This is a genomic window from Deltaproteobacteria bacterium, from assembly GCA_020848745.1.
Classification (GTDB): Bacteria; Desulfobacterota; Binatia; order UTPRO1; family UTPRO1; genus UTPRO1.
On sequence record JADLHM010000046.1, the window covers coordinates 1 to 57,005 of the forward strand.

At 67.0% G+C, this 57,005-nt stretch carries 56 protein-coding genes; 39 read left to right on the plus strand and 17 right to left on the minus strand.

Features of this window, described 5'->3' with window-relative positions; all coding sequences use genetic code 11:
- Positions 1 to 323: 323 nt before the first annotated feature.
- Entirely contained in the window at positions 324 to 1,964 is a 1,641-nt protein-coding gene (locus IT293_05750; GenBank protein ID MCC6764149.1) for a PAS domain-containing protein, read from the plus strand.
- A 51-nt stretch (positions 1,965 to 2,015) separates the two neighbouring features.
- Here the strand turns inward: IT293_05750 and IT293_05755 are convergent, their stop codons facing one another.
- Positions 2,016 to 2,267: a helix-turn-helix transcriptional regulator gene (locus IT293_05755; protein ID MCC6764150.1), complete on the minus strand. Its 252-nt coding sequence runs from the start codon at positions 2,265 to 2,267 to the stop codon at positions 2,016 to 2,018.
- A 261-nt stretch (positions 2,268 to 2,528) separates the two neighbouring features.
- Between IT293_05755 and IT293_05760 the strand changes: the two genes are divergently transcribed.
- From IT293_05760 to IT293_05785, 6 genes are all read left to right on the plus strand, one after another.
- Positions 2,529 to 2,990: a hypothetical protein gene (locus IT293_05760; GenBank protein ID MCC6764151.1), complete on the plus strand. Its 462-nt coding sequence runs from the start codon at positions 2,529 to 2,531 to the stop codon at positions 2,988 to 2,990.
- 115 nt (positions 2,991 to 3,105) lie between these two features.
- The gene (locus IT293_05765; protein ID MCC6764152.1) at positions 3,106 to 4,170 is read left to right on the plus strand and encodes a hypothetical protein; all 1,065 of its coding nucleotides are present in this window, start codon (positions 3,106 to 3,108) and stop codon (positions 4,168 to 4,170) included.
- Positions 4,171 to 4,496: 326 nt separating this feature from the next.
- Positions 4,497 to 5,957: an ABC transporter ATP-binding protein gene (locus tag IT293_05770; protein MCC6764153.1), complete on the plus strand. Its 1,461-nt coding sequence runs from the start codon at positions 4,497 to 4,499 to the stop codon at positions 5,955 to 5,957.
- On the plus strand, positions 5,954 to 6,700 hold the full coding sequence (locus tag IT293_05775; protein MCC6764154.1) for an ABC transporter permease: 747 nt from the start codon (positions 5,954 to 5,956) through the stop codon (positions 6,698 to 6,700). Before IT293_05770 ends, IT293_05775 begins: the two co-directional genes overlap by 4 nt.
- A complete protein-coding gene (locus IT293_05780; GenBank protein MCC6764155.1) occupies positions 6,697 to 8,028 on the plus strand; it encodes a GldG family protein in 1,332 nt (443 codons plus the stop codon). The genes IT293_05775 and IT293_05780 overlap by 4 nt, the downstream gene beginning before the upstream one ends.
- Positions 8,025 to 8,564, plus strand: a complete 540-nt coding sequence (locus tag IT293_05785) for a DUF4340 domain-containing protein (GenBank protein MCC6764156.1) — start codon at positions 8,025 to 8,027, stop codon at positions 8,562 to 8,564. The genes IT293_05780 and IT293_05785 overlap by 4 nt, the downstream gene beginning before the upstream one ends.
- On the opposite strand, the gene IT293_05790 is transcribed toward IT293_05785, so the two are convergent.
- Entirely contained in the window at positions 8,525 to 9,151 is a 627-nt protein-coding gene (locus IT293_05790) for a tRNA (guanine-N7)-methyltransferase (GenBank protein MCC6764157.1), read from the minus strand. The genes IT293_05785 and IT293_05790 overlap by 40 nt on opposite strands.
- A gap of 145 nt (positions 9,152 to 9,296) precedes the next feature.
- The gene (gene efp, locus IT293_05795) at positions 9,297 to 9,866 is read right to left on the minus strand and encodes an elongation factor P (GenBank protein ID MCC6764158.1); all 570 of its coding nucleotides are present in this window, start codon (positions 9,864 to 9,866) and stop codon (positions 9,297 to 9,299) included.
- 284 nt (positions 9,867 to 10,150) lie between these two features.
- Between efp and IT293_05800 the strand changes: the two genes are divergently transcribed.
- From IT293_05800 to IT293_05815, 4 genes are read left to right on the plus strand one after another with little or no spacing between them, the layout of a single operon-like run.
- Entirely contained in the window at positions 10,151 to 11,815 is a 1,665-nt protein-coding gene (locus IT293_05800; protein ID MCC6764159.1) for a nitrite/sulfite reductase, read from the plus strand.
- 4 nt (positions 11,816 to 11,819) lie between these two features.
- A complete protein-coding gene (locus tag IT293_05805; protein ID MCC6764160.1) occupies positions 11,820 to 12,071 on the plus strand; it encodes a hypothetical protein in 252 nt (83 codons plus the stop codon).
- A gap of 6 nt (positions 12,072 to 12,077) precedes the next feature.
- The gene (locus IT293_05810) at positions 12,078 to 12,791 is read left to right on the plus strand and encodes a hypothetical protein (GenBank protein ID MCC6764161.1); all 714 of its coding nucleotides are present in this window, start codon (positions 12,078 to 12,080) and stop codon (positions 12,789 to 12,791) included.
- 9 nt (positions 12,792 to 12,800) lie between these two features.
- A complete protein-coding gene (locus IT293_05815) occupies positions 12,801 to 14,618 on the plus strand; it encodes a c-type cytochrome (GenBank protein MCC6764162.1) in 1,818 nt (605 codons plus the stop codon).
- Here the strand turns inward: IT293_05815 and IT293_05820 are convergent.
- Positions 14,605 to 16,239 (minus strand): hypothetical protein, encoded by a 1,635-nt coding sequence (locus IT293_05820; GenBank protein MCC6764163.1) that lies wholly within the window; start codon positions 16,237 to 16,239, stop codon positions 14,605 to 14,607. The two genes, IT293_05815 and IT293_05820, sit on opposite strands and share 14 nt — an antisense overlap.
- A gap of 113 nt (positions 16,240 to 16,352) precedes the next feature.
- Here IT293_05820 and tmk (IT293_05825) point away from each other — a divergent pair, with 113 nt between their 5' ends.
- The 5 genes from tmk (IT293_05825) to IT293_05845 all read left to right on the plus strand — a co-directional run bounded on the left by tmk (IT293_05825) (position 16,353) and on the right by IT293_05845 (position 21,812).
- A complete protein-coding gene (gene tmk, locus IT293_05825; protein MCC6764164.1) occupies positions 16,353 to 17,045 on the plus strand; it encodes a dTMP kinase in 693 nt (230 codons plus the stop codon).
- Complete coding sequence (gene tmk / locus IT293_05830) at positions 17,029 to 17,793, plus strand: dTMP kinase (GenBank protein MCC6764165.1); 765 nt, start codon at positions 17,029 to 17,031, stop codon at positions 17,791 to 17,793. The genes tmk (IT293_05825) and tmk (IT293_05830) overlap by 17 nt, the downstream gene beginning before the upstream one ends.
- Positions 17,794 to 17,801: 8 nt before the next feature.
- A complete protein-coding gene (locus IT293_05835; GenBank protein ID MCC6764166.1) occupies positions 17,802 to 19,172 on the plus strand; it encodes an alkaline phosphatase family protein in 1,371 nt (456 codons plus the stop codon).
- A 137-nt stretch (positions 19,173 to 19,309) separates the two neighbouring features.
- Positions 19,310 to 20,041, plus strand: coding sequence for a response regulator (locus IT293_05840; GenBank protein ID MCC6764167.1), 732 nt, complete (start codon positions 19,310 to 19,312; stop codon positions 20,039 to 20,041).
- Positions 20,022 to 21,812, plus strand: coding sequence for a PAS domain-containing protein (locus IT293_05845; protein ID MCC6764168.1), 1,791 nt, complete (start codon positions 20,022 to 20,024; stop codon positions 21,810 to 21,812). The genes IT293_05840 and IT293_05845 overlap by 20 nt, the downstream gene beginning before the upstream one ends.
- Before the next feature lie 16 nt (positions 21,813 to 21,828).
- Here the strand turns inward: IT293_05845 and IT293_05850 are convergent, their stop codons facing one another.
- Both IT293_05850 and IT293_05855 read right to left on the minus strand, forming a co-directional pair.
- Positions 21,829 to 23,181 (minus strand): hypothetical protein, encoded by a 1,353-nt coding sequence (locus IT293_05850; GenBank protein ID MCC6764169.1) that lies wholly within the window; start codon positions 23,179 to 23,181, stop codon positions 21,829 to 21,831.
- On the minus strand, positions 23,178 to 23,867 hold the full coding sequence (locus tag IT293_05855) for a sigma-70 family RNA polymerase sigma factor (GenBank protein MCC6764170.1): 690 nt from the start codon (positions 23,865 to 23,867) through the stop codon (positions 23,178 to 23,180). The genes IT293_05850 and IT293_05855 overlap by 4 nt, the downstream gene beginning before the upstream one ends.
- 270 nt (positions 23,868 to 24,137) lie before the next feature.
- Between IT293_05855 and IT293_05860 the strand changes: the two genes are divergently transcribed.
- On the plus strand, positions 24,138 to 24,377 hold the full coding sequence (locus IT293_05860) for a hypothetical protein (GenBank protein ID MCC6764171.1): 240 nt from the start codon (positions 24,138 to 24,140) through the stop codon (positions 24,375 to 24,377).
- On the opposite strand, the gene IT293_05865 is transcribed toward IT293_05860, so the two are convergent.
- Complete coding sequence (locus tag IT293_05865; protein MCC6764172.1) at positions 24,378 to 24,614, minus strand: hypothetical protein; 237 nt, start codon at positions 24,612 to 24,614, stop codon at positions 24,378 to 24,380.
- A gap of 138 nt (positions 24,615 to 24,752) precedes the next feature.
- Here IT293_05865 and IT293_05870 point away from each other — a divergent pair, with 138 nt between their 5' ends.
- The 3 genes from IT293_05870 (at position 24,753) to IT293_05880 (ending at position 27,658) form a co-directional block, all read left to right on the plus strand.
- Positions 24,753 to 25,925, plus strand: coding sequence for a sigma-54-dependent Fis family transcriptional regulator (locus IT293_05870; GenBank protein MCC6764173.1), 1,173 nt, complete (start codon positions 24,753 to 24,755; stop codon positions 25,923 to 25,925).
- Positions 25,926 to 26,035: 110 nt separating this feature from the next.
- Entirely contained in the window at positions 26,036 to 26,293 is a 258-nt protein-coding gene (locus tag IT293_05875) for a helix-hairpin-helix domain-containing protein (protein ID MCC6764174.1), read from the plus strand.
- A 93-nt stretch (positions 26,294 to 26,386) separates the two neighbouring features.
- On the plus strand, positions 26,387 to 27,658 hold the full coding sequence (locus tag IT293_05880) for a hypothetical protein (GenBank protein ID MCC6764175.1): 1,272 nt from the start codon (positions 26,387 to 26,389) through the stop codon (positions 27,656 to 27,658).
- Positions 27,659 to 28,341: 683 nt separating this feature from the next.
- Here the strand turns inward: IT293_05880 and IT293_05885 are convergent.
- Entirely contained in the window at positions 28,342 to 28,800 is a 459-nt protein-coding gene (locus tag IT293_05885; GenBank protein MCC6764176.1) for a D-tyrosyl-tRNA(Tyr) deacylase, read from the minus strand.
- 84 nt (positions 28,801 to 28,884) lie between these two features.
- Here IT293_05885 and IT293_05890 point away from each other — a divergent pair, with 84 nt between their 5' ends.
- The 5 genes from IT293_05890 to IT293_05910 all read left to right on the plus strand — a co-directional run bounded on the left by IT293_05890 (position 28,885) and on the right by IT293_05910 (position 33,099).
- Entirely contained in the window at positions 28,885 to 29,742 is an 858-nt protein-coding gene (locus tag IT293_05890; GenBank protein ID MCC6764177.1) for a carotenoid biosynthesis protein, read from the plus strand.
- Positions 29,739 to 30,470, plus strand: coding sequence for a hypothetical protein (locus tag IT293_05895; GenBank protein ID MCC6764178.1), 732 nt, complete (start codon positions 29,739 to 29,741; stop codon positions 30,468 to 30,470). Before IT293_05890 ends, IT293_05895 begins: the two co-directional genes overlap by 4 nt.
- A 113-nt stretch (positions 30,471 to 30,583) precedes the next feature.
- Complete coding sequence (gene hpnH, locus IT293_05900) at positions 30,584 to 31,582, plus strand: adenosyl-hopene transferase HpnH (GenBank protein MCC6764179.1); 999 nt, start codon at positions 30,584 to 30,586, stop codon at positions 31,580 to 31,582.
- Between the two features lie 156 nt (positions 31,583 to 31,738).
- Positions 31,739 to 32,515: a hypothetical protein gene (locus IT293_05905; protein MCC6764180.1), complete on the plus strand. Its 777-nt coding sequence runs from the start codon at positions 31,739 to 31,741 to the stop codon at positions 32,513 to 32,515.
- A 140-nt stretch (positions 32,516 to 32,655) separates the two neighbouring features.
- A complete protein-coding gene (locus tag IT293_05910) occupies positions 32,656 to 33,099 on the plus strand; it encodes a PKD domain-containing protein (protein MCC6764181.1) in 444 nt (147 codons plus the stop codon).
- 14 nt (positions 33,100 to 33,113) lie between these two features.
- Here IT293_05910 and IT293_05915 read toward each other — a convergent pair whose 3' ends face one another.
- From IT293_05915 to IT293_05930, 4 genes are all read right to left on the minus strand, one after another.
- Positions 33,114 to 34,040: a hypothetical protein gene (locus IT293_05915; protein MCC6764182.1), complete on the minus strand. Its 927-nt coding sequence runs from the start codon at positions 34,038 to 34,040 to the stop codon at positions 33,114 to 33,116.
- Positions 34,041 to 34,086: 46 nt separating this feature from the next.
- Positions 34,087 to 35,901 carry an AAA family ATPase gene (locus IT293_05920; protein MCC6764183.1) on the minus strand — a complete coding sequence of 605 codons (1,815 nt, stop codon included), beginning with the start codon at positions 35,899 to 35,901 and terminating at the stop codon, positions 34,087 to 34,089.
- A gap of 63 nt (positions 35,902 to 35,964) precedes the next feature.
- A complete protein-coding gene (lnt, locus tag IT293_05925) occupies positions 35,965 to 37,461 on the minus strand; it encodes an apolipoprotein N-acyltransferase (protein MCC6764184.1) in 1,497 nt (498 codons plus the stop codon).
- Positions 37,462 to 37,466: 5 nt separating this feature from the next.
- Positions 37,467 to 38,903, minus strand: a complete 1,437-nt coding sequence (locus tag IT293_05930) for a hypothetical protein (protein MCC6764185.1) — start codon at positions 38,901 to 38,903, stop codon at positions 37,467 to 37,469.
- 117 nt (positions 38,904 to 39,020) lie between these two features.
- Between IT293_05930 and IT293_05935 the strand changes: the two genes are divergently transcribed.
- The 3 genes from IT293_05935 (at position 39,021) to IT293_05945 (ending at position 41,998) form a co-directional block, all read left to right on the plus strand.
- On the plus strand, positions 39,021 to 39,809 hold the full coding sequence (locus IT293_05935; protein ID MCC6764186.1) for an outer membrane lipoprotein-sorting protein: 789 nt from the start codon (positions 39,021 to 39,023) through the stop codon (positions 39,807 to 39,809).
- Positions 39,810 to 39,838: 29 nt separating this feature from the next.
- Positions 39,839 to 41,179: a hypothetical protein gene (locus tag IT293_05940; protein MCC6764187.1), complete on the plus strand. Its 1,341-nt coding sequence runs from the start codon at positions 39,839 to 39,841 to the stop codon at positions 41,177 to 41,179.
- Positions 41,180 to 41,383: 204 nt separating this feature from the next.
- Positions 41,384 to 41,998 (plus strand): 3D domain-containing protein, encoded by a 615-nt coding sequence (locus IT293_05945; GenBank protein MCC6764188.1) that lies wholly within the window; start codon positions 41,384 to 41,386, stop codon positions 41,996 to 41,998.
- A gap of 12 nt (positions 41,999 to 42,010) precedes the next feature.
- On the opposite strand, the gene IT293_05950 is transcribed toward IT293_05945, so the two are convergent.
- From IT293_05950 to IT293_05965, 4 genes are all read right to left on the minus strand, one after another.
- Entirely contained in the window at positions 42,011 to 42,166 is a 156-nt protein-coding gene (locus IT293_05950) for a hypothetical protein (protein ID MCC6764189.1), read from the minus strand.
- Between the two features lie 113 nt (positions 42,167 to 42,279).
- Positions 42,280 to 42,768: a hypothetical protein gene (locus tag IT293_05955; GenBank protein MCC6764190.1), complete on the minus strand. Its 489-nt coding sequence runs from the start codon at positions 42,766 to 42,768 to the stop codon at positions 42,280 to 42,282.
- 197 nt (positions 42,769 to 42,965) lie between these two features.
- A complete protein-coding gene (gene moaA, locus IT293_05960) occupies positions 42,966 to 43,952 on the minus strand; it encodes a GTP 3',8-cyclase MoaA (protein MCC6764191.1) in 987 nt (328 codons plus the stop codon).
- A gap of 71 nt (positions 43,953 to 44,023) precedes the next feature.
- On the minus strand, positions 44,024 to 44,956 hold the full coding sequence (locus IT293_05965) for a polyprenyl synthetase family protein (protein MCC6764192.1): 933 nt from the start codon (positions 44,954 to 44,956) through the stop codon (positions 44,024 to 44,026).
- A 229-nt stretch (positions 44,957 to 45,185) separates the two neighbouring features.
- On the opposite strand from IT293_05965, the gene IT293_05970 reads away from it, so the two are divergent.
- The 7 genes from IT293_05970 (at position 45,186) to coaBC (ending at position 51,066) form a co-directional block, all read left to right on the plus strand.
- Positions 45,186 to 46,253: an Mrp/NBP35 family ATP-binding protein gene (locus tag IT293_05970; protein ID MCC6764193.1), complete on the plus strand. Its 1,068-nt coding sequence runs from the start codon at positions 45,186 to 45,188 to the stop codon at positions 46,251 to 46,253.
- 76 nt (positions 46,254 to 46,329) lie between these two features.
- Positions 46,330 to 46,665, plus strand: a complete 336-nt coding sequence (locus tag IT293_05975) for a YfhL family 4Fe-4S dicluster ferredoxin (protein MCC6764194.1) — start codon at positions 46,330 to 46,332, stop codon at positions 46,663 to 46,665.
- Between the two features lie 146 nt (positions 46,666 to 46,811).
- A complete protein-coding gene (locus IT293_05980; protein MCC6764195.1) occupies positions 46,812 to 47,915 on the plus strand; it encodes an inositol-3-phosphate synthase in 1,104 nt (367 codons plus the stop codon).
- An 18-nt stretch (positions 47,916 to 47,933) separates the two neighbouring features.
- Entirely contained in the window at positions 47,934 to 48,662 is a 729-nt protein-coding gene (locus tag IT293_05985; protein MCC6764196.1) for a CDP-alcohol phosphatidyltransferase family protein, read from the plus strand.
- Between the two features lie 11 nt (positions 48,663 to 48,673).
- A complete protein-coding gene (locus IT293_05990; protein MCC6764197.1) occupies positions 48,674 to 48,835 on the plus strand; it encodes a hypothetical protein in 162 nt (53 codons plus the stop codon).
- Positions 48,832 to 49,824, plus strand: a complete 993-nt coding sequence (locus tag IT293_05995) for a flippase-like domain-containing protein (protein ID MCC6764198.1) — start codon at positions 48,832 to 48,834, stop codon at positions 49,822 to 49,824. The genes IT293_05990 and IT293_05995 overlap by 4 nt, the downstream gene beginning before the upstream one ends.
- On the plus strand, positions 49,825 to 51,066 hold the full coding sequence (gene coaBC, locus IT293_06000; GenBank protein MCC6764199.1) for a bifunctional phosphopantothenoylcysteine decarboxylase/phosphopantothenate--cysteine ligase CoaBC: 1,242 nt from the start codon (positions 49,825 to 49,827) through the stop codon (positions 51,064 to 51,066).
- Between the two features lie 13 nt (positions 51,067 to 51,079).
- On the opposite strand, the gene IT293_06005 is transcribed toward coaBC, so the two are convergent.
- Positions 51,080 to 51,970 carry a zinc dependent phospholipase C family protein gene (locus tag IT293_06005; GenBank protein ID MCC6764200.1) on the minus strand — a complete coding sequence of 297 codons (891 nt, stop codon included), beginning with the start codon at positions 51,968 to 51,970 and terminating at the stop codon, positions 51,080 to 51,082.
- 56 nt (positions 51,971 to 52,026) lie between these two features.
- On the opposite strand from IT293_06005, the gene IT293_06010 reads away from it, so the two are divergent.
- The 4 genes from IT293_06010 to secD all read left to right on the plus strand — a co-directional run bounded on the left by IT293_06010 (position 52,027) and on the right by secD (position 56,991).
- Positions 52,027 to 52,848 (plus strand): uracil-DNA glycosylase, encoded by an 822-nt coding sequence (locus IT293_06010; GenBank protein ID MCC6764201.1) that lies wholly within the window; start codon positions 52,027 to 52,029, stop codon positions 52,846 to 52,848.
- Positions 52,849 to 53,528: 680 nt separating this feature from the next.
- Positions 53,529 to 55,091: a tRNA guanosine(34) transglycosylase Tgt gene (gene tgt / locus IT293_06015; GenBank protein MCC6764202.1), complete on the plus strand. Its 1,563-nt coding sequence runs from the start codon at positions 53,529 to 53,531 to the stop codon at positions 55,089 to 55,091.
- Positions 55,079 to 55,420, plus strand: a complete 342-nt coding sequence (yajC, locus tag IT293_06020) for a preprotein translocase subunit YajC (GenBank protein MCC6764203.1) — start codon at positions 55,079 to 55,081, stop codon at positions 55,418 to 55,420. Before tgt ends, yajC begins: the two co-directional genes overlap by 13 nt.
- A complete protein-coding gene (gene secD / locus IT293_06025; protein ID MCC6764204.1) occupies positions 55,417 to 56,991 on the plus strand; it encodes a protein translocase subunit SecD in 1,575 nt (524 codons plus the stop codon). The genes yajC and secD overlap by 4 nt, the downstream gene beginning before the upstream one ends.
- Positions 56,992 to 57,005: the final 14 nt, after the last annotated feature.

Sequence of the window (57,005 nt, forward strand, 5' to 3'; positions counted from 1 at the left end):
ATTACGCAAAACGCATGCCAGGCGGTGAGCCACGATGGCACAGTCGCTGGGGAGGCCCAGCCCTCGACGCTATCGAGGGTTGTCGGTCGCGGCCGATCGAGCGCTCTCCCTGACAAGCGTCACGGCAGTGACGAAGGGGGACGTTCTCGACGCCGCGAAACTTCGAGACGCGAGACGCGATCGGCCAAAGGAGAGGGGGGCACGCTCCTTGCTGCTTGCCATCGCGTTCCCGCCCACGCGGAGCTCGCCCCATGTTGCCGACCCCGACCGCGAAACGCCGTAGGACCCCTGCCGTACTCGCGGCAATCCCACTCTCCGCCGCAGTGCTGGGCGGCCTCCTCGCGGTGATCGCGCCACGAGCGCGCCCGCTGCTCGCGGCGGCGGTCGGCATGACACTTGGCCTGACGATCGGCACGGCATGGGCCACCAAGCGCGACCGGCGCGCCGCGCGCCGCATCGAGGGGTCGGCAAGGTCGTCGGCCGCGTCGCTCGGCCTGCTCCTGGCGCATTGCGAGGACGCGTTGGCCGTCACCGACGCCTCGCTGCGCCTCGTGTACGTCAACGAGGCCTTCGCGGCCCTCTGCGGACGCCCCATCGACCCCGCATCGGGCACGACGCTCGTCGATGCCCTCGCGCACCGCTTCGCGGACGACGCGGAGTTCGCACACACGATCGCAGAGCTCGCCGAGGACCCGGAACGCGAGAGCGCCGGCGAGCTCACGCGCCTCTCGACCCCGGCGCGATCCTTCGAGTGGCGCAGTGTCCCGCTACGCGACGCCGGCGGCATCGTCACCGGTCGAGGCTTCCTCTTCCACGACGGCAGCCAGGCGCGCGAGCTCGCCGGCCTCAAGGGCGACTTCCTGAGCACCGTGACGCACGAGCTGCGCACGCCGCTCACTTCGGTCAAAGGATCGCTGCAGCTCGTTCTCGGCAAGTCCGCCGGGCTCTCGCCCATCGATTCGGAGCTGTTGCACATTAGCCTCAAGAACGCCGATCGCTTGATCCGCCTGATCAACGACCTCCTCGACATTTCCCGCCTGGAGCTGGGAAAGATCGAACTGACCTTCGCGAAGGTCGGGATGCCTTCCTTGATCGACGAGGCCGTGGCGGGGCTCCGGGCCTACGCTGCGGCCCGCGAGATCACGATCGCCTCCTCGATCGCCTCCGACGTGCCCGCGCTCGCGGGCGATCGCGATCGCCTGATCCAGGTGTTGACCAACCTCATCTCGAATGCCGTCAAGTTCTCTCCCGCGGGCGGGCACGTGGACGTCTCGGTGGATGCCTGCAGCGACGAGGTGCACATTGCGGTGCGCGATCGCGGCGTCGGCATCCCGACCGCCGATCAGAGCCGTCTCTTCCAACGCTTTCAGCGGCTCCATCCCGGACATTCGGGGGAGCCCGGGAGCGGCCTCGGGCTCGCGATCTCGAAGGCGATCGTCGAACGGCACGGGGGCACCATCCTGCTCGACAGCCGCGAGCACGAGGGCTCGACCTTCACCGTCGTCCTGCCCGCCATCCGCGAACGAGCGCGAGCGGCGGATGCCACGGCCCGGCCGCTCTCCGACGAGGAACCTCCCACCGTGCTCCTCGTCGACGACGACGTGGAGCTCGGATTGACGCTGGAGAAGGCGTGGGGACAGCACTACCAGCTGACGCGGGTCGAGCGTGGCGCCGAGGCAATCGACGTCGCCCGCCGGATCCGTCCGGACGTCGTTCTTCTCGACGTCGTGCTCCCCGACCTGAGCGGCTATGACGTCCTACGCATCCTTCGCACCACCGGCGCAACGGCGACGATCCCCGTAATCATGCTCACCGTGCAGCCCGAACGGGCATTGTCGGCGAACCTCGGGGTCGTGGACGTCGTGCCAAAGCCGCTCGACGTCGCGCAGCTGACCCGCGCCGTGGACCGGGCGCTCGCCGACCGTCGAACGGTGGAGTCCCCTCGGCTCGCCGTCGGCGGTTGACGCCGGCGGTCGCACCGCCGCGCCCCGCGGGCGACGGAGCGATCGCCTCCGTTACTCGCGCCCCTTGGCCCCGAGCGACGCTCCGCGCTTGCGCGCGAGACCCTGGATCGCTCGCCACGCGAGCTTGCTCGGGTTGGCGTGGCCGTTCTCCCACCGATTGACGGTCGATACCGTCACCGCGATCGCATGCGCGAACTCTTCCTGCGTCATGCCGAGACGCGAGCGCAGCTCGCGAATGGACCGAGATCCAGGTGCATCACCCTCGGGAAGCACGTCCAACGTCTCCTCGCTGTTTCGCTCCATTGGGTGCTACCTCCTGCGCATGACGCTTGGAATACGTCCGGGTGTTGCCCACGGCGTTCGCCATGGCAGGCAGCAACCCGCGTGCCACGGCGGGTTCTTCGGAAGGTCGGCGATGTACGCCCGTGATCGACGCCCCGAGCGACGGTCTGATGCCGCACGGCGGCGCGCGGGTGACGGCACGGCGTCCTCCGTTGCCTTGGAGCGGCACCATTCGCTATGGGGAACATACGGGTTCGCACGGCACGACAGAGGAGGAGATCGATGAGCATGGTCCGGAAACTCGAGGTTCTGGTGGCAGCCTGTACCCTTGTAAGTAGCGTGGCGGGCGTCGCTCCGACCTTCGCAGCGGCCACGCCGGAGGAGACCGTCAAGACGTACCTGGCCGCGATGAAGGACCAGAAGTTCGACGAAGCCTACAAGCAGATCTCGAAGGGCATGGCCGCCAACAAGGACGCCGAGGCCTGGGCGAAGGAGCAGAAGTACATCTTCCAGACGGGTGAGGTGAAGATCTTCAAGTACGAGGTCTTCCCGGGGAAGGTCGAAGGCGATACCGCCAAGGTCCCGAACATCCTCAGCTCCCAGGACAAGTTCCTGAACCAGCTCGGCGCCGACGAGTACGAGCTCTACACGCTCATCAAAGAGAACGGCGAGTGGAAGATCGATCAACAAGAGATCGTGGAGAAATCGGACCAGCCGAAGTGGTTCCCCAAGAAGGCGGGCTGACGCCGCGACCCGCTCGTCGGTTGACTCGCGATTTGATCTGAGGCAGTAGACCGCGGTCCCTGTGCCGCCGCGAGTAAGCTCCTGGCGAGCCTGCGTTTTTTCCTAGGAGGGGTTCATGCAGACAACTCGGCGCGCCCTGGCGGCGCTCAGCATCGTTGGCGCTCTCGTGATCGGTGGATGTCATCACGAGGTCGAGCTTCCGCCCCTTCCGGAGCACAAGATCTCGCTCCTTGGTGACCGTTTCTTCGATGTGAAAGCGCTCTCGGCGGATCACGTATTGGTCGCCGGCTACCGCGGCAAGATCCTCGAGACCACCGATGCAGGACGTTCGTGGAACGTCATTCCGACACCCACCGATCGGGCGCTCTACAACATCCGCTTCGCGGACGCACAGAACGGATGGATCTGCGGCCAGGCGGGCGTGATCCTCAACACCAAGGACGGCGGCAAGACCTGGGTCGAGCAGAAGAGCAACACCGAACAGTACCTGTTCGCGATCTACACCTTGAGCCCGACCCACGTGTACGCCGTCGGCGACAAGTCCACGCTCCTCGAAACGACCGATGGCGGCGTCACCTGGAAGGTTCGCAAGATCGCCCAGGACAAGGAGGGCATCTCGGACGACATCGCTCTCGCCGTGCAGGACCCGATCTTCTACGATATCGAGTTCGCCGACGATCAACACGGCTGGATCGTCGGGGAGTTCGGTACGATCCACGCGACCTCGGACGGCGGACAGACGTGGAGCCCGCAGCAGGAAAGCCTCCTCGGCGAAGGCATCGTCGACATCCTCGATCTCCCGACCTTCTTTGGCGTGCACTTCGTGAACGCGCAGGAGGGAATCGCCGCCGGCCTCGAAGGAAGGATCGCGCGGACCAAGGACGGCGGCGCGCATTGGTCCTTCGAGACGATCGACGAGAAGATCGCCGTCGAAGATCCGCTCTACTCGCCGTTCCTCTTTCCGGACGGCAAGGCCTGGGTGGTCGGCGCGGGCGGCGAGGTCCTGACCCGCGAGCCCGATCAGGCGGCCTGGAAGCGCGCGAAGCTCGGCATGCGTCTCTTTACGTGGCTCCGTGGCGTCGACTTCTTCGATCACAACAATGGGTGGATCGTCGGAGGCTTCGGCACTATCCTGAGGACGAAGGACGGCGGCAAGACCTGGACGCCGAGCCTGGCGTAAGCACCGCCTTCACGGGGCGGCCGCGGGAGCTCGCGGCCGCCGCCCGTGGCTCGATTGAAGCCACGAACGTGTTTGCCTACCATGCGCCCGATGAGGTTCGTGGGGTCGGTGGGCGCCAGGGCGCTATGCATCCTACTGATCGTCGCAGGTTCGGGATGCACGACGACGGCCCGTCGCGGACGACCGGACGGCGCCGTCGCGAATTTCTTCCCTCTCCCACCGGGCTCGTCATGGGAATACGTCGTCTCCCGTCGCGCTGACGGCGCGCCGCTACGGTTCACGGCTGTAGTCCGGCCGACCGAGTTCATCGGCCCGCACGGGCATGCATGTCGCATCGTCGACGAACGGTACGGCGTCCGTCCTTCCGACGAACCCTCGCCGATCCTCTACTGCACCGAAGGAGGCTATCTGCATCGTGTGATGTCGCTCGAGTACCGAGGCGAGTCCCTGGAAGACACCGGCATGCGCTCCGGCGAGCTCAAGTTCCTCCCCGTGAATCTCACGGCCACGCCGGCGTGGGAGGGGCGAACGAACGCCTACCAACTCCCGGACGGCTCGGGATACGAGGTCCGCCAGCTCCATCAGGTCTACACGCAGCAGGAGCCGATCGAGGTTCCGGCGGGACGCTTCGAACACTGCGCTCGCGTCGAGACGACGGCGATCCACTCCGCGACGTCGACGGACGGCACCGCGATCGGACCCCGTATCGTCTACTACTATTCGGACTGGTATGCGCCCGGCGTGGGATTGATTCGCACCGAGCAGCGCAGCGCCACGTCCGAGGTCCTGGCCACCGTCGAGCTGGTCAGCTTTCGTGTGAGCCCGGAAGCGGGACGCCAGTGATCGAGGTCCGCGGGCTCGTCAAGGACTTCGGAAGAACCCGCGCCGTCGACGGCGTCAGCTTCTCCGTTCGCCCCGGTGAGATCATGGGACTGCTCGGACCAAACGGATCCGGCAAGACCACGATCATGCGCCTGCTGACCGGCTTCTTTCCGCCGAGCGACGGCAGGGTCAGCGTAGACGGCCTCGACGTCGAGGAGCACCCGCTCGCCGTCCGCGAGCGCATCGGCTACCTGCCCGAGAACGTTGTCCTGTATCCGGACCTCTCCGTGCGACGCTTTCTCACGTTCTGCGCGGCGGTCAAGGGCGTCTCGTCACGTGAACGGCTCGCGCGCATCGAAGAGATCATGCAGGCCTGCGGCCTCGTCGAGGTCGCCGACAAGCTGATCGGCAAGCTCTCCAAGGGGTACCGACAGCGCGTGGGCATCGCGCAGGCCGTCATGCATCGACCGCGCGTCCTCGTGCTCGACGAGCCCACCGTCGGTCTCGATCCCCGCCAGATCGTCGACATCCGGAGCCTCATCAAGTCGCTCGGAGGTTCGACGACGATCCTGCTCAGTACGCACATCCTACCCGAGGTCAGCATGACGTGCGAACGCGTCATCATCATCGACTACGGGCGGATCATCGCCGAGGACACCGCGGAGGGCCTGACCCGCCGGCTGCAGGGATCTCACGAAACACGTGCCCGCGTCGCGGGACCGCGCACCGCCGTGCTCCAGGCGCTCCGGGCACTTCCCGACGTCGACGAGGTCCGTGAGGAAACGGGAGCGGACGGCGTCGTCTCGGTCGTCGTGCGGTCCGCGCGCGGAGACGAGGCCCGGCGCGAGCTCGCCGCAATGGTCGTGGGAAGAGGCTGGGGGCTCCTCGAGGTCCGCCCGCTCCCGATGACACTCGAGGAGCTCTTCGTCCGCCTGGTACGAAGCGAACGGGACACGACCGCGTGAAGACGGTCGCGCTGATCCGCAAGGAGCTGGCGTCGTATTTCGCCGGGCCCCTGGTCTACGTCGTGGTAGGCGCCTTCCTGCTCGCGACCGGCTACCGATTCTACACGACGCTGAACAGCTACGTGACCTTCGGCTTCGGCATCAACATTCTCGAAAACTTCTGGCAGGATTTCTTCGTCAACCACATCGGCTTCTACCTGCTGATCGTCGTGCCGCTGTTCACGATGCGCCTGATCGCGGAGGAGCGACGCCTCGGCACGATCGAGCTCTTGTACACATACCCCCTGCGGGACACCGAGATCATGCTGGCAAAGTTCGCCGCGTGCCTGCTGATCTTCTTGCTCTTCCTCGCCGGTACGGCGCTCTATCCCGCCATCGTCTACGCCATTCAGCCGTTCGACCCGAGTCCGTTCCTCGCCCGCTATCTCGGCGCCGTCCTCTTCCTCGCGAGCTGCATCGCCTGCGGCTTGTTCGTATCCTCTTTGACCGACAGCCAGGTGGTTGCGTCGTCGTGCACGTTCGTCGTGCTCCTCCTGTTCTGGATCCTCACCTGGAACGAGGCCGCCGTCAGCTCGACGTTTCTCACGGTCCTGAGCCAGCTTTCGACGTTCGACCACTTCTTCAGCTTCGCGCGTGGCGTGATCGATCTGAAGGACGTGACGTACTTCGTGCTCTTCATCGGGCTCTTTCTGTTCCTGACCCTGCGTTCGATGGAATCGCGTCGCTGGCGAGGTCGCCGATGAGTCCGGGGCGGAGCGGGTGGGCCTCTCTCGCGCTCGGTACGATCGGACTGATCGGGTGCGGATTGCTCGTGCTGCTCTTGACGTACCGTCACAACGTTCGTCTCGACCTATCGCCCCAGCGCACCTACACCCTGTCGAGCCACGCCAAGAAGATCCTCTCGGATCTGCCCCGCGAGGTCCGACTCACCGTCTTCGTCCGGAGCGAGGATCCGCGCACGCCCCAGCTGAAGGATCTCCTCTGGCGGATCACGCAGCAGACGCCCCGCGTCACCTACGAATTCATCGACCTCAACCGCTCGCCGGCGCTCGCCCGTCGCTACGGGATCGATCGCTACGGTGCCGTCGTCGTCGAGAGCGGAGGACGGCGGCGCGACGTATCGAATCCGAGCGAGACGCTCCTGATGGGGGCCCTGCTCGCCGTCACACGCGACCACGAGCGCATGGTGTACTTCGTCACGGGACATGGAGAACGCTCCCCTGACGACGGCGACCGCAAGGCGGGCATGTCGGTCGCGAAGAGCACCCTCGAGGACGACCAATTCGTCGTCCGAACGCTGCCGCTCATGCGAGCCGAATCCGTGCCGATCGACGCCACCGTGCTGGTGATGGCGGGGCCGCGCAAAGACTATCTGCCCGGAGAGATCACGCAGATCGAGGGCTACCTGCACCGCGGAGGCAATCTGCTGCTCCTCGTGGATCCGGAAACGCCGTCGTCGATTGCCGCCTTCGCGGCGAGCCTCGGAGTGGCCACGCCCGTCGACCGGGTCGTCGTTGATCCCGAGCGTCGCCTGGCTGGCGGGGAGGCCGTGACCGTCATGGTGGCGGACCTCCTGCCGTCGTTCCTCGTGAGCGGAACTCTGGAATCCCCCCCGGTGTTCTCCTACGCTCGCCCCCTCGAGATCATCGAACCTACTGCGACTTCTACGCTCGCCTTCCTGAAGACCAGCAGCGCCAGCTCCGCGGTCCCGGAGAACGGGGTTCGCGCCGAGAGTGGCGGCCGCCCCACCGGACCTCAGATCGTCGGCGCGGCATTCTATCCGGCGCCGGAGCGCCACGGCCGCCTGATCGTGATCGGCGACAGTGATTTTGCCACCAACGGCATCATCGACTACCTCGGGAACAAGGATCTCCTGGTCAACAGCATCAACTGGCTCGCGCGTGACGAGTCACTGCTCGCCGCCCGCGCCCAGTCGAAAGAGGTCGGACGCGAACAATTTTTCGTCACCGAGACGCAGGGGGCTTGGTCCTTCTGGCTCGCGACGGTGCTGCAACCAGCGATTTTTTTCGCCGTCGGTTTCTTCGTGTTCCTCCGGAGACGACGCGCGTGAGCTGGAAACGAGTGACCGTGATCTACGTCGTGCTCGCGCTGCTCGCGATCTTCGTCGAGGTCGTCGACCGGGTGGCGCCCCCTCCCGAGGAGCACGCGCAGGCACCGGTCGGACCGTCGCTGCTCGAAGCGGACGCCGCCGCCGTCACGACCGTCACCTTCCGCAAGGATGTCCGGGTCGTCCGCGCGACGCGCCAAGACGGCACCTGGCACACGCTGGAGCCGCCTGGCGCCCGCATCGCTCCCGACCTGATCGACGCGACCGTCGCCACGCTCACCGCCGGACAGGCCGCCGAGCGCCTCGGCAACGCGCCCGAACACGACCTGGCGGCGTACGGCCTCGAGTCCCCCGCGGCGACGATCGAGATCATGGTGGGTCTTCCGCCCATGCACCCCGTCACGGTCGCGCTCGGGGCCCGCAATCCGACCCAGACGGCGGTCTACGCGCGTCGCAGCGACCGGGCCGCGATCTACCTCGTGGGCATGAACCTCCGCTACTACCTCGATCTGATCTTCGAGGCTGCGCCGCCCAGCTGATCGCCGGAAGATCCCGGGCGGCGCTCGAACGTGAAGCTCACGAGCGTCCGGCCTCCGTCCCGGTATTTCCGGGCGAACGACGTCGTGAGCCCGGGATGATCCTCCGTCATCTCGATCTCGCGGAACTCACCGCTTCCGAGCACGTGGGCACGCGCGACGGTCGCATACGTCGCAACGTCGGTCGCGAAGTGCAGGCGCCCCTCCGGTGCCAGCGTCGCGGCGAGCGCCCGCACGAAGCCGCCCGTGAAGATGCGCCGCGGCGCGTGCGCGCGCTTCGGCCACGGGTCCGGGAAGTAGACATGATATGCGGCGACCGACGCGGCCGGAATGACCGACGAGACGAGGCATCGCGCGTCCGCCTGCAGCATCCGCACGTTCGCCGCGCCGCGCGCGGCGAGACGCGCGTCCAGTCGCCGAGCCTTCGACGGCGATCGCTCGATGCCGAGATAATTCCGGTCCGGATGCCGTGCGGCCCTGGCGAAGAGAAACGCTCCGTCGCCGCTGCCGATCTCGATCTCCACGGCGGCGGCGTTCCCGAAGACCTCGCGCCAGAACGCCGTGCCGTCACGCTCGTGCGTCCAGCTCATCCGCGCGGTAATGCGAGCGCGTGCTCCACCAGTGCCTCGGGTTCGGGTTCGCCGTATTCACGCTGGGTGCCCGTAGAACCTGGAGCAGAGCTCGAGTCGAGCGCGCTCCTCCGACTCGCGACAACGGAAATCCACGCCGCCGCCGCTATTCTGCCTTCACGCGAGATAGATAGCCGCCACTCTCGGTATCGACCTTGATCATGTCCCCGACGTCGACGAAGTTCGGCACGGGCACGACGAGCCCGGTCTCGGTGGTAGCCGGCTTCAGCACGTTGGTAACGGTGGCCGTCTTGAGACCGGGCGCCGTGTCGGTCACGCGCAGGTCGACGGTCTTCGGAAGCGTCACGCCGATGGGCTTCCCCTCGTAGAAGTCCACCGTGACCCGCATATTGGCGAGCAAGTACTGCACGGCGTCTCCCAGCCACTCGGCGTCGAGCGCGATCTGCTCGAAGCTTTCCGTGTTCATGAAGTGGTGTCCCTCGCCATCGCCGTAGAGGTACTCCATCTCCTGCTGGTCGAGCGTCACGCGATCGATCTTGTCTTCCGACCGAAAACGATTCTCGGTCTGCGTTCCGGAGCGCACGCTCCGCATCTTGGTCTGGACCATGCCCCGCCAGTTTCCCGGCGTGATGTGCGTGACCGCCATGACGCGGTAGAGATCGTTCTGGTAGTTGATGAGCATACCGACGCGCAGCTGCGTTGCAGGGATCAGCATCGAACCTCCCGAGGAAATCAGCGGGGCGAGGTACCACCCCCGATGGCGGAACGCAACGCGGCGCGCCGGCACGGACCACCCGCGGACGGCCGTGCGAATCCATCCGCTCCGACGGTATAACTCTGCGTCCTATCAGCGAGTTCGCCTTGACACATCCGGGGGCCCGTCGATAATGGCGGGGAGGCTGTCTGCGTCGTCAGTGCTTCAACCACCCGCCGGGCGCGCGGGGATGCCCGCGTGCTCGTCGGCCGCCGGTCGAAGGCAGCTACTCAGGAGCGAACGTCATGCTTTTTCCGAGTGATCGACAGTTGCGCGACGGCCTCACGGGCCACGAGGGGCGTGTTCAGGGCTTCATCGGGGGTTCCATCACGTCCGACGAATTCCGCCCGATGCGCCTCAGCTACGGCCTCTACTACCAGCTCGATCACACGAGCTACATGCAGCGGATCAAGATTCCGGGCGGCCTGCTCACGGTCCCGCAGATGCAGTGCTTGAACGACATCGCGGACGACTACGGGCGGGGCGTCGCGCACCTCACCACCCGTCAGGACATCCAGATCCACTGGGTTCCCCTGGGCGACGTCGGCACGATGTATCGGCGCCTCCACGCCGTCGGCATCACGACGCGCGGCGCGTGCTCCGACGGCGTCCGCAACGTGACGGCTTGCCCGCACAGTGGGCTCCTCGCGTCGGAATCCTTCGACGTCTCACCCTACGCGCAGCTCATCAACGACTATTTCCTCTTCAACCCGCTGAACCTGACGTTGCCGCGGAAGTTCAAGATCTCCGTCACCAACTGCGAGCGCGACTGCGCCCAGGGCCCGATCAACGACATCGGCCTCTACGCCCACGTCCGCACCGAGAGCGGGAAGCGCGTCCCCGGCTTCGCGGTCGCCGTCGCAGGCGGCCTCGGATCCCAGCCGTACCTCGCGACGCGCCTGCGCGATTTCGTGCCGGCCGAGGACGTGCTGATCGTCTCGGAAGCGATCCTGCGCATCCAGCACCGCCTCGGCGAGCGCAAGAACCGGAGCCGGGCGCGGGTGAAGTATCTCATGCGCAAGCTCGGCGCCGACAATTTCTCGAAGGCGCTCGACGAGGAGGTCGCGCGGGTCGAGGCGAAGCGCGGCGACGAGCTGCGCCGCGAGACTCGCGAGTACGTGGCGGGCTATGAGCTGCCAGCGCCGCGCCACCCGGGCGCCCCCCTGGCCGGCGGCGACGCCGCCTACGGCGCGTGGGCGGCCACCAACGTGACCGCGCAACGCGATGGCGGATACTTCCTCGTGACCGTCACGGTGCCGATCGGCGATTACACGACCGCGCAAGGACGCGCGCTCGCCGCGCTCGCCGACGAGCATGGCAACGGCACTCTCCGCGTCTCCAATGAACAGAACTTCCTGCTGCCGTCGATCAGCGGCAAGGACGTTCCGGCGGTCTACCGGCGACTCGTCGAGATCGGCCTTGCGGAATCGGGCGCGAACCACATCACGGACGTCGTCTCGTGCCCCGGAGCGGACTATTGCAGCCTCGCCGTGACCCGCTCCATGGGAATGGCCGAACGCATCCGTCACCACCTGGCCGAAAGCGGCATATCCGCCGGTGCTCTCGGCGAGCTGCACGTGAAGATCAGCGGATGCCCGAACTCGTGCGGACAACATCACGTCGGCGACATCGGCCTGACCGGGATGTTGATCAAAGGCAAGGACGGCGTAGAGCGCCCCCACTACTCGATTCTGCTCGGCGGCCACGTCGGGGAGCACGACCACGCGGTCGGCAAGCGGCTCGGCGGCCGGTTCCCCGAAGCGGCCGCTCCGCGTGCGATCGCGGCAATCGCCGAATGCTACCGGACGCGCCGCGCGCCGGGAGAGGCGTTCCACGTGTTCGTGAAGCGGGTCGGCATGGACGAACTCAGCAAGATCGCCGTCGCGGCGGCCCCCGACGACGTTCGCTGAACCCATGCCCGTCGAAGATGTGCCGGTCGAGCGTCGGTACTACCGGGGCACCGTGTCCGTCGTGCATCACGGCAGCCGGACGGGGTGGCTTCGGACGGAGCGCGGTCGGGAGGTTCCGTTCGCCGCGGCGCACCTGACCCTCGTCGGCACCACGAGCTTCTCGACCCTGTGTCCCGGCCTTCAGGTCGGATTCGACCTCGGTCGGAGCTCTCGCGGGCTATGCGTGACGACGATCCGGGTGTACGACACGCCCTGACCGGAGATGACCAGACACGTTCTCGCCGCCATCACCATGTTGGTGGGCTCGGTCGCTCCGTGCCTCGCCTACGAGGCCATTCCATTCCAGGATGGCGGCGCGATCCGAGGGCGGGTCCGCTATGTCGGCGAGCCTCCGAGGCCGGCGGTGATCTCCATCACGAAGGATCCCGAGGTCTGCGGTCACGAGAAGGTCGCCGGCGACCTTCTCGTGTCGCCGCGTAAGGCCATTCGGAACGTCGTCGTACGATTGCGCGACGTCCCCCGGGGCAAGCCCATGCCGAAGCCGCGAACGGTGCGGTTGCGCCAGAAGGCGTGTGAATACGTGCCGCGCGTGGCGGTATTCCCCGCGGGATCGCGCGTCCGTATCGAGAATCTCGACGAGATCCTCCACAACACCAACACGCGCTCGGAACGGAATCGGCCATTCACCTTGGCGCAGCCCGGATTCCGTCGCGTCTTCGATAAGCGCATCGATGAGCCGGAGATGCCGATTCGAATCCGCTGCGACGTCCATTCCTGGATGGCGGCCTGGTGGATCGCGCAGGAGCACCCCTACTACGCGTTGACGGACGAGGACGGCGTCTTCGCCATCGAAGACGTTCCGCCAGGTAGCTACACCATCGAAGCGTGGCACGAAACGCTGGGCACGATCACGCAGGCCGTGACCGTGGCTCCGCACGCAGCGCTCGACGTCACGCTCCACATGACTTCACGCTAGGTTGATCGCATGCGCCAGACCACGCCCCTCGATTCCGTTGTTCCCTCGAAACCGACCCGCCGCCGCGTCGCGCTGCTGACCCTGGCGCTCACCACAGTCCTCGTCGCGGATCTCGCCGCGCGCGGCCCGAGGACCGTCGCCGCCGGCGCCCTCTCGGGAGCGGTGAACGAGAATCCGCTGCGCAAGGCCGACCCCAAGGAGCGGGCCACCGCGCTGACTGCCGCCTGGACCACCTTCCAGAGCTCCTGTCGGCCGTGCCACGGCAGTCTCGGTGCCGGCGACGGCCCTCACGCGTACGCGTTCCCGAAACGCTCGGCCGACCTCCGCCGCCCGAGTCGCGAGGTCGCACCCGACGCGGTCCGCTTCGCCAGGATTCGCGATGGCGCCGCCGTGCTCCCGGAGCGTCCTTGGGAATCCAACATGCCGGCCTTCGGCGACGAGCTCGACGCCTCGGCGATCTGGGGCCTGGTGGCCCTGCTGGAAGATTTCGGGAAAGAGGGGTCGGGACTCGATGCCGAGTCCAGCGGCACGGACATCTATGCGGCTCGGTGCGCCGCCTGCCACGGCGCGAGCGGGGCGGGGGACGGTCCACTTGCCGCCGAGCTGCTCCCGCCGCCCCGCAATTTCGTGCATGGCGCGTACCGTCTCCGCTCCACGGAGTTCGGGGAGGCCCCGCTCGACTCGGACATCATCGGCTCCACCGCCCACGGCTTGGGGGTGACCGGCATGGGTCGCTTCCTGTCCCTCGGCGTGCAACGGCTCGAAGACGTCGCGGCGACGGTGATGTCGTTCAACCCGAAACTCTTCGCCGGCACGCCGAAGACCCTCACCGGCAGCCCCACGCCCGCGCAATCGATCGACCAGCTCGCGGCGCGCGGACGGGCCGTCTACGAGGAGGCGAAATGCGCCGAGTGCCACGGAGCGACGGGGCGGGGTGATGGACCGTCCGCATCCACCCTCAAGGACGACGAGGGCCATCCGTCCGTCGCCACCAACCTCACGCAGCGCTGGACCTTCAAGATCGGGAGCTCCGCGAACGACGTCTTCCGGACACTCGCGAGCGGCCTCAACGGCACGTCGATGAAGAGCTACTCGAACCTCCCCCCCGACGACCGTTGGGCGCTCGCGTACTATCTCGATCGCATCGGACGGGGGCGTCCGCGTGCCGCGACCAGCATCCCGGCCGCCGTCGTGACCGACGAGATCCCACTCGACCCCGCGCACCCGTTCTGGAAGGCAGCGCTCCGCACCGAGGTCCCGATGGCACCACAGATCGAGATCGCCCCCCACTGGACCGACCCCGCGATCTCCGTGGTCGAAGTGGTCGCCGCGGTCAACAAGGATCAACTCGGCATGATGCTCACGTGGGACGACCGGTCGCCCGATCTCCGCAACGACGAGACGCGCGCCGCCTCGGTCGCCGCGGCGCTCGCACGCCACGGCGCATGGAAGCTGCCCGACGCGATCGCCGTCGAGTTTCCGAAGGAGATCGACTCGAAGGGCGCGCTGCCGCCGAGTCTCCTCGGCGACGAGAAGCGGCCCGTGCGCCGCTGGTACTGGTCCGCGGAGCGGCAGGAGCGCGGCGAAGCCGAAGCGATCGTCCAGCTCGTCGCCGGTCCCCGCGCGACCCCCGTCACGAGCACCGACAGCGGACCCGTCCGGACAGCCGCAGCCCATGCGAACGGGCAGTGGCGCGTCGTCATGGTCGCGAAGCGTCCCGGTGCGGTCACGAGCCTCCCGGTGTCCATCCAGGCATGGGACGGCGGCGCAGGAGAGAGCGGAACGTGGTTCGGCTACTCCGCGTGGATGACGCTCAACCTCCAGTGAGATCCGTCGCGGCCTCCAGCGTGGCGGAGACCTCGAGCCAACCGACCGCCTGACCAGCGACGCAGACGAGCGCGAATCGCGTCTCGACCACCGTGTCGTGCGGTCCCTGTCGCCGAACGGGAATCACCCGCTCCAACGTAGCCACGATGGCGACCTCTTCGTCCCGCTCGTCGGCGCCTTCGAGTACGAGCGTGCCCCTCTCGGCGGAGACGTCGATCGCGGCGACGGCCGCCACGGTCCGATACGCCGCACCCGCCCGTCGATGCCCGACGAGCGCTTTCGCGCACCATCGATCTCTCGACCCGAGCGACTCGAGTGCGTCCGTGGCCAGCACGAGCGGACCGCAGGCCGCGTCTGGGAGAGTGATGCGCCCGCGCGGAACGCGCGCGCGCGACGACAGCTCGACGTCCGTGACGACGCCCCGCGTCGCGATCTCGTACCGGCGGCCCTCGATCTCTATCGCCCCATGCACCTCGCCGAGAGACTCGCTACCGATCGCGATCTGCGCCGGGTCCGTTCGACGGAAGCGGAGATCCAAACGGGCCTCGACGAGCCGGCCATCCGCGAGCCCGCGCTCGAGATCGAGAAAAGGCGTATGGGTCGGGAACGCTATGACCGGTCCGTCGTAGACGAAACGCATCGATCCGTCCGCCGCACGCTCACAGACCAGCGGCGGCACCACCCATCCCCTCGACGGATCGACGAGCTCGCCGGTGAAGAGCGCGAGCCGAGTGGGGCTCTCGCTCACGATCACGCGGCCGGCCACCGGCCCCCCGTCCCCGGCCTCGATGCTCACCATCACGAAGAGGTCTCCCGCGGTGAGCTGAATGCCCCGCCGTCGGGTCAGGCGTCCGCGGCCCGCCACGAGCACGGTGTGGCCACGCGTTCGTGGCGGTTCGAGGCGACCCGCCAGGAACGAACGCGCGGTCGACGCCAGCTGACCGAGGAACCGGTCCCGGCGAACTCCGGGCCACCGGAGCGGAATCGCCAGCTCGAGCTGCGCGGCGTCGATGGTCCCGAAGCCTCGGAGCGCCGCGATCGGGCAGGACGTCTGATCGTCCTCGTCCCCGTTCAGCCGAAAGAGTTGGAGCAGATTGTCGGGATGCGCGGCCGGATAGCGACTCCCGATCGTCACGACGACACCGTCGGTGGCGACGCGTTCGCGGAGCGGCCGAACGCACGCGGCGACGAAATCATCGGACACCGTACCGGAGCCGGGTCGCACCGCGCGCAACCCCTCGGGATGCTCGCGCAAGCCGATCCCGATGTCGCATGCGACCTGGCCGACGTTCCACCCGTGGATCACCAGGACCAGCGCTCGCCCCGCATCGGTGATCATGCCCCGCAGCATCTCTCCCACCACGTCCATGAACCAGGGAGCCTCGCGGCGAACCTGGCTCGTGCGGTTCAGATCGAGCTCGTTGCGATCCCTGTGCTCGTTGATGACGACGCCGGCGTCCAGGAGCCGTCCGAGCTCACGGGTCACGTCGGCGGTGTGGAGGTCGTTCACCTTGTGCCGACCCGGGATGCGCAGGTCGCGGCGCCGACCCCCGTGCGGCGCCAGGAGCAGGATCGGCGCAGCGCCGGGTCGGACGACCAGCCACGGTGGATAGGTCGGCATCGCGAGAAATCTACCTGCGGTCTCGTGCCTTTGTCACCGCGTCGTCGCGGACCCGTCATTCCGCGCGGCGCTTTGACGGGTTTCCTCCTCACGGCTAGAGGAAGCGGGCGCCCATGACGGGTTTGACGACGCCGCACGCGTACCCCGGCAAGCTGATCATCGTCGAAGGCATCGACGGCTCCGGGAAGTCGACGCAGCTCTCCCTGCTGCACAGCTGGCTCCTCGCGCAAGGGCGCAAGGTATTCTTCACCGAGTGGAACTCGTCGGCGCTGGTGCGCCGATCGCTGCGCCGCGGAAAGAAGAAGGACCTGCTCACCCCCACGACGTTCAGCATACTACATGCCGCCGACTTCGCGGATCGCCTCACGTTCAAGATCATCCCTCCGTTGAAGGCCGGCATGACCGTGCTCGCGGACCGCTACGTCTACACCGCCTTCGGACGCGACGTCGCACGCGGCGTCGACGACGAATGGGTACGCGCGCTCTACAGCTTCGCCCCCAAGCCCGACCTCGCCATCTACTTCCGGGTCCCCATCGAAGTCTCGCTCCAGCGCATCCTGAGCGGACGGACCAAGTTGAAGTATCACGAAGCCGGCATGGACCTCGGCCTGAGCCGCGATCCCACCGAAAGCTTTCGCTTGTTCCAGAGCCGCATCCTCGTGATCTACGACGAGTTGGTGCGGGAGTTCGGACTCGAGGTCATCGACGCCACCGCCGACATCACGCAACAACAACAACAGGTCCGTCGATTGGCCGCGGCTGTTCTGGGATTGGAGGGGAGGGCGCCGCGTGCACGACGCCGATAAAGCCTTCTACGGCAACGGCCTTCCGTACCTGAAGATCAGCCCCCTGCGGGGCAGCCTCATCGTCATCGAGGGTACGGACGGCGTCGGGCGCTCGACCCAGATCGAACAGCTCACGCGTTGGCTCGAGGTCCAGGGGTACGGGGTGGTCAATACCGGGTGGACCCGTTCACCGCTGCTCGCCGAGACCATCAACGAGGCGAAAGCCGGGCACGAGCTGAACGTCACGACGTTCAGCCTGCTCTATGCCGCGGACTTCGCAGATCGGCTCGAGAACCAGATCATCCCCGCGCTTCGCGCGGGCTTCATCGTGGTCGCCGACCGCTACATGTACACCGCGTTCGCGCGCAACGCGCTCATGGGTGCCGATGCGGAATGGACCCGCAAGCTCTTTGGCTTCGCCGTGGTGCCCGACCTGATCCTCTACTTGCGGATCGACGTCAAGCATCTGGTCCCGCGCGTACTCGAGTCCAAGGGAATGGACTACTGGGAGTCCGGGATGCACCTGAAGCTCGGCAGCGACATCTTCGAATCGTTCCGTCGCTATCAGGCACGCATCCTTCGCGAGTACGAGCGCATGGCGGGCGAGTTCGGCTTCGTCACCGTCGACGCGCAGCAACCGGTCGACGCGATCCAGGCCGAGCTGCGGACGGTGATCGGTCGCTACCTCGCCGGCGAGCCGCCATCGAACCGGTCGCGTGCGACGAGCCGCCGACGGCCGCGTCACGTCGCGCCTCGTCGACGCCGATGACTGCGGGTATGGAACACCCCCGATGTCGCCTCACGCCGATCGTGCTCGCCGCGTTGCTGAGCACGCTCCTCGGATCGCTCCGGGCCGCGGAAGGTCGCGTGCTCCTGATCGTCGTCGACGGGCTCGACGCGCGCGAGATCACTCCCGAGGTCACGCCGATCCTGGCCCGGGCATGGCAGAGCGCGTCCTGGTGCCCCGGGGTCCGCGGCGTCGCCTCGATGCCGACCCGGACGAACTCGAATCACGCGACCCTCGTCACCGGCGTGGAGCCGGAAGCGCATGGCATCACCGGCAATGCCGTCTGGGATCGACGCACCGGACGTGTTCGCAAGTTGGGGCGCGCTGCCGACCTACAGACGGAGACCATCTTCACCATTGCCCGAAGGGCGAATCGCGGCCTCCGAACCGCCGCCGCCGTCGGCAAGCCGAAGCTCGGCGCGATGTTTGCCGGCGACGACGCGCATCAGGTGCCCCCCGACGAGCTCTGGGACGCCAGCACCGCCTCGGACTCCGCGCGTGACGAGATCACGCGCTACGCCTACGACGGCACCACCCTGGCCGCCGCACGGGCGCTCGTCGAACATGCCGGAGCGGATTTCGTTCTCGTGAATCTCGCCGACGTCGACCGTGTCAGCCACGGGTACGGACCGCAGGCGCAACAAGCCGTCGAGACTCGCCGCCGCACCGACGCGGCGCTCGGCACCTTCCTCGAATGGCTGACGACGCGCCCGGACTGGAGCACGACGACGGTCATCGTCACGGCCGACCACGGCTTCGACGCGATCCGCGAGAAGCCCGTGCGCTTCGCGGAGGTCCTGGCCGCCGCCGATCTTCGCGGGCTCGAGGTGGTCGGCGAGGGAGGAACCGCACACGTGTACCTCACGCGACCCTCGAACCCGAGTCGCGACGCTGCCACGCTCGCCGCCGCGCGACGCGTCGCACTCGGGCAGCCGAGCATCGCCGAGGTCTTGTACGTGCGGTCGAACCCTGCCGACAGTGACACGCGCTACACGCTCGGGGCGATCCATCCGGACTGGCACCTCGGCCACGAGCGCACCGGGGACCTCCTCCTGGTCACGAAGCCAGGATTCCAGATCGTCGACGGCAGCAGGGAGGAGGCCAAGCTGCTCGGTAACCACGGGGGCCCCGCCGAACGCATGGTTCCCGTGATCGCCGTCGGCGGCGCCACGACCTCCGAGCCATCCGGTTGCGAGGACGTGACCTCGGCGGACATCGGACGAACCGTCCAAGCCTGCCTTGGCCTTCCCGAAACGCGCCGCCTCGACGGTCGTCCGATCGCACCGGGAGCGCGCGGACGCGTCCTTCCCGGCATCTGCCCCCCCGTGGCGGTCGTCACGCCGCCCGTCACGGTGCCGTAACGATCCGGTCGTCCTGGAGCCCTCCGCCGCACGGCAACTTCATCGTGCCGTTACATGCAGGGAACGCCGGCGTCACGGAACGACGGGTACAGGCAGGACATGCGGCGTCTCTGGGCTTCTGGTACAGGAAGCGACCCATGACTCAGCGCGGGGACGGCCGCAAGCGCAAGATCCTGGTCGTCGAGGACGAGAAGGACATCCGCGACCTACTCCGTTACAACCTCGAGCAGGATGGGTTCTTCGTCCTCGAAGCCGACGAGGGCGAGCTGGCCCTGGCGTTGGTGAAGCGCGAGCGACCGGCGTTGGTCGTTCTCGATCTCATGCTGCCGGGAATGTCGGGGCTCGACATCTGTCGCGCCCTCCGCCACGACGACGAAACGTCCACGGTTCCGATCCTGATGTTGACCGCGCGTGCGGCCGAAGTCGACAAGGTCGTCGGTCTCGAGATTGGTGCGGACGATTACGTCACCAAACCGTTCAGTCCGCGCGAGCTGCTCGCCCGCATCAAGGCCGTCCTACGGCGCGCGCATGGCCACGACGCCTCGCGGCCACACGAGTTCTTCGAGCGCGGCCGGCTGCGCATCGACTTCGACACCCATCAGGCCTTCCTCGACGGGCAGGAGGTGAAGCTCAGTCTTCGCGAGTTCGAGCTGTTGTCGTTCCTCGTCCGTCACCCCAACCGCGTCTTCGAGCGCACGCAGCTGCTCGATCTGGTCTGGGGTCGCGATACCTACGTCGAGCCGCGTACGGTGGACGTGCACGTTCGACGTCTCCGTACGCGTATCGAGCGCGACGATCGCAAGCCCGAGTTGATCCTCACCGTGCGCGGCGTCGGCTACAAGTTCAACGATGCGGCCCTGGACGCCTAGACTCGTCCTCTATTTCCTGCTGCCGACCCTGGTGACGTTTCCGCTGCTCGTGACGGGCGGATACGTGCTGGCGCGCCACGCGCTGGTCGGGATCGCCGACCAGGTCGCGGGGACCGCGGCCGTCGAGGAGGCACGCGCGATCGGAGCCAGGCTTCCTCCGGATCTCGCCGCCGCCGCGGGTCAGCGCCATTGCCACGACGAGGTCCACGGCAGCGTCGTGCGCTTGACCGTCATCGCGGCCCAAGGACACGTCCTCTGCGACACCGAAGCGGATCCGGCCGGCATGGTGAATCACGCCTCGCGTCCCGAGGTCCTCGAAGCCCTCGCACATGGGGCGGGCATCGCACGACGCGACAGCTCGACGCTGCGACGTCCGCTCCTCTACGTCGCCGTCCGCCTCGGTGACGGCGCGGCCACACGCATCGTCCGAATCGCCATCCCGACCGAGCTCGTGGCCGGCGCGGAGCGCCGCCTCGACGCTATCGTGCTCTGCACCATCCTCGCGACCGCCGTTTTGGCGGTCGTGCCGGCTCTGTACCTCGGGCAGCGCCTGGCCAGGCGTCTGGCCCGTATGGTGGCCTTTTCGCGCGCGGTCGCCTCCGGCGACCTCACCGCGCGCCTCTCGGCCTCGCGCCGCGACGAGCTCGGTGAGCTCGAGCAGAGTCTCGACGAGATGAGCCGCCAGCTCCGGATGTGGCTCACGGGCATGCAGGCGGAAAGCGACAAGGTCCGCGGCATCCTGGGAGCGATGATCGAGGGAGTCGTCGTGATCTCCGCCAACGGCAAGATCATCCTCATGAATCGTCGCGCGGAGGAGATCTTCGGTCTCGATCCGGACACCGACTACCATGGACGTCCGCTCATCGAGACCTGTCGCGATCACGAGCTCCAGGAGCTCCTGCGCGAGACCGTCGCGACCGGCATCCAGGTCTCCCTACGCGAGATCACCCTCGCGGACGAAGCCAAGCGCCATCTCGCCGTCAGCGTCGCGCCGCTCGCGGACCGCATCGGCTTCGTGCTCGTGTTCCACGACATCACGGAGATCAAGCGCCTCGAGACGATGCGGCGCGACTTCGTCGCCAACGTGAGCCACGAGCTCCGTACGCCGCTCACCGCGATTCGAGGCTACACCGAGACGCTGCTGAGCGGGGCCATCGACGACCCGGCTCGGGCGCGGAGCTTTCTCGGCGTCATCGATCGCCACTCGGAACGTCTCAGTCGCCTGATCGACGACCTGTTGACGCTCTCGGATCTCGAGCTCGGCAAGACTCCCGTCAAGAAGGAGGCAGTTCTCCTGGAGTCGCTGGTGGACGAGGCGTTCGAGGTCCTCGGCGCCAGGGCGCGCCGCGGCAACGTCACGCTCGTCACGGAGCTTCCGCCCGGGCTACCGCTCGTGCTCGGCGACGGAGATCGCCTCCAGCAGGTCCTGATCAATCTCGTAGACAACGCCGTGAAGTACACCCCGGCCGGAGGCACCGTCACGATCGGTTCCCGTGTTCCACCGCACCCCGACACGTCGATGATCGAGGTGAGCGTCACCGATACCGGCCTCGGAATTCCCGCGGAGGAAATTCCACGTCTGACGGAGCGATTCTATCGCGTCGACAAGGCGCGCTCGCGCGAGCTCGGCGGCACCGGACTCGGACTCGCGATCGTGAAGCATATCGTGCAAGCGCACCATGGGAAGCTGATCATCACCAGCACGCCCAACGTGGGCACCTGCGTGAAGTTCATCATCCCAAGGTGGAGCGCACGCGAAGAATCGTCCTAGACTCCCGCGCGCGAGATCACGGAGTTCGCGGCACGAAACGCGGAGCCTTCACGGAGCCGGCCACCGCAAACGGCACGATCGCCGATCCCGAGGGATCGAGAAAAGAAGCGACGAGCGCGCCGGACGGCGCGAACTCGCGCACCAGCGCGGGAGGAAGGCGCACCGTTCCGCGCCCTTCGACGTCGCCGTCCGCGCGCACACGGACTTCGCCTCCGGCCACGACCTCGCCAGATGCCACGTACACTCGGGATAGACGCCACACGCCTCGCCGCCAGGCGAAGGCGGCGCGCAACTCGTCGAACGGCAAGTCCGGTCCCGCAAGAAGCGGGGCTGCCGCGGCCAGCGCAAGGTGCGCCGTACGATCCAGCGCGAGCACCTGTACGGGGCCGCCGCCGACAAGGCGACCGCCGCGCACGGCCACGCGGCCATCGAGATGGACGCCGGCGGGAGCACGCTTCACGTCGAAGCGCATCTCGGCGCGACCCTCGATCCGGACTCCGAACGGCATGAGCGCGCTCGCAGAGACTTCGCGGCCCGCCACGGTGAGCACGAAGGGACCGCCGTCGGTCCGCACCATCCCCGTCACGTCGAGCGTGCCGCCGCCGAGCCGGCCACGGAGCGCGATCCGACCCTCAGTATCGCGTAGCTCCATCCCTCCGGTGATACCTTCGAGCGTCGAGGATTCCGAGGCGTCATCCCGGAGTACGACAGTGCCGTCGACGACGTCCACGCGCTCGACGGCATCGAGGGTCGCGAGCACACGATCGGCCACCTCGGGCGCCGTGACGACCGCGATCGCCGGACGCGCCACCTCGAGACGTGGCCGGACGAACACGAGCCGCCGGAGCGACGAGTCGCCCGCAACGAGTGACGCAAGCGCGACGGTTGCCGCGACCTCATCCGCGGTGAAGATATACTTGCCGTGCTCGTAACGTAGGCGCTGCAAACCGACGATGAACGTCCCGGACGGGCCGAGCCGACCGCGGATCGCCTCGATTCGGACGTCGGCGTCGAACCATCGGCTCGCCACACGAGCGACCGCGGAGCTGAAGCCCAGCACCGGACGCCGCGCCGCCACGAGCGCCACGCCGGCAAGCGCGATCGCCAGGGTCGCCGCCCACGCCAGACGGCGCCACGACGAGCGCGGAGGTCGAGTCCCGGACGCTCGTGTCCCCGCGTCGGCGGCACGCGAACCGGTCATTCGCGTCGCGGCCAGACCGGCCGCAACCACATCGAGACAGCTCCGACAACGGGCCACGTGCGGTGCGAGCGCGTCACGCTCGGTCTCGTTCGAGCGACCCTCGAGAAAGGCCCCGAGCCGTTCGTCGTCCGGACACGGATCCGTGTCGCGCACTTCCTCGCTCGTCATGCCGGCCCTCCGAGGAGCCGCCGAAGTCGTTCCAGTAGTCGACTCTTACGTACGTATGCGGCGTTCATCGTGACTCCCAGGATCTCCGCGACGTCGTCGAGGGATCGACCGCGCACCAGGTGCAGCTCCGCCAGCAGGCGATCCTTCGGCGCCAACTGTCCCATCGCCCGATCCAGACGTTCGGCGGCCTCTGCTCCTTGCAAGGCCGCCTCGGGATCGCCCCCCGCGTTTCGGAGCGATCGCCGGAGTTCGATCATGTGCGGCGTATCGTCGTCCAGCGGAACGAGACGCCCCTCGCGTCGCAACCGGTCGATGGCCATCCGAACCGCCACCACCTTGAGCCATCCCGCGAACGAGCATCCGTGTCGTCCCGCGAACGTCCGGAGCTTTCGGCCGTCGTCACGCAACAACGCTACGAATACCTCGTGGGTCAGGTCGTCCGTCAGGTCGCTACGCCCGCGGCTCCGGAAGGCCAGAAACCGCGAGATCGCGTCTCGGACGACACCGCCGAACTCGTCGACCAGCCGCTCTGCGGCACCCGCCTCGCCGGCCAGAAAGGCCTCGAGGACGGGATCCATCCGGTCCGGCCCCCCATCGTCCGGAGACCGATCAGACATGACCGGGATACGTGAAAGATTCGCGCTCCCGGCGCGTCCTGGGGGCATGGACGCAACGGCGTGGAGCATTCTCGGAGCCACCGCCACGGCGGGTCCGTGGGTGGCGCGATGGGCGTATCGAGCGGGTCGACGCACTGGCGGAAGAAAGACGACGCCGTGGCGCCCGATCTTTCAGCTGGTCGACCACCGAACGCATTGCCTCGGTCACGACAGCCGCCGGGTCCGGAGCGATCTCGGCGCCATCCTGCCGCTCTCTCCCGCCGCCTGGACCGAATTGTCGGCGATGCGTCGGCCCGTCCCGGTCTCGCGCATGCCGGTGCGCGCCGCCGCTCGGACACCGTGACGCCGCTCGGCGCCTTCGCGGCCGGGGTGGTCCTGCAAGTCGCCGTCGGCATCGTCGCGTACCATCGGGGATGCCGTCACGGACGCGTCCGACTTCCGGCAAACCTCGTGGGTGAGCTTCGCGACCACAAGCTGCGCTGCCTCGGCGAGGACGCCGGGCGCGTGGACCTCGAGATCGCCCTCTTGTGCGAGCCAGATCTCCAGGCGCCGGGCGTACGGAAGATCACGTCGCGATAGTCAGCCGTTGATCTCGTGGAAGAGGTACGGTGCCGCCTCGGCCATCATCTCCTGCAGGATGGTCTTGAGCCCCTTCTCTCCATCCTCGAGTCGGCCGACGAGGCCGGAGAGCACCGCGAAATAGCGCTCCTTCTGCTCGAGGGTCATCGCCGGCAGTCGATCGTTCATGGCACGCGCGAAGCGCTCGTGCGTCATCCGGATCTGCTCCGCCAGGTCCCGTTCCAGGTCGTCGCTCATGCGTCCTCCGTGCGTGCGGTGACGTCTACGCGTACCGTCGCTGGACGTCCAGCACCCCTATGACGTCCTAGTCATGCAATCGGGAATAGTGCGCACCGACGATTGACTGGCGAAACGCGCGGTCGCAAGACTGCGCGCGTGACGGCGGGACTGGCGGCGGCAGACGGGGAGACGGCGGCGCCCTTCGACATCGACGAAACGCTGGGGCTCCTCGGAACGTCGCCCGCCATCCGCAAGCTCCGAGCGGAGATCCGCGCGCTCGGCCGGAGCGAGTTTCGCGCGGTATTGGTGCAGGGTGAGTCTGGGGTAGGGAAGGAGGTCGTCACCGAGGCGCTCCGGCTCGCCTCTCGCCGCGCCGCCGCGCCCTACGAGGTCTTCGATTGCCCGGCCGTTCCGGAAGATCATCTCGAAAGCGAGTTGTTCGGAACGACGCGCGGCGCCTTTCCGGGCGCCGTCGACAAGGCTGGAGCGCTCGAGCGGGCACACGGGGGCACGGTGTTCTTCGACGAAATCGCCGCCATGCGGCGCGAGCACCAGGCCAAGGTGCTGCGGGTGATCGAGGGAAAGGGATTTCGTCGCGTCGGCGGTAGTCGCGGGATCACGGTGGACGTCGCGGTCATCGCAGCGGCACACGAGAACCTCGCCGCGCTCGCCGCCGCGGGAGCCTTCCGCCACGATCTCTACTACCGTCTGATCCGGGACGGCTGCCTCTCGATCCCGCCCCTGCGCGAACGGCCGGAAGACGTCACGTTCTTGGCGCGCCACTACCTCATGAGTCTCCGAGATCCGGTGCCGCGCATCGAGCCGGCCACGATGCTCCTGCTGATGGATCACCCATGGCCGGGCAACGTCCGCCAGTTGCAAACCGTGCTCCGTATGGCCCTACGGTCCTCCGGCGAGGTCCTCGACGCTGGGACGATGCGAGAGGTTCTGGCGCGGTTCGACGACGCCCCCGGCCATCCAACGATCAGCTCCGCGACCGCGACGCCGCCGATCGTCGCCGAAGGGAGGTTCGCGTCCTCACCGTGCCGGACCTCGCCGGTCGAGACGGACTTCCATGTCGCAACGGCCCGCATGCAGCGCCAGTTGCTCCTGGACGCGTTTACCTCGGCGGCCGGCAACAAGACTGCCGCCGGCATCCTACTCGGCTTCCACCTTTCTCCAGGCGAGCAGCGCGTCGAGGTCCACGACATCACCGACGCACGACGCAATCTCGCCTTGCGCAAGTTTCGCTACTGGTGCGCGCGCCTGGACTTGACCGACTCCCTGGTCCGCCGCGGGCACATCCCGAGCGTCAGGACACCGCCCTGACGCGATCGGAGCGCCGCAGCATTCGACATCCCCCCGGGCGTTCACCTCGCAGAAAGGAAACTCCCATGCAGTCACGGATCCAGCAGCTCCTCACCGCACTCGCCGTCGCGATGATGGTGGGGATCGTCGGAAGCACTCTCGCCTCCGCCGAAGTCGAGCATCGAGTCGACCTCAATACGGCGTCGGCCGCCGAGCTCGCGACCTTGCCCGGCATCGGCGACTCCAAAGCCAAAGCGATCGTCGAGTACCGGGTCGCCGACCCCTTCAGGTCGATCGAGGACCTGAAGAAGGTCAAGGGCATCGGCGACAAGACCTTCGAAGCCCTCAAACCGAGCTTGAAGGTCAGCGACGCGAGCGGGACGAAGTAACGCGAGCACCCATGGCGAAGGGCCGACCGGAACCTCGGTCGGCCCTCGCGACGGCCACGAGTCGACTCGTCACTCGGTCCGGACGATGAAGTAGTGGTCGTTGTCGTTGTTCGCGTTGTTCTTCCAGCTGTTGAAATCCGTATTCTCGTAGGGGCTGGTCCCGGGAGCCGAAGCACCCCAACGCACCTGTCCACCACCGACGGTGTCGTCGATCCCGACGATCCAGAAGACCCCGGCCGGCGTCGGCTTGTTCGACGTCCACCCGACGGTGACCTCCTCGCCTCTACTCGGCGTTCCGCAATCTCCGGTGCCTGCGTCCATGATCGCGAGCGTGTCGACCGTGAAGCCATCGGAGTCGCCGCCGATCTGTTGATCCGGGCAGTACGGAGTGCCGCCAGGGCAGCCGGTGGTCTTGTCGCTCCAGATCTCGAAGTGGATGGTGCCGGTCACGGTCCCGTCTTGTCGTCCGAGACAGAGACCGAGCTCGGCAATCGTCAGCGACGCGGCATTGTTGATGCGCTGCCGAACGACGGTCGTAGGCGGCGTCTCATCGGGAAGGTCGATCCCCCAGTAGTCGCCGAGCGTGGGCGTACTGACGATCGTGTCAGTGGGAGCGGTCGGCGTCGGCGTCGGCGTCGGCGTCTCGGTCGCCGTCGGGGTCGCCGTGGGCGTCGCGGTCTCCGTGGGCGTCGCGGTCTCCGTGGGCGTCGGGGTCTCCGTGGGCGTCGCGGTCTCCGTGGGCGTCGGGGTCGCCGTGGGCGTCGCGGTCTCCGTGGGCGTCGCGGTCTCCGTGGGCGTCGGGGTCTCCGTGGGCGTCGCGGTCTCCGTGGGCGTCGCGGTCTCCGTGGGCGTCGCGGTCTCCGTGGGTGTCGCGGTCTCCGTGGGTGTCGCGGTCTCCGTGGGTGTCTCCGTCGGCGTCGGTGTTTCGGTCGCGCTCGTGGTCGGCGTCGGAGTCTCGGCGACCGTCGCCGTCGGCGTCGGTTCGACAACGCCATTGCAGACCACTGGGTAGGGCGACACGAAGGCCGGCACGGCGCTCCGATCGGAACAGTCCACCGCGTAGGCATTGATGCAGTCGACGCAGTCAACGAGATCGGCGAGCGTGGTGACCGCCCCGTCGCACACCTCCCCGGCGGGGGTCGTGGCGGTTGGACACTGCGTGGCGAACCCGATGGCGGCCGGGGTGAGATCCCCCACGCCGTTGCACAGCTTGTCGGCGCCGCCGCACGCCTTGCAGATGGCAGCGCGCTTCTTGGTTTCGGCTTTCGCGATCGCCGCGGCCGCCTTGCCGTCACCCGGAATGGGGCAGGGATTGGTCGCCTTCTCGGCGTTCACCGCCGTCCAGCACTTCGCGAGCGCCTTTGATCTCGCGGCGAAGAACGCCGCGGTCGCCTTGCCGATCGCTACCTGACACTTGTTCAGGTCCTTCTCGGTCTTGGGGTTGCTCGGAACGAACTCGTCGTACGAGATGCCGACGGCGCGATCCGCCGCCGCTTCCCCGATGCACGTCACGCACGCTGCAACGTCGGCACAATTGGCGATCGCGCCATTGCAGGATCCGTCCTCGAAGTTCGGGCAGGATCCGACGTTCCAGCCGATCTCGACGAGCGTATCGTCGTCGGCCGTCCCGCAGATCTTGTCCTTGCCGCCGCAGGCTTTGGCGATGCTCGATTCCAACTTCGCCGCCGCCTTCGCTATTGCCGGACCGACCTTGGGGTCGGCGTGGCAGTCTCCCGCCGGCAGCTTGCCCCTCACCATCGCCTCTTCGCACTTGACGAGGGCTTTCGCCTTCGCCCGGACGAATACGGCTCCCGCCTTCACGATCGCCGCTTTGCACTTCTGCGCATCGGCGTGCGCCAGCGTTCCGTGGGTAACGACCAGCACGACGACGGCGACGACAAACCTCCGTGGAACAAACAAGCCGGACATGCCACCTCCTCGACCCAGCTGCCTCCGGCAAGAACGTGTAGGGTTGTTCGGCAGCGAAAGTTTCGATCCATATGCAGACACGCTCATGCGGGTGTCAAGTCGAACTCGCGCCCGCGCGGTCAGCAACTCGACCCCGGCACCGGTGAATCGACCACGAGCGTGAGCGGCCCGTCGTTCACGAAACGCACATGCATGTGCGCTCCGAAGCGTCCGCTGGCGACGGAGCGAACCCGGGCGCGCAACTCGTCGACGAAGCGCGCAAACAACGCGGCGGCCGCACCGGCAGCCATCGCGCGATCATAGGATGGCCGGCGCCCTTTGCCACAGTCCGCGAGGAGCGTGAACTGCGAAATCGCGAGAAGCTCGCCATCCGCCTCGATCACGCTCCGCTGCGTCGACGAGGACGGATCGTCGAAGAGACGGAGCCCGACGATCTTGCGCGCCATCCACGCAACGTCGGACTCGCCATCGTCGCGTCCGAGGCCCGCCAGTACCAGCAGACCGGTCCCGATACGCCCGACGGACTCGCCGGCGACGGTCACCTCCGCCTCACGGACGCGCTGGATCACGACGCGCATCGGGCCGCGCCGCAGGTCGCTTGCCGGACGGACACGCCCCAGCTAGGAGAGCGTCCCCCCACCATGCTCCCCCGGCACTGAGCGATGGATTTCGTCGCCCGCATTCTCGGCATGGTCGTCCTCCGGCCGTACGTATTCGTGTTCTTCACGCTGTACCTGGTGGTCGCCGTCAAGCGCCTGGGATGGCGACGCACGGCGATCTTTTCGTTGATCGCGTACGTCGTCGCGTTCGCGGCGGAGTTCTCCTCGACACGGAACGGATTCCCGTTCGGCCTGTACCACTACATCGACGTGACGCGCGACCGCGAGCTCTGGATCAGCAACGTCCCGTTCTGGGATTCCTTGTCGTTCACTTTTCTCTGCTATCTCGGATGGCGTCTCGGTGTGCTCGTCCACGCACCGGTTTCGCTCGAACGCGGCGATGCGCAGGTACTCGAGACCCGTGAGATCGCCACCTCCTGGCGCGCCTGCCTCACCGGCGCGCTGCTGATGACGTGGCTCGACGTCGTCATCGATCCCCTCACGGTGCACGGCGATCGCTGGTTCTTGGGCCGCATGTACTACTATCCCGAAGGGGGCGTCTATTTTGGCGTGCCGCTCAGCAATTTCGCCGGCTGGTTCCTGGTCGGCGTGGTCACGATCAGGGCGTTCCAGGTCTGGGAGCTCCGTTTCGGCCAGGGGCACGATCGCCGCGGCAGGCGGCACGTCCGTTACAGCGCATGGCTCGAGCCGCTCGTGTACCTCGGCATCCTCCTCTTCAATCTGGGTCTGACGTTCTGGATCGGCGAGCGACTGCTCGGTACGGTCGGCACGATGATGTACGTGCCGATCATCGTGCTCTTCGTCCTGCACGTCCGCGATCCGCGCCGGCGGGCGACCGACGTCGAGGTGGAGGCACACCGACGCGGCCAACCGCGCCCCGGCGAACGCTACGCGTCATGACGCGCGAATCCCTGGTCGTGGTGACCGCGGTTCGCACGGAAACGCGGGCGGTGCTGGAGGCGCTCCGGCACGTCCGTCGAGCCGACGTCCGCGGCCTGCGGATCTGGCAGGCGGAATCCCGCGGACGCCCCGTGACGCTCGTGCAGGCGGGGATCGGTCCCGCGCGGGCCCGACGTGCCCTCGAAGCCGTTTCGCCGCCGCATGGTCCCGTCCTGTCCATCGGCTTCGCCGGTGCGCTCGTTGCGGACGCGAAGCCGGGAGACGTCGCGCTGCCGAACTCCGTCCTCTGGGAGGGCCCTTCGAGCCTGCAGCGCTACGACGTTCCCGCGTCGTCATGGCGAAGGATCGACGCGCGCGTGGCCACGATGAATCTCGGCGCGACCCTACGCGGTCCGATGCTCTCGTCTTCCGTGATCGTCGCCTCCCCGGAAGAGAAGCGAGCCGCGAGCCGTCGGACCGGTGCCGTGGCCGTGGAGATGGAAGCCGCGGGACTGGTTCCCGTTGCGTGCGAGCGTGGAGTCGATCTGCTCGTCGTCCGGACCATCCTCGACACCGCCGACGTCTCGTTGGCCGAGTTGCCGGCCGACCTCGACTCGAGCTGGAGCGCCCGAGCCGCGCTCCTCGGCCGTCCACGCGCTTGGCCCTCGGTCTGGGCCGTGGCGCGCCACATCCCGTGCGCCGCGCGGAACCTTCGTACGACCGTGGCGGCCGCCTTGACCGCCCTCTGACGAAGGTGATCACTGCGCCTCAGCTTGCCTGCCCCCCCCGACCGCCCGTATAGTCCAGCCGCCTGACCGCTCGGTCTGGAACCAACGGTCACCACCGGGGGGAGGGGGTCTCGATGCGGTTTCCCGCACACATCACGACCGACATGCTGAAGTGGCAGACCAGGAACTGGCTCAAGGGCAACAAGCGCTTTCCGGTCGTGCTGATGCTGGAGCCGCTGCATACCTGCAATCTCGCCTGCCTCGGATGCTCGCCCGAAAGGTACAATGGCGACTTGAGCGACCGGCTCTCCCTCGAAGAATGCCTGCGCGCAGTCGACGACTCGGGCGCACCGGTGGTCTCGATCTGCGGCGGCGAGCCGACCATCTACCCCGAGCTCACCGAACTCATCGCCGGCATCATCGACCGCAAGCGCCACATCTATCTCTGCACCAACGGCCTCCTCCTCGATCGTTTCTTCAAGAAGAACACGCCGCACGAACGCCTCTCCGTGAACGTGCACCTCGACGGAATGGCCCGTACCCACGACATGATCGTCGATCGCGGAGGTGTGTTCGACAAGGCGATCGAGATGCTCAAGCTCGGAAAGTCGCTCGGGTACCGGGTCTGCACCAATACGACGATCTATCGCGAAACGGCGATGCAAGAGATCGAGGAGATGCTGGAACTGCTCGACTCCATCGGCGTGGACGGCATGCTCCTCTCGCCCGGGTACCACTACGAAGTGCTTCCCGAGAAGCATTTTCTCTATCGCCACGAGGTCAACGAGAAGTTCAAACGCGTGATCGAGCTCTCCAGGCGCTACCGCCTCTACTCGACGCCGCTCTTCCTCGAGTTCGCCGCAGGGCTCCGCGACTACCCGTGCACCCCTTGGGGCAACGTCACGCGGACCCCGAAAGGATGGAAGGGCCCCTGCTACCTGATCGGCGAGAAATACTTCGAGACCTGGGACGCCTTCTGGAACGGCGTCGATTGGCCGTACTGGGAAACTCGACAGGATCATCGCTGCCGCGACTGTCTCATGCACAGCGGATTCGAGGCGTCGGTCGTCCGCAAGCTCGGCGAGAGCCGTCGCGACGTTTGGACGATGACGAAGTGGAATTTCCTCGGCTGAGACCGAAGGACACGCCTGCGACATCGGGCGTCGGATTCGTGACGCCGACCCACCTTCGAGCGCGCCGATGCCTTCACCAACCGCGCGAAAACACGACGCCAGGCAGCATCGTCGTGGCGGCATGTGGGTTGCTGTCCGCTTCAGGAGACGCGGACCATGCTCGCCACCCAGGCCCTCACCGACGCGCTCCAGGTCATCTACCGCGAAGCGCTACGCTCGCCGTGGATCTGTCTCAATGCCCTAAAGGATCCGACCTCGGCCCCGAATCGCCCGACCGCGGGTCGGGACGCCCCTCCGGTCCTGGTGCTCGGTGGATTCCTGAGCCACCCGTACTACTACGCCCCGTTCGGACGGCTCCTCGGACAACAGGGATTTCTCGTCCACTACGACGAGGTGTTCAACGCCGCACCCTTCAAACCGCACGTCAGAGCGCTCGGCGAACGGGCCGCGCGCATCGCCGAGGACGCAGGAAAGCCCATCCGCATCGTCGGCCACTCCCTCGGCGGTCTCCAGGCCATCGCGCTCCTCGTCCAGCGCCCGGACGCGATCGAGCAGGTGATCACGGTCGCGAGCCCCATCGTCGGAGGAACCCCATGGCGTCCGCTCCAGCGGCTCGCCGAGCGCGTGCTCGACGTCCACGCGAGCGAGACCGAGGTGCTGCGGGAGGACCTGGGCCCGTATGCTCGGCGTGTTACGACGATCTCCTCGCCCCAGGACCTCGTGGCGCCCCCCCCGGCATGCACCATCGACGGCGCGACGAACGTAGTCCTGAGCACCTTGCCGCGTCGGGACGAATCGCTCGCGAGCCACATCGGCGTCATCTTCATGGAGACGGTGGTCCAGATCGTCCTCGCGAGCCTGGCGCGGGCCGATGTGCAGAACCTGTCGGACGCTGCCGGGGATGCCGGCAGCCCGACGGGCGGACTCGAATAACGCCTCGTCGCCTCACGAGTTTTTCGGCACGCTCGACGCGGAACCCGTCTTGACTCCCCGGAAGCCTTTGGGAACAATCCGCGCCCGTCACGATTCCACGACCCGGCAAACCCATTCGATCGAAGCTTCGAGGAGGATTCATGCGATTCTCGTTCTGGACGAGTGTCGGCGCACTCGCGGTGCTCAGCGTGGCTTCTTGTACGCCTGGCGAGAACAAGACGGTCGCGGCTCCCAGCCCGGCGGTCGCGTCGCCTGCGCAAGCTCCGGTCGCAGCCACGGCTCCTTCGCCGCCCGAAGTCGCCGCCGAAGCCGAGGAAGGCGACGAGATCTTGATGGTGTGGGCTGAGGCCGAGCCGGACGAGGGTGCGCCCCCGCTCGAAGTGCAGTTGAAGGCGGACGTCTCGGGCGGCGTCGGCGACCGCAAGATCAAGTGGGAATTCGGCGACGGCTCGCCCGCCAGCAGCGAGATGAACCCGAAGCATCGGTACGAGAAAGCCGGGACCTTCCGGGCGTCGGTCGAAGTCTCCGACGCGAGCGGCGACTCGGATTCGGACTACGTCGATATCGAGATCGCCGCGGAGTAGGGAGTCGCCGGTCCTCAGTGCCGCGGGCGGATCACGAACGTCGTACCCTCGCGCTTGAACTGAACGCCCGTCGGCGTGATCGCCGCGACGGTGAGACCGGCCGCCACTTCACCTTCGTGCACCCGCTGCGTCGGTGCACCGTCGATACTGATAAAAGCGAAACGACGGGCAGGGTCCGACGACCACTGCAGGAAGCTGAGAGCGACCTTCGGCGCGCCCGGAGGTGACCGTCCCGTATCGAAGAGAGCCTCAGCCGGGGTTTCCGGCTCGGCCGCTGGTTCCGGTGCTTCCTCGACTTGCGGCTCCGGTGGCGCCATTACCGGCGGCAGCGCCGCGAGTTCCTGATCAGCAGGCGCCGCCTGGCGTGGGATCTCCGCGGGTGCCTGGTTCACGGCCGGGCCCGCCTCTCGAATGGCGTCACGCGCAGGCCCGAAAGGAGAGGGCTCGAGTACCGATCCTTTGTCGGCGGCCGCCAATGCCGCGGGCTGCGACGGCGGTGGTATCGGACGGGCGACCTCCGCGGGCGGAGTCGTGTCACGCGTTCTCGACGGCGGCACTCCCGTTGGCGGCTGAGCCGCGACCGGTGGCGGTGCAGGCGCAACCTCCACCTTGGGTGCTTCCGCTTTCGCAGGCTCTGCCGCGACCGGCGCGGGCGGCTCCTGCGCAGGTGGCTCGACGCGTCCGGGAGCGCGCGGCACGACGATCTCCGGGGCCGGTGGCGGCATGGGCAACGCAGCGACCTCGACTGTCGGCTCGCTCGTCACCCAACTGAGTAGCGCGCCCCCGCCGAACCCCACCACGGCACAGCCCAGGATGGCGGCGATCGGGAAGGGTCGCCGGCGGCGGACCGCCGGTGAGACCGCCGGTCCCTCGAGCGTCGGTTCACCCGCCGGGTCGCGATCGCGCTCGACCTTCCGGAGCGCATCGAGGATCGTGCTCATCGAGCATCATCCTTCGTTCCGGATCGTCGTCTCATCGGCCTCGAAGTCATGTGCCCCCGCTCAGGCGTGGGTGTCGATAGTCGGCAAGCGCTCCGTATAGAACGATCTTGGTCAAAGGACCCACGATACCATCGGGGGCAAGGCGGTGCGAACGCTGGAAGCGGGCAACGGCTTCACTCGTACCGGCATCGTACGTCAGAGACGGCGCGTCCGGATAGACACCCACCCGCGCGAGGAGCTGCTGGAGCCGGCGAACCTCCGGTCCACGACTGCCAGGCACCAGGCGCGAGGAAAAGCCTTCGAAGTCCCGCCAGAAGACGTGCGCATCGCCGAGCCATACGCGATCGAGGTCCGGAGCGCTCAACATCGTCCCCATGTCGCCGAACCGTACGATGACGTTGGGACCGGCTACACCACCCAGCAACGCGAAACGACGCTGCCCGCTGTCCGGGAGCGAGAACTCCAAGATCGCCGGCAGGTTCATCATCGCGAGCCGCGACAGGGTCCCGCTGGTCGGGAGATACCGGAGACCCCGGCGCGTCGCGATCGCTTGCAGATCGAGCCGCGCGCCGGAGCGCTCCTCCGGACGAAGCGGGTCGACCCCCCACGCGGCGAGGAGGCTCGTCGTGGCCGCCACCGCGGTCGCGTGATGATCGACCGCTGCCAAGGCCGCCCAGAAGGCCATCGGTCCGTCGGTCACCGACGCGGGGGCCGCTCCCGTCTCGACCTCGGCAGCCGGAGACTCCGGTTCACTCGTAGGCTCCGACGGGATCGCCGCAGGCGCCGATCCCTGCTCGGGGGTGACCTCGATGGCTGGGGTCGCAGACGCCACGGGGGTCTCGCTCTCGGAAGGAGCGGGAAGTGGAGTCGAGGTCGCCGGCGGGGGCGCGGCGGTCGGCGTCACGGTCGGCGTCGTCGCGACGGCATCCGCCATCCACATGTCGCCCGCGGGCCGCAACAGCGCCACTGCCGCCCCCAGACCAGCGGCCAGCGCGACGCCGGCCGCAAGGGCCACACGCAACGACCGATGACGCCGCGCGCCGGGCCCGGCGTCGTCGGTGCGCAACTCGGCGATAACGTGTCGCATCAGCGCGGCGCTGATCACGCGCTGTTCCCGCGTGTAGCCGGCCAGCAGCGCGCGATGCGCGGCGATGTTGATGAGCCGCGGCACGCCGCCGGAATATCGATAGACGAGGCGCACCGCGCCAGGCGAGAAGATGTCCGCCGTCGATGGCCCCCCGGCGATCCGGAGGCGATGCGCGATGTAGCGCGCCGTCTCCGCCCGATCGAGGGGCTCCAAATGCCACCGCACCGTGATGCGTTGGTTGAGTTGTGCGAGCTCGGGACGCCCGAGTAGCAGCTTCAGCTCGGGCTGGCCGACCAGGACGATCTGCAAGAGCTTCGTCGTCTCCGTCTCGAGGTTGGACAGCAGCCGCAGCTGCTCGAGCGTGGCGGGCGGAAGGTTTTGCGCCTCGTCGACGATGACGACCACGCGCTTCCCGGCGAGCTTCTGCGCCACCAAGAACGGGTTGAGCTCGTCGACGAGTTCCTTCTTACTGCTGGATGACGCGGGGATCGAGAACTCGCTGTTGATGGTCTGCAGAAGCTCGAGATCCGAGAGCGCCGGATTGAAAATGTAGCCGACGATCGTGTTCGCTTCGAGATCCCGAAGGAGCGCACGCAGCAGCGTCGTCTTCCCCGTCCCGATGTCCCCCGTAACGGCGATGAATCCCGTCCCCTCGCGGATCCCGAACAACAGATGACCGAGCGCCTCACGATGGTGCGTGCTGAGGTACAGATAGTGCGGGTCGGGCGTGAGTCGAAACGGGGGCTCGCTCAGGCCGTAGAAAGCTTCGTACATTCGCGAGCGATCCTCGGATACGCGCCCGACATTTTCAAGCCGCTGACGTCTCGAGGCGTCGGGCTAGGCGCCGAGCCATCGTCGCCACGCGACAGCGAGCCAGCATGCCACCAACGACCACGCGAAGGCGTCGCCCCTCGCGGCGTAGAAGGTCGGCTGTTCGAGAAGCCGCACCTCGACGCTCCGCGCCTCCGCAACGAACGTGGGAAGCTCCGTCACGACGGCACCGGTCGCGGCAATCGCGGCGGTGAGACCCGTATTCGTCACGCGAATGAAGTCGCGCCGCACCTCGACGGCCCGCCAGAGCGCGAGCGCCTGGTGCTGAAGCGGCTCCGCGCTCGCGCCGTACCACGCGTCGTTCGTGAGGTTCACGAGGAGGTTGGCGCCGCGTCCCACCGCTTGCCGGGCGGGGTCTGGAATCACGTCCTCGTAGCAGATGAGGGGTCCGACCCGCACCTCACCCGTCGTAAGGATCGTCGAAGCGTCGCCGGAGGTGAAGTGACCGGTTGCGGGACTCATGCGCCGAAGCCAGGGGAAGCGCGACGCGAACGGCAGGTACTCACCGAAGGGTACGAGCACCCGCTTGTCGTAGCGTCCGATGATCGGACCCCCCGGCTCGGTCAGGAACGCGCTGTTGTAGAGGCGCCGCCCGCCGATTCCTTCGGCGATCGCCAGCCCGCCGAAGATCAACGGCCGTGGAGTATCCACGAATGGATGATCCTCCGGAGCCGGCAGGCGCTCGTCCACGCGGAGGGGACGTTGCGCCACCGTTTCCGGCCACACGAGGAGCGCCGCGTCGTCGGCAAGCTCCCATGACAAGCGCCGATACTCGTCGAGGTTCCGCCGAAAGTACGCCCGGTCCCCCTTGCGCTCGACGCCGATGTTTCCCTGAACGATGCCGACCCGAATCGCCGGGGCCGCCTCTCGCAACGCCTCGACGTGGTGTACGCGCGCGCCGCCCGCGAGCGCGAGCACCACGAGCGCCCCGAGGGCCGCCGCGAGTGGCGCGAACTCGCGAGCGCGAAGGAACCGGACCAGACCGGCGTTGCACCACACGATCACGAATCCGAGGACGTACGGACCCGCAACCTCGCCGCTCTGGAGCAGTGGCACCAGACGATACTGGGTGTGAGCGATACGCCAGGGAAACAGCGTCGGGAAAAGGAACTCGACGACGGAAAACGTGAGCGGTGCGGCGAGGCCGAGCGGGAGGGGACCGAGCCACGAGAGCAGCCCCATGAAGACGCCGACCTGCAAGCCCATCCACGCGACGGGCGGAACGAACAGCGCGAGCGCCGTGGGCAGCGCGAAACCCCCGAACACCTGGAAGGCGTGGATCAACCACACGAAGGCGCAGGCGATGCCGGCGGCTCCACCGAACCATCCGAGTCGAAAGGCGCGTCTTGCTGGCCCGGTCTCCGCGATCGCGATCCATGGAACCACCGCGACCCACGGGATCCACCACGCCCCGTAGTCGACGAAGCTCCAGCCGAGCGCGAGACCGCCGCCAAGCGCTCCGAGCCACTCCCACCCGCGTACCCCGCGGCCGGGACCGTTCATGGATCCTACGGCAGCGTCACGATCACGACGTCGTCCGGAAACGTCGTCAACGAGCCGCCCGATGCGCTGGTCGGCGGTGCCGTGCTCGTCGCCGGCTCGTCCGGGAGGCCTCCATCCGATCGGATCCGGAAGCCGTCGACGCGATCGAATCCTCCCTGGGCTACGTAGAGGATCGACCCGGTCGGATCGACCACCATGCCGACCGGCAGGGACTTCGGATCCTCCGCGGTCCGACTGAAGGTTTTGCTCGGCAGCAGGCCATGCTCCAGGAGGAACGCGTCGACTCGGCCCTCGTTGTAGACGCTCGAGTAGAGCACCTCCGCCGTCCCGTGCCGATGTCGGAGCATGCGCTGATAGACGCCCGCGCGCTTGGTGCTGCTGCTGTCGCTGTCGCTTATGACGCCGTCCGCGTTCACGGGGAACGTGAAGAGACGCTCGCTCACCTCTTCGGCCACGAACAGCTCGCCCAAGGGCGCGCTCACCGACGTATCGAAGAGCAACTGGGTGACGAGAGCGGCGCCGATGACGGAGATGGGCGTGCTCACGAGCCGTGCGTCGAGACACGTCGTCGTCTCGGGGGAGGGCACGGCCGGACCCGGCGTTTCGCCGGGGCCCGGCGTCGGCGAGACCGTCGGCGCGGGCGTGGGGGTTACGGTCGCCTGCGGATCAGGCTCGGGCAGGAACTGGCCCTGCACCCGGGGATGGATTTCGATCTCCACGGCTCCCGCAGCCGCGAAGAACCCGTCACCCAGAGGGGCGAGCGCCGCGAAATCCGAGTCGCCGCCTCCGACGATGCAGCTCGAAGGCAGCGGAGGAATCGTCCCGTCATCGGCGATCGGGTATGCGTCGATGCGATTTCCCCCGCGGCTCGCCACGTAGAGAATCCCATTGTCGATGCTCGGATCGATGACCATGTCGACCGGATCGCTCTCGTCGGCGTCGGACACGACCTCCTGATCGCTCTTGCCCTCCGCGATGCACGCGCTGCCGCCGCCGACGCGCAAACGCACGACCTGTACGCGGTCCTCCGTCGCGACGTAGAGAAGCGAAGGATCGGTCGGATGCACGACGACACGCCGGGGGTTGTCGTCGGTCGCGATGCGCTGCTCCGGCGTCGCGCCGCTCGGTGAGTTGCCGAGCAGGACGCCGCTCACACCGAGCCGATAGACGGCGAGGCCACGCGTATTGCCGTCCCCGAGGTGACACGGCCCGTTCGGCGCAGGAACGCAAAGCCCGTCGTGCTCGCATTCGTTTCGTGCCTCGACGACGACCAGAACCTTGTCGGAGCGAACGCCGTCAAGCTCCGCGCCGGCCGGCAACGTGAAATCGCGATCCTTGCCGCCGCCCGCGCACGCCGACACGAGGAGCATCGCCACCACCAGCGCGGCCGGCGCCACGCATCGGCCCAGCAGCATCGTCCCCAACGTCAACGTGCGCACCATGCAACCTCCCGTTTCCGTGCCGCGTGCGTGTACCGCATTCACCGATCGTCGTCCACAACGGCGCGGGGTTGGCAGCTCTTCGTCAATTGCGCTATTGCCGCGCTGGGGATGGAGTCGGTGGCGCGCGCGTGGGCCGTCATGCTGTGTCTCGCCATGGCGGGGTCCGCCGCCGCGGAGCCCGAGCCGACCGACATCGCGCGGCGCACCTTCGACGTCGACAAAGTCGTCGATAGTCGCGCCGAGATCACCATGGCGCTGCTGAGCCAGAGTGGCGCCCGACGAGAGCGGTCGACGATCACTCTCTCGAAGCTCCTGCCGAACGGGATCGACCGCCAACGCCTCATCCGCTTCACGGCACCCGCGGAGGTGAAGGGCACCGCCACCCTCCTGGTGGAGCACGCCGCCGGGGACGACGACATCTGGATCTACCTACCGGCGCTCCGCAAAGTGCGGCGGCTGGTCGCCAACAACAAGAAGGATAGCTTCGTCGGCACCGATTTTTCGTACGGCGACATCATCGGGCACCGAGTCGAGGGGTGGGCGTATCGGCTCGCGGGCCGCGAAAGCGTCGCTGGCGCCGAGACCTACGTCCTCGAGGCTACGCCGCGATCCGACGCCATCCGCGACACGAGCGGATACGCCAAGCGCAAGCTCTGGGTCCGCACCGACAACTACGTCACCGTCAAAGCCGCGTACTGGGACACTGCTGGCGCCCTATTGAAGGAGTTCGAGGCAAGCGACGTACGTGAGATCGATCCGAAAAATGCCAAATGGCAGGCGTTTCACCTGACGATGCACAATCGACAGACCGGACATCGCACGGATTTGGTCTTCACCAAGCTCGAGGTCGGCGTCGGATTACGGGACGAGGAGTTCAGCGAGCGCTACCTCGACAAGGAGCTCTGACGTCGAGACGACACCGCATCGGCGTCTCGTTGCTCGGCGCGTTGCTCGGGCTGTTCCGGGCGCCAACGACCACGCTCGCCGGTCCGACGTCGCTCGATGCCCTCGGCCTCTCGGGATCGGTCGGATTCGCCTACTACAGCTCCAACCACGGCATCGACGATCGTGAGAACTTCCCGGGACTGAACCTGACGGTAAAGCAGCGCGGCCGCGCCGATGGCGGCATTCGCTGGTTCGCCGAGTCCCGCATTCTCGCGCAGCAGGTCGGGCACGAGGACGAGGACGCCCCACATGGCTCCGCCCGTGACCTTCGCTACTCCGACGAGGTGACGTCCGAGCTCCGCGAAGCATACGTCGAGATCGAGCGCGGCGCCTGGGACGTCACGATCGGGAAGCAGATCATCGTCTGGGGACGGGCGGACGAGATCAACCCGACCGACGTCCTGTCCCCCAAGAACTATCTCCTGCTTCTTCCGGAGGGCATGAGCGCGTATCGGTTCGGGACGACCGCGCTCAAGATCGACTACTTCGCGGGGCGGGGCATCCGGCTGACGGGGGTGTGGCTGCCCCTCACGAGCACGAGCCTCGTCCCGCTCTCGGACCCGCCGCCGGGCGTACGCGTCGACACGACTCCCCCGGCGATCAGGCTCGAGAACGGCATCGCCGGCATGAAGATCGACCGCAGCGGCGCCGACGTCGACGCGTCCATCTCCTACGCCTACGGATACAACCTCCTGCCCGAAGTCCGCCTCGTCTCGCTGGAAGAGAACGCCGAGACCGATGTGGTCCACGCAAACGTGGACCTCCGGAATGCCCGTCAGCACATGATCGGTGCGGACGCCGCGACCGCCCGGGGCCGCTTCGGCTTCCGGGGCGAGGTGGCCTACTACCACACCGACAACCCCAACGGCCGACGCGTCGACGGCGTGACCCCCTCGCTCTTCTACGTGCTCGGCGTGGAGCACACGCTGCCGGGCGACGTCAGCGTCATCCTCCAGTACCTCGGTCGGTGGGTCATCGCGCGCGTCGATCCAGAACGCGCGCTCGACGATCCCGATCCGATCGAGGGGCGGGCCCGCTTTCTCACCGCACGCGAGACCTTCGTGATCAATCAGCAACTCGACACGGTCCAGAACGGCTGGTCGCTACGGCTGGGCAAGACGTTCTGGAACGACACCCTCAATTGCGAGCTGCTCGGCGTCCACTACTTCGAGCGCAACGACTTCTTCCTGCGGCCGCGCGTCGCCTACGATCTGACCGATGGCTGGCGGGTGACGGTGGGCGGTGAGGTGTTCGGAGGTCCGAGGGTCTCGTTCTTCGGCCGCATCAAGGACAACAGCGGGGCGTTCGTCGAACTGCTGTACAGCTTCTAGCAGGCTCCGACCGCTCGGCTGCGGTGTCGATTGTCAACTTTACAACGACTGCCGGCCTGGGTGCTTACCCGCTGAAACCGTCCAATCCTCGCAAGGGTGCACGATTCGAGATTTGACACGCCCGTCCTGCGATGGTTACCCCAGGCCTCTCGGCGGCTCGCCTTCCCCGATTCGAGCCCAAACTCGACCCAAAGGAGGAGACTCATGAACACCAGCACCATGAGGCTCGCCCTCTGTGCCGCAGCGCTCGTAATCGGAGCCGTCGGCCTCAACACCTCAGTTTTTCTTGTTTCCGGAGACGCGGAACATGCGGTCTCGGTGGCGGAAGCATCGATCCCGCCACAGGTGGGTTCAGCTCGATTCCCGCGACCCGGGACCCTCCGGATCGGACCGAGCGACCTCGTAGGGCGGCTCCATGGCTCCGGAGCGGTCTCGGCGCACGACGCCGTCCATGCGACAGCACACGTCATCCCCGCGGACCTTCCCGAGCCTCCTCTCGGGCGCTTCAAGCTGACGGCCTACTCGGGACCGCAGCTCGGGCAGGCGCTGCCCATCACGGCGACGGGGACCACGGCCCGCGCCGGCCGTACGGTCGCCGTGGATCCCGCGGTGATCCCCCTCGGCTCGCGCATCTACATCGAAGGGGTGGGCGAACGCGTGGCGGAAGACGTCGGGGGCGGCGTGAAAGGGAACCACATCGACGTCTATCTCGGGACCGTGCCGCAAGCCTTCGACTTCGGAGTACGTCGCGGCCGCGTGAGCCTCGTCGAGACGCCGAAGTCGCGACTCGCGCGACGCCTGTCCGCTGGACGGAGCTGAATCGCCCGCCGTCTAGGCGGTCGGCACGAAGTCGAGGAGCCGCCGGGGATCTTCGGGCTCTTCGTGCTCTCCGAGCGCCAACATCAGCTCAGTGTGCGTGAGCGTCCCCGAGCGCCACTCGCGTAGCGTGCGCCACGACCCATCTTCAGCGCGCTCGAAGAGATCCACTCGACGATCCTCCGTCAGGCCAATCGCCGCTCGTCCGCTCGGCGTCATACAGAACAACACGTATCCCGCGCGCTTGCTCGTGACGAAATGCATAGAAGGCGTCCCGTTCCTCGTCATTGTTGAGGGCATACACCGAGGGTCCCGAAACGAACCGCCCGCGAATACCCCACCATCCTGAGACCGTCATCTCCGAACTCGCCGACGGTGGCGAAGCCGCCGTCCTGGGTGGGTGTTCGCGACCAATCCCAGGCACGCTCCAGGAGCCGCGTACCGTGCGCGCGCCGCAGCAAGATCGTGTCGTACACGATCTCGGTGGCGCTCCGCCGCGTGAGACGACCCGCGAGCCCGAGCGCCGCGGCATGACGCTCGAGCGCAGCTTCCTGCTGATCGTAGTTGCAATTGTACGTCGAAGGGAGCGGCGCGCCGCGCACCATGTGCCAGCCCGAGCGGCACGTCTCCGCCCCAGCGAACGGCTCGCCTGACACCGTCCACTCGTCCTTCAACTGGTATCCGACGCCCTTCAGCAGCTGCGGGTGCACCGTCTCCGGGAAGCGCTCGAGCAGGCGCACGACCGTGAGCGGATGCGTCCCGTCCGTATCCATCCGGTATACCAGGATGTCACCGCGCGCCCGCGCGGCCTCCAGGCTCGCGCGATCGTACGGTACGGCGGTGGCATCAGCTGCGGTCGAAGCTGGGGCCGAAAGCACTCGCGCAACGTCCTCGGGGCTCAAGAGAAACGGGCCGAAGATGGATCGAGCATCGGCAATGGTGGTGGCGGAAGTCCTCATGCTCCTCTCGTTCAGCCGCCGAGCTGGAACATCTCGCGGCGCGCAACGGTTTCGTTCTCATGCAGTCGGTGTCCCGTTGGCTTCGCGCCGACGGCTCGCAGCAGCACGTCCGCCACCGCGGACACGCCGCCCTGCGCGAGCGCACGTCGCACGTCGAGCTCGTCGTCGTTCAACAGGCAGAGGTGGAACTTGCCCTCCGCCGTCAAGCGCATGCGATTGCAGGTCCCGCAGTACGGTCGACTGACGGGACTGATGAATCCGATCGTGCCGAGCGCGCCCGCGAGCCGCGTGTTGCGCGATTCGTCGGAGGGATCCTCAGATTCGAGCGCGATCAACGGACCGAGCTCCGCTACGATCCTCGCCTCCGTCTCGGCGCTCGGCACGAAGCCCGATCGTGACACCTCCGCGGGCTCACCGCCCCCGAGCGGCATCAACTCGATGAATCGCACGTGCCACGCCCGGTCCCGCGTCAAGGCTGCGAGGCTCACGACGTCCTCGTCGTTGAACCCCCGCGTCACGACGGCGTTCAACTTGATTGGCAGGAGTCCCGCGCGCTCTGCCGCCTCGATTCCTGCCCAGATCTCCTCGAGCGTACCGAGACGCATGATCTTGGCGAGACGCTCCCGGTCGAGGGTATCGAGATGCACATTGACGCGGCGCAAGCCCGCCCGTGCGAGCGCCGGCGCCACCCGCGGCAAGAGGACGCCGTTGGTCGTGAGCGCGAGATCCCGGACTCCGTCGATGCGCGCGATGCGCTCCACGATCTCCACGAGATCCGCGCGCAACGTCGGCTCGCCCCCCGTGAGACGGAACTTGCGGAACCCGACTCCGACGGCGGCCCGTGCGACGGTCTCGATCTCGCTCGCGGTCAACCACGGGGAGCCGGAGGCCGATCGCCGCGCGTCCATGGGCATGCAATACACGCAGCGGAGATTGCAGTGATCGACCAGAGAAATACGTAGGTAGTCGATCTGGCGATGGAATCGATCACGTGGCAACGTCGCGGATTGTTTCGTCGGCGCTTCGATCTGTCAAGGTTGTGACGCTCGCCGGAGGGAGATCGATCGCGTCAGAGCCTGCGCTCTTCGACCTCGGTGATGATGTCCGCGAGCGCTTGTCGATAGGACGAATAGGGCAGCTCTTCGAGCAGGGCACGCGCCCGGACCGTATAGTCCTCCGCGAGTCGGCGGACCTCGATCAGGACTCCGAGATCGCGCACGCGCTTGAGGGCCGCGTCGACGTCCGTGTCGGAGCACTCGGGGGTCGTGAATACTCGTCGGACCTCCGCGTCCCGTGCGGCAGCCAGCACGAGCGGCAACGACGGATTGCCGTCACGCAGGTCGATCCCCACCGGCTTCCCCGTCCGCGCATCGCCTTCGACGTCGAGGAGATCGTCGATGATCTGGAATGCCATTCCGATGTTGAAGCCGCACAGACCCATCGCGTCCGCGCCGCGCTCGTCGACGCGCGCGAGATGCGCAGCCACGCGCGCACCCTGCGAGAAGAGAGACGCGGTCTTGCGGGCAATGATCTCGAGATAGTCGTCCATCGTGGTCGACGGATTGCGTCGGAAGCGACCCTGCATCACCTCACCCTCGGTGAGACTGATACAGGCATCGGCCGCCCAACGTACGATGCGCTCCTCGAAACGACCGCAGAGCTCGAAGGCCTTGCTGAAGAGAAAATCGCCCGTCACGAGGGTGTTGGCGAGACCGTATCGGAGGAAGGCGGAGGGGCGGCCGCGGCGCGTCTCGCCACCGTCGATGATGTCGTCGTGCAACAGTGTCGCCGAATGGATGAGTTCGAGGGCGATCGCCACGTCGATCATGTCGGTAACGTCGCGTCCGCCGCACGCCTTGAAGACGAGCAGGGCGACTGCAGGCCGCACCCGCTTTCCGCCCCCCTGGATCAAGTGCAGGGCGACTTCCGAGAGCAGCGGCTCGCGCGAAGCCATGAGCTGCTCCATCTTCTGTTCGACGCGCGCGAGGTCTTCGGCGATCAAGCCCAGATCAACGGACCCACGCGACCCGTGGACGCGCCGCCCGGGAGCATCGTTTGACGGATTCACTCGCGCTTCCTTCCTGACCGCGGCGCCAGCGCCGAGCGGCGGTCAGCTAACGGCAAAGCTCCCGTCTTGTCAAGGCGATGTCGAGCGTCCCCGAGGCGATGGGTCGTCGTGGCGCGTACGTTGCAATGAGGCGGAACCGCCAGTACGCTCCGATGCTTCGCTCGTGGCCTCGCTCGACGACGTACGCACGGCATTGAGCCGCGTGATCCACCCCGGCTTCTCGCACGACATCGTATCGCTGGGAGTCGTGCGCGACGTCTCGCTCCGCGACGGCCACGTGACCGTGACGCTCGATGCTCCCTCGCGAAAGCGCGCGGTCGTGGAAGCGCTCCACGACGCGATCGCGACCGAGCTGCGCCGGATCGTCGGAGTCGCGGAAGTCACGATCATACCCGCGACATCCGCCGAGGCGATCCGCGAACAGCCCCAAGGCCCGCGAGCGCTCGAGCCCCTCCCGGGCGTCGCGCACATCGTGGCCGTCGCAAGCGGCAAGGGCGGGGTCGGAAAGTCGACGGTGGCGGTGAACCTTGCGCTCGCGCTGTCGGGACGCGGGCTGCGCGTCGGGCTACTCGACGCGGACGTCCACGGGCCGAGTGCGCCCCTCATGACCGGAACGACCGACGCGCGACCGCAGATGGTCGAGGGCAAGAAGATCGTTCCCATCCGACGCAACGGCATCGCGATCGTGTCGATGGGATTCTTCGTCGACGATCGCTCGCCCGTCATCTGGCGCGGGCCGATGGTCATGAGCATCGTCCGGCAGTTCTTGAAGGATGTCCTGTGGGGCGATCTCGACGTGCTGGTCGTCGACCTGCCGCCCGGCACCGGCGACGCGCAGCTCACCCTCCTGCAGGAAGTGCCGATCGCAGGCGGCGTCATCGTGACAACGCCCCAGGACGTCGCGCTGCAGGACGTCCGGCGTGGCATCAGCATGTTCGCGACGGTCCAGACTCCGGTCCTGGGGATCGTCGAGAACATGAGCGGATACGTCTGCCCGCACTGCAACGAGCACGATCCAATTTTTGCGACGGAGGGCGGAGTGCGAGAGGCCGAATCTCTCGGAGTGCCATTGCTCGGTCGTCTTGCGTTGGTCACCGAGTTGCGGGCCGCCATGGATCGCGGCACACCCCTCGTCGTCGCGCAGCCGGACCATCCGGTCGCGATGACTTTTCGCGAGCTCGCCGGACGCATCGCGACGGCGCTCCGACTAGTTCACGACGAACCGCTCTGAGTTCACGACTTTACGCTTCCCTGCCGACGTGTTACCGGTAGCGGCTGCGTTCAGTCGTCCCTTGGAGGTTATCTCGATGTCCACGAAGATCACGGAAGAATGCATCAACTGCGGCGCTTGCGAGCCCGAGTGCCCCAATACGGCGATCTACGAAGGCGGCGCCCCGTGGGAAAACAACGGCGAAAAACATCCCGCGATCGCAGCCGACATTTACTACATCGTTCCCGAGAAGTGCACCGAGTGCGTGGGCTTCTTCGATCAGGAGCAATGCGCCGCGGTGTGCCCCGTTGATTGCTGCGTTCCGAATCCCGACGATCCCGAAACCGAGGAGCAGCTCATCGTGAAGGCGCGCGTGATCCATCCCGATCAGACCTTCGACGTGGGATGCCCGTCACGTTTTCGTAAGAAGTAGGCGCATGCGGGTGCCGGTGCGTCGCGGCCGGTCGAAAGCGCTCCCGGATCCCTTTACAAGCCATACCCCCTTCGTTATACCAGCCGCGATTTTCTCGCTTTTTCGTCATGTTGCGCCATTCGAGCGAGGAACAGGGGACTGCGGCTATGACTAAGATTCGAGTAGGTATCGTCGGTGTTGGCAACTGCGCGAGCAGTCTCGTGCAAGGCGTGGAGTACTACCGCCGCGCCGCCGCCGATCCGGGCGCCGAACACCCGGGTCTGATGCACTACGACCTCGGCGGGTATCTGCCGCACGATCTCGAAATCTCGTGTGCCTTCGACATCGATCGCCGCAAGGTCGGGCAGCCCCTGCACCATGCGATCTTCGCGAAGCCGAACAAGGCGGTCGACATCTGGCGGGATCTCCCCGATTCCGGCGTCACGGTCGGCATGGGGCCGATACTCGACGGGGTCTCGGAGCACATGGCCGATTATCCCGACGATGAGACGTTTCTGCCGTCGGACGCCTCGGTCGTCGACGTCGCCAAGGTCCTGAAAGCGACCGGCACCGAAGTCCTGATCAGCTATCTTCCGGTCGGCAGCCAGCAGGCCGCCGAGCACTACGCCAACGCATGCCTCGAAACCGGCACCAGCCTGATCAACTGCATGCCGGTCTTTCTCGTATCGGATCCGACCTGGGGCGAGCGCTTCACGGCCCGAGGCATTCCGGCCGTCGGCGACGACATCAAGTCGCAGGTCGGCGCGACCATCGTCCATCGGACGCTCGCGAAGCTCTTCGCGGACCGCGGCATCAAGCTCGACCGCACCTACCAACTCAACACCGGCGGCAACACCGACTTCCTGAACATGCTGAACCGTACTCGCTTGGGATCGAAGAAGGTTTCCAAGACGGAGGCGGTCCAGGCGGTGATGCCGCAGCGCTTGCCCGCCAAGGACGTCCACATCGGCCCCAGCGACTACGTACCGTGGCAGGGAGACAACAAGGTCTGCTTCCTCCGCATGGAGGGCCGTGCGTTCGGCAACATCCCCATGGAATTGGAGTTGCGCCTCTCCGTGCAGGACAGCCCGAACTCGGCCGGCGTGGCGATCGACGCCATTCGCTGCTGCCGCCTCGCCCGAGACCGCAAGGTGGGCGGTCCTTTGCGCAGTGTTTCCGCGTACCTGATGAAGCACCCCCCGACCCAGATCACCGACGATCTCGCGCGCGATCTGGTCGAGAAGTTCATCAGCGGAGACATCGAGCACTGAGAGGTTCTCGCCGCGGTCATGTGCCATCCCTGGCTCGCCGCGGGCGTCTCCGGATTCCTGGCGATCGTCATCGTTCGGGAGGTCGTGCCGGTTCTCCGTGCGTCGGCGACGAGCGACGCCTGGCCGCAATCGGGGCTTCTCGGCATTGAGCTTCGGCGTTGGTTCCGGAATCGCACCAGGCCACTCGCCGATGTCGCGCTGGCCGGAGGACTGACCGCGAACGGGGTGACCCTCCTTCAACTCGTACCGAGCCTGGGATGCGCCCTGGCCTACGCTCGAGGTTGGCTGTTCACGGCCGGCTGGCTGCTGATCGCATCGGGCACACTCGACGTTCTCGACGGAGAGATGGCGCGGCGCGACGGGCGCAACGGATCGCACGGGGCATTCATCGACTCGATGGTGGACCGTTACGGCGAGGCGATCGTCTTCGCGGGCCTCGTGGCGCTCTACCGGAAGGAATGGATGTTGTGGCTGGTACTGTCGGCGTGGGTTGGAGGATTTCTCGTGAGCTACGTACGGGCCCGCGCTGAGAGCCTCGGGGTGGAATGCCGCGAGGGACTGCTGCAACGTCCGGAGCGATACGTCATTTTGGGAGGAGCCTCGATGGTCGACTCGCTCGTGCGGCACTTCACTTGCGATCCGGCGGGAGGTCACAGTCTCCTGACAGCCGGTATCGGTCTCCTCGCGGTACTCGCCAACGTCACGGCGGCGCAGCGCATCCACGGGACGTGGCAGCGGCTCGCATGACGGAATCCGACGTGTCCTGGATCGCGCCCGCGAGCGGCATCCTCGGCGTATTTCTCACCGTGCTGGGCGCGGGCCTCGTCCTCGACGCGGATTGGTGGTGGCGCGGCGGCACATTCATAGGTGTCGGCGCACTGATGCTCGTGGGCCCCCGACGGTCCGGAGAGCCGTCGTGAACCGCACCACGCGCACGCTCCTCGGGATCGCCATCTCCATCGTCGCCCTGTATCTCGCGATGCCACCGCGCGACGAATGGGGCAACGTCGTCGCGGCGTTCGCGCGAGTCCAGTACGCGTACGTGGTCCCCATCGCCCTGATCAGCGCCTACAGCATCGTCGTGCGCTGTCAGCGTTGGCGCTTGTTGCTGCGCCCCGTCGGCACGATCCCGTTTCTGCCACTTTTCTCGGCCACATCGGTCGGCTTCCTCTGCAACATGGTGCTGCCGCTCCGTGTAGGTGAGGTCATTCGCCCGGTTCTGCTCGCCAACCGGATGAACGTTCCGGTGAGCAGCGTCCTCGCCTCGGTGCTGCTCGAGCGCTTGCTCGACATGCTGACGATTCTCGTTTTTCTCGGCCTCGTGATGTGGCTGATGCCCGTTTCGGACACGATCCGCCAGAGCGGCATCGTCTTCCTCCTGTTCGCGCTCTTCGCGATCGCCATGGTCGCTTCTCTCCAACGGCGGCACCCGCTCGCCCTCGCGTTCTTACGATGCATCCTCGCTCGCATGCCGCCGGGCATCCGCGAGCGCGCCGAGGCCGCCCTGCAAAGCTTCATCGGCGGCTTGCAGGGAATCGGCACGGGAGCCGCGCTCCTCTGGATCCTCGGCTATTCCGTGTTCCTCTGGATCGTCATCGCCTCCGTGTTCGGAATCGGGTTTCTCGCCTGCGGCCTCGAGGTACCGCTCGTCAGCGGCGCGCTCGCTCTGGTGACTGTCGTGGCGGGTGCCGTATCCGCGCCGTCGGCTCCGGGCTTCATCGGCACGTTTCAAGCCGGGTGCATCGTCGCGCTCGGCCTGTTCGGCATCAGCCGGGCGGATGCCATCCCCTACGCGTTCGTCGTATGGGCCGCGCAGTGGCTCACGCAGGTGATCTTGGGGGTTGTCTTTCTCTTGCGTGAGAACATAAGGTTCGGCGATGTGCGGGCCGCTGAAGAGCCCCCACCCTGACTGGTGAGCCTCACGAACAAAACGATCGTGCTCGGCGTGACGGGCGGCATCGCGGCCTACAAGACGCCCGACGTAGTGCGCGCACTCGTCACCGCCGGCGCGCGCGTTCGCGTGATCCTCACGCAGTCCGCGGAGCACTTCGTGACTGCGCTCGCGCTTCAGACGGTCTCGGGTCAACCCGTGGCGCGGGGGCTTTTCGATCTGACGGAAGAGTCCGAGATCGGACACATCCGCCTCGCCGATGAGGCCGACGCGCTCGTGATCACGCCGGCGACGGCGAACGTAATCGCCAAGCTCGCACACGGGCTCGCCGACGACCTCCTCAGCACCGTCGCTCTCGCCACGCGCGCTCCGCTGCTCGTTTGTCCCTCGATGAACGTGCACATGTACGAACATCCGACCGTGCGTGCCAACCTCGCTCACCTCCGCGCGGCGGGGCACGCGATTCTGGAGCCCGATGCCGGCTTCCTCGCGTGCGGCTACAGTGGTGCGGGCCGCCTCCCCGACGCCGCCGCCATCGTCGAGGAAGTGCGGGCCATCGTCGGCCCGAAAGATCTCGCGAGCCTACGGGTCGTCGTGTCGGCGGGTCCCACCTGGGAGGCCCTCGATCCCGTTCGACACATCGCGAATCGCTCCTCGGGAAAGATGGGCTACGCCCTCGCGCGTCTGGCTCGTCGTCGGGGTGCGGACGTGACGCTGATCAGCGGCCCGACGTCGCTGGAGCCGCTCCGCGGGGTTCGCACCGTTCCTGTCGTGAGCGCACGCGAGATGGAGCAGGCCGTCCTGAGCGAAGCCGCGACAGCCGACGTCGTGATCATGGCGGCGGCGGTCGGCGATTTCCGACCGGCCGATTCCTCGCGTCACAAGATCAAGCGCGGCCGCGCGGATCTCGAGCTCCGGCTGGTCCCGAATCCCGACATTCTCGCAAGGCTCGGAGCGCTCACGGGTCCCCGCTTGCTGGTCGGGTTCGCCGCCGAGACACGCGACCTCGTCGCCAATGCCCGCCGGAAGCTGCAGGCGAAAGGTGTCCATCTGATGATCGCCAACGACGTGACCGCTGAGGGCGCGGGCTTCGATGTCGACACGAACATCGTCACCATCCTGGACCGCGGTGGTCGCGTTGAGCGCCTGACGAAGATGAGCAAGGAGGACGTCGCCGCGGCGATTCTGGACCGCGTCGTCGATCTTCACCGAGTTCGGGAAAGCTCGGGAGCCAAGCGGCACGAGCCCCGACGCCGCTGACGCGACCCCGGACCTAACACATCCCGCAGACGTGCGCCTTCAACTCCGGCACCACCTTCGCCGTAATGGAATCCTGCAAGGACGGCGTCAGCTGGCGCTTCTTTCGCAACAACCGCAGCCGCTTGCGGATCTGTTCGGCGCGCTCCAGGTGCTCGCGTCCGGTCGGATCGAGCCGGACGCACGCGGCCTTCCGGCCATTGGTCAGCATGTCGAGCGCGGCGTGGGAGCAGAGATCGCCGTAGCGGACGACATCGCCCGGCGGGAGCGGATAGCGTGACCGGGCCCCCAATCGATGCATCATCTTGCGCCACTGCTCCACGCGGTGAAGTGCCATGACGGAGTTGAAGATGCGCTTGTTCGTCCGAAACGAGAACAAGGTGCGCTCCACGACGCGCTCCATCAGGTCGTCGCAATCCGGATAGAACCGGCTGACGACGTCGCGGAGGCGCTTCCAATCGTCCTCCCGCTGCAAAGCGTCGAATCGCGCTTCCCAATAAACGTGTTTCAAAGCCCGAGCTCGGAAGCTCGCGATGAGCTGGAGAGGGACGTAGTAGTTGTGCGAGTAGGTATCCGCGGCGAGATGAGTCAGGTAGCCGTATGCGAACGCACGCTCCGAACCCGTCGCCGCGCTCTCCAGTACCTGCCATCCCACGTTCCACGAATGGCAGTGGTAGCGGAGATCGCGCGCGAACTTCTTCGCCTGGACGATGTCCGCCCCGACGCAGCCGTACAGATATGCGTCGGGAAAGGCGCGCAGGATTTCTTGAAGGGCGGAGGGCAGGGTGTTAATCCCCGCCAGCATGGTCGCGCCGTGCACCAGGTGGGTGACCGGCCCCCAAGCCTGCGCCTCCTGCGGGACGAGCAGGACCATCACAGCAGCGACGAACGACATCGGTCCCATCACGATGATAAGCGTACTCCCCGCGCCAGGCGCCCACAACCGTCAACCTTGAGGACTCGTTGGACGAGCGATCTGAGCTCCTCGAGCTGATACGGAGCGCGCGGGCGCACGTCGACTGGCTGCGCGAGACCGCCGTCGAAGCGGTCTCGTCCGAGCGTCCGGCGACACCGCCACGGGAGGGGGGCATACGAGAAACCCCACCGTCGGGAGTATCCGAGGACACCGCGCCGCCCGTGCCGAGCCTCACGTCGCCCATCGGGGCGGTGCCGGCCCCAGCGGTCGCGGAGGATACGGTCGATTTCCTGACGCATCCGGGCGTCAGGGAGAGTCGAACGCTTGCCGCGCTCCGCACGGTCATCGGGGATTGCCAGCGCTGCAAGCTCGCGAGCACCCGCACGCAAGTCGTTTACGGCGTGGGCAATCCCGACGCCGATCTGGTGTTCGTCGGCGAAGCGCCGGGGCACGACGAAGACATGAGCGGCGAGCCCTTCGTCGGCCCCGCGGGACAGCTTCTCACGGAGATCATCGTGAAGGGCATGAAGATCCGGCGCCAAGACGTCTACATTGCGAACATCATCAAGTGCCGGCCAGCCAAGAATCGCAATCCCGAGCCAGACGAGATCGCCGCGTGCGAGCCGTTCCTGAAACACCAGTTGCACCTGATCCGGCCGAAGGCGATCGTGGCGCTCGGTAGCTTCGCGGCACAATGCCTCCTCAAGACGCGAACGCCAATCTCGCGACTGCGCGGCGTGTGGGCGAGCTATCAGGGCATCCCGCTGATGCCGACATTCCACCCCGCGTACCTGCTCCGGAATCCCTCCGACAAGCGCCTGGTCTGGCGTGACATCCAGCAAGTGATGGCGCTCCTCGGGCTGCGGTAGCCTCTGGGCTCGAGCCGAATCCCGTGCAGTCCCGGTGAGTTGACTGCCTCTGCGGTTCCGAGTTACACCGCCCGTTCGCCCATGGATCTCGGCGTCCTCGACTATGCGCTCGATCCGGCGCTGATCGCCCAACAACCTTTGCCTACCCGCGATGCGAGCCGGATGCTGGTCGTCGAGCGCTCCTCCGGCACGCGCACCGACACGCACGTGCAGCGGCTCGAGGAGTGGCTGCACCCCGGCGATCTTCTGGTCATCAATGACGCCGAGGTGATGGCGGCCCGACTCCACGGCACGCGGCCGACCGGAGGCGCCATCGAGGTGCTCCTCGTCGAGCGCGTCGAAGGCACCACCTGGAAGTGCATGGCGCGCGGCGCCGGCCGAATCTCTGCCGGTGAATCGATCCGCTTCGGCGACCAACTGAGCGGCACGTGGGGTGAGCGGTTGGACGACACGTACCGCACGCTTCGCTTGCGCTGCGAGGGCAACGTCGACGCCACCCTGCGCCGTGTGGGCGAGCTGCCGCTGCCCCCGTACATCCGCCGACCGGAGGGCCCGTCGTCCCTCGACCGCGAACGCTACCAGACCATGTTCGCTCGCAGCCCCGGCGCGATCGCCGCTCCCACTGCGGGCTTGCATTTCACGCCGCGCCTCGTGGCCAATCTCGCCCGGCACGGCGTCGGATGCACTCCCCTCACGCTCGTCGTCGGTCCCGCGACGTTCCTTCCCATCCGTACGGCATCCCTGGCGGAGCACAACGTTCCGTCGGAACGTTTCGTCATCCCGGAAGAAACCGCCTCCGCCATCACCGAGGCCCGCGCCAGAGGCGGCCGTATCGTCGCCGTCGGAACGACCTCGGTGCGTGCCCTGGAGACCGCCGCGGACGACGAGGGCGTCGTGCAGCCGGGAAGCGGGCGGACGAAGCTCCTCGTCGGCCCCGGATTCCGCTTCCGGGCCGTCGATGCCCTGTTCACCAACTTCCACTTGCCGCGTTCGAGCCTCCTTGCGCTCGTCGCGGCCTTTGCCGGCGTCGAGACCACGCTGGCCGCGTATCGGGCGGCCACCGCGGCCGGCTATCGCTTCTACAGCTACGGCGACGCCATGTTGATCGTGTGACCATCTTCCGCTTGCTTCACGAGGACGCGACGAGTCGCGCTCGCCGTGGCCGCCTCACGCTCGCCCACGGCGTCGTCGAGACACCCGCGTTCATGCCGGTGGCGACCCACGGGAGCGTCAAAGGGCTCACCCCACTGCAGATCCGCGAGACCGGGGCGGAGATGATTCTCTCGAATGCGTACCATCTCTGGCTACGACCAGGATGCGACGTCATCGAGACCGCGGGCGGACTGCACCGCTTCTGCGGCTGGAGCGGCCCCATCCTCACGGACAGCGGCGGCTATCAGATCTTCTCGCTGGCGTCCCTGGCACGCGTCAGCGACGACGGGGTGACCTTCCGATCGCACATCGACGGGAGCACGCACGCGCTCACGGTCGAGGAAGTCGTGCGCGCCCAGGAGCGTCTCGGCAGTGACGTGGCGATGATCCTCGACGAATGCCCGCCGGGCGACGCCGACCGGGGCACTGTGGCGGCGGCGACGGAGCGCACCGCGCGCTGGGCCGAGCGTGCCGCGGCCGCGCGTTCACGTGCCGACCAGGCCGTATTCGGCATCGTGCAGGGCGGTACGCACCTCGACCTCCGGCAGCAGAGCGCCCGGGCGGTGATCCGGCTCGGATTCGACGGATATGCCCTCGGTGGCCTCTCGGTCGGCGAACCGCGACCCGATACGTGGCGCATCGCCGCTGCGACGACGCCGCACCTACCCGCCGATCAACCGCGCTACTTCATGGGCGCCGGAACGCCGACCGATCTCGTACGGCTCGTGGCCGCCGGGGTGGACCTCTTCGATTGCGTGCTGCCGACACGCCTGGCGCGAAACGGCACACTCTTTACGAGCGCTGGCCCGGTGGTGATCCGCCATGCCCGTTACGCCGCCGACCCCCGTCCCGTCGACGAGGCGTGCACCTGCTATTCGTGCCGGCATTTCGGTCGAGCGTACCTGCGCCACCTCCTGATGGCACGCGAACCGCTCGCCGTAACGCTCAACACGCTGCACAACGTCACGTACTATCAACGATTGATGCTACGGATGCGAGAAGCCATCGCCACCGACACATTCGGAGCATTCGCCGCGTCGCGCGAATGGACGCCATCGGCGGCGACAGAGGAGGGTACATGGACGGCTTAGCCTGGGCTCAGGGTGCGGGAGGACCGGCGGCGGGTCCGAGTACGCTCGTCAATCTACTTCCGATCGCGCTCATGTTCGTGATCCTGTACTTCCTCATGATCCGGCCCCAGCAGAAGCGGGCCAAAGAGCACGAAACGATGGTGCAGAATCTGAAGCGAGGAGACGACGTGGTCACGAGCGGCGGTATCCACGGCCGCATTCAGGCGATCGCCGACAAGATCCTCACCGTAGAGGTCGCCCCGAACGTGCGCATCCGCCTGGATCGCGATCAGGTGGCGACAGTGCTGCGCGGCGCTCGCACTGAAGAGAAAGACAAGGAGAAAGCATGAAGCTCGGATATCGTGTCGCCTTGGTGGCCGTCCTGCTGTTGGTGAGCGGCGTCTACCTCCTCCCCGTGCTCACCACCGTGCCGGCATGGTGGCCGTCCGTGCTCCCCCGCGAAGCCCTGCGCCTCGGTCTCGATTTACAGGGCGGGATCCATCTGATCCTCCAGGTCGAGGGTGACAAGGCCGTCGAAACGGCTCTCAACGGGACGATGGAGGACCTCAAGCGTGAGCTCACGGAGGCGCAGGTCGCGACGAGCAAGCTCGAGCGGGCGGGCAAGCGGATCCACCTCCAGCTCCGCGACGCGAGCAAGAGCTCGGCGCTCTCCGACCTCTTGAAGAACCAGTTTCCCATCCTCGTGGCTGCCGCCGATCCGACCGCCCAGCCGGGAGACACGGTCCTCGGCTTCGACGACCGCGAAGAGCGCCGCATCCGCGAGTTCGCCGTAGACCAGTCCATCGAGACGATCCGCAATCGCATCGATCAGTTCGGCGTACGCGAGCCGGTCATTCAACGCAGCGGTACGGATGGGATCCTGGTGCAGCTCCCCGGTATCCAGGACCCGCAACGTGCCAAGGATCTGATCGGCAAGACCGCCGTGCTGGAATTCAAGCTGGTCGCGGGCAGTGCCGATCCGGCCAAACCCTCGAGCGGCACCGAAGTTCTTCCCGGCGAAGAACGTGACCCCGTGACCGGCCAGATGAACAGCAAAGTCACGTACACCCTCGAACGCAAGACTCTGATGACCGGCGAAGTCATCGCCGACGCGCGCGTGCGACCTTCAACCCAGATGGAAGGCCCGTACGTGGAGCTCGTGCTCAACAGCCGTGGAGCGAAGCTCTTCGAGGAGATCACGGCGTCGAGCGTGAACCGACAGCTCGCGATCGTGTTGGACGGAAAGGTGAAGTCGGCTCCGGTGATCCGCGAACGTATCGGTGGGGGGCGAGCTTCCATCACCGGCAACTTCGATCTCCGCGAGGCACGCGATCTTGCGATCGTACTTCGCGCGGGGGCGCTCCCCGCACCCGTCACCCTCGCCGAGGAGCGCACGGTAGGCCCGACGCTCGGACGCGACTCGATTCAGCAGGGAATGATCTCGTTCGCAGTCGGTGGCGCGCTCGTGATCATCTTCATGCTGGTCTATTACAAGGGCGCCGGGATCCTCGCCGACCTCGCGCTGCTCCTGAACGTGGTATTCATCCTCGCGGCGCTCGCGGCCCTCGAAGCGACCGTGACCCTGCCGGGAATCGCCGGCCTCGTCTTGACGCTCGGCATGGCCGTCGATGCGAACGTGTTGATCAACGAACGCATCCGCGAGGAGCTCCGCCTCGGAAAGACCGTTCGGGCAGCGATCGAGGCCGGCTACGAGCGGGCACTTCCCGCAATTCTCGACTCGAACATCACGACGTTCCTGTCGGGTCTCATCCTCTTCCAGTTCGGCTCGGGACCCGTCAAAGGCTTCGCGGTGACGCTCTGCATCGGCCTCGTCACCTCCGTTTTCACGGCGGTCGTCTGCACCCGAATCGTCTACGATTTCATGTTGAGCCGCCGCCGCATGCAGACGATCAGCATCTGACGCAACGAAACCCA

What these genes read in the sequence shown, in the direction of transcription:
- yajC (MCC6764203.1), top strand. Translation starts at nt 55,079, where the DNA reads ATGGACGGCTTAGCCTGGGCTCAGGGTGCGGGAGGACCGGCGGCGGGT.
- IT293_05850 (MCC6764169.1), bottom strand. Translation starts at nt 23,181, where the DNA reads ATGACGAGCGAGGAAGTGCGCGACACGGATCCGTGTCCGGACGACGAA.
- IT293_05760 (MCC6764151.1), top strand. Translation starts at nt 2,529, where the DNA reads ATGAGCATGGTCCGGAAACTCGAGGTTCTGGTGGCAGCCTGTACCCTT.
- IT293_05840 (MCC6764167.1), top strand. Translation starts at nt 19,310, where the DNA reads ATGACTCAGCGCGGGGACGGCCGCAAGCGCAAGATCCTGGTCGTCGAG.
- hpnH (MCC6764179.1), top strand. Translation starts at nt 30,584, where the DNA reads ATGCGGTTTCCCGCACACATCACGACCGACATGCTGAAGTGGCAGACC.
- IT293_05765 (MCC6764152.1), top strand. Translation starts at nt 3,106, where the DNA reads ATGCAGACAACTCGGCGCGCCCTGGCGGCGCTCAGCATCGTTGGCGCT.
- IT293_05790 (MCC6764157.1), bottom strand. Translation starts at nt 9,151, where the DNA reads ATGAGCTGGACGCACGAGCGTGACGGCACGGCGTTCTGGCGCGAGGTC.
- IT293_05780 (MCC6764155.1), top strand. Translation starts at nt 6,697, where the DNA reads ATGAGTCCGGGGCGGAGCGGGTGGGCCTCTCTCGCGCTCGGTACGATC.
- IT293_05855 (MCC6764170.1), bottom strand. Translation starts at nt 23,867, where the DNA reads ATGCTCCACGCCGTTGCGTCCATGCCCCCAGGACGCGCCGGGAGCGCG.
- tgt (MCC6764202.1), top strand. Translation starts at nt 53,529, where the DNA reads ATGCACTCCCCTCACGCTCGTCGTCGGTCCCGCGACGTTCCTTCCCAT.
- IT293_05770 (MCC6764153.1), top strand. Translation starts at nt 4,497, where the DNA reads ATGTCGCATCGTCGACGAACGGTACGGCGTCCGTCCTTCCGACGAACC.
- tmk (MCC6764164.1), top strand. Translation starts at nt 16,353, where the DNA reads ATGACGGGTTTGACGACGCCGCACGCGTACCCCGGCAAGCTGATCATC.
- IT293_05930 (MCC6764185.1), bottom strand. Translation starts at nt 38,903, where the DNA reads ATGGTGCGCACGTTGACGTTGGGGACGATGCTGCTGGGCCGATGCGTG.
- lnt (MCC6764184.1), bottom strand. Translation starts at nt 37,461, where the DNA reads ATGAACGGTCCCGGCCGCGGGGTACGCGGGTGGGAGTGGCTCGGAGCG.
- IT293_05975 (MCC6764194.1), top strand. Translation starts at nt 46,330, where the DNA reads ATGTCCACGAAGATCACGGAAGAATGCATCAACTGCGGCGCTTGCGAG.
- IT293_05755 (MCC6764150.1), bottom strand. Translation starts at nt 2,267, where the DNA reads ATGGAGCGAAACAGCGAGGAGACGTTGGACGTGCTTCCCGAGGGTGAT.
- IT293_05945 (MCC6764188.1), top strand. Translation starts at nt 41,384, where the DNA reads ATGAACACCAGCACCATGAGGCTCGCCCTCTGTGCCGCAGCGCTCGTA.
- IT293_05845 (MCC6764168.1), top strand. Translation starts at nt 20,022, where the DNA reads ATGCGGCCCTGGACGCCTAGACTCGTCCTCTATTTCCTGCTGCCGACC.
- IT293_05820 (MCC6764163.1), bottom strand. Translation starts at nt 16,239, where the DNA reads ATGCCGACCTATCCACCGTGGCTGGTCGTCCGACCCGGCGCTGCGCCG.
- IT293_05985 (MCC6764196.1), top strand. Translation starts at nt 47,934, where the DNA reads ATGTGCCATCCCTGGCTCGCCGCGGGCGTCTCCGGATTCCTGGCGATC.
- IT293_05865 (MCC6764172.1), bottom strand. Translation starts at nt 24,614, where the DNA reads ATGAGCGACGACCTGGAACGGGACCTGGCGGAGCAGATCCGGATGACG.
- IT293_05815 (MCC6764162.1), top strand. Translation starts at nt 12,801, where the DNA reads ATGCGCCAGACCACGCCCCTCGATTCCGTTGTTCCCTCGAAACCGACC.
- IT293_05885 (MCC6764176.1), bottom strand. Translation starts at nt 28,800, where the DNA reads ATGCGCGTCGTGATCCAGCGCGTCCGTGAGGCGGAGGTGACCGTCGCC.
- IT293_05980 (MCC6764195.1), top strand. Translation starts at nt 46,812, where the DNA reads ATGACTAAGATTCGAGTAGGTATCGTCGGTGTTGGCAACTGCGCGAGC.
- IT293_05920 (MCC6764183.1), bottom strand. Translation starts at nt 35,901, where the DNA reads ATGTACGAAGCTTTCTACGGCCTGAGCGAGCCCCCGTTTCGACTCACG.
- secD (MCC6764204.1), top strand. Translation starts at nt 55,417, where the DNA reads ATGAAGCTCGGATATCGTGTCGCCTTGGTGGCCGTCCTGCTGTTGGTG.
- IT293_05835 (MCC6764166.1), top strand. Translation starts at nt 17,802, where the DNA reads ATGGAACACCCCCGATGTCGCCTCACGCCGATCGTGCTCGCCGCGTTG.
- efp (MCC6764158.1), bottom strand. Translation starts at nt 9,866, where the DNA reads ATGCTGATCCCTGCAACGCAGCTGCGCGTCGGTATGCTCATCAACTAC.
- IT293_05955 (MCC6764190.1), bottom strand. Translation starts at nt 42,768, where the DNA reads ATGGATACGGACGGGACGCATCCGCTCACGGTCGTGCGCCTGCTCGAG.
- IT293_05875 (MCC6764174.1), top strand. Translation starts at nt 26,036, where the DNA reads ATGATGGTGGGGATCGTCGGAAGCACTCTCGCCTCCGCCGAAGTCGAG.
- IT293_05800 (MCC6764159.1), top strand. Translation starts at nt 10,151, where the DNA reads ATGCTTTTTCCGAGTGATCGACAGTTGCGCGACGGCCTCACGGGCCAC.
- IT293_05905 (MCC6764180.1), top strand. Translation starts at nt 31,739, where the DNA reads ATGCTCGCCACCCAGGCCCTCACCGACGCGCTCCAGGTCATCTACCGC.
- IT293_05890 (MCC6764177.1), top strand. Translation starts at nt 28,885, where the DNA reads ATGGATTTCGTCGCCCGCATTCTCGGCATGGTCGTCCTCCGGCCGTAC.
- IT293_05915 (MCC6764182.1), bottom strand. Translation starts at nt 34,040, where the DNA reads ATGAGCACGATCCTCGATGCGCTCCGGAAGGTCGAGCGCGATCGCGAC.
- IT293_05810 (MCC6764161.1), top strand. Translation starts at nt 12,078, where the DNA reads ATGACCAGACACGTTCTCGCCGCCATCACCATGTTGGTGGGCTCGGTC.
- IT293_05895 (MCC6764178.1), top strand. Translation starts at nt 29,739, where the DNA reads ATGACGCGCGAATCCCTGGTCGTGGTGACCGCGGTTCGCACGGAAACG.
- IT293_05805 (MCC6764160.1), top strand. Translation starts at nt 11,820, where the DNA reads ATGCCCGTCGAAGATGTGCCGGTCGAGCGTCGGTACTACCGGGGCACC.
- IT293_05910 (MCC6764181.1), top strand. Translation starts at nt 32,656, where the DNA reads ATGCGATTCTCGTTCTGGACGAGTGTCGGCGCACTCGCGGTGCTCAGC.